The sequence below is a fragment of the Variovorax sp. SG517 genome (assembly GCF_013376045.1).
In the GTDB taxonomy this organism is placed as follows: Bacteria; Pseudomonadota; Gammaproteobacteria; order Burkholderiales; family Burkholderiaceae_C; genus Variovorax.
On record NZ_JABMJG010000005.1, the window covers coordinates 184,211 to 239,614 of the forward strand.

The window sequence follows — 55,404 nt, forward strand, 5'->3', positions numbered from 1 at the left end:
AGCCCGCGCTCGATCGCCAGCAGGCTGATGACGGCCTCGACGATGCCGGCCGCGCCCAGCGTGTGGCCCATGAAGCCCTTGGTGGAGCTCGCGTGAGTGCGCGCCGGGAAGCGGCGCGCCACCAGCGCGCCCTCGACCTCGTCGTTCTTCTGGCTCGCGGTGCCGTGCATGTTGATGTAGTCGATCGCCTCGGGCGCGAGGCCGGCGCGCGCCAGTGCCTCGTCGAGCGCGCGCTCGGCGCCTAGGCCCTCGGGGTGCGGCGTCGACATGTGGTGCGCGTCGCTCGCCTCGCCGTAGCCCAGCAGGTGCAGCGGCGCGGCATCTGCGCCGGTCTGAACGCGCTCGACCAGCGCGAAGCCCGCGGCCTCGCCCAGGCTGATGCCCTTGCGCGCGGCGTCGAAGGGCCGGCAGGGCTCGCTCGACACCAGTTCGAGCGAATTGAAGCCGAACAGCACGCTGCCGCACAGCGTGTCGGCCCCGCCGACCACGGCCGCGTCGGCCAGGCCCAGGCGGATCAGCCGCTCGGCCGAGGCGAACACCTTGGCGCTGGAGGAGCAGGCGGTCGAAATCGTCTCGCTGGGCCCGCTGATGCCCAGCAGCTGCTGCGCGAACATGGCCAGCGAATGTGGCGTGTGCACCTCGGCGCGGCGCTGCCCGGGCGGGAACATGCCCTGCGCGTCGAGCTGCGTGTAGGCCAGCTCGGTCTCGCCGATGCTGGCGGTGGAGGTGCCCAGCACCAGCGCGATGCGCGAGGCGCCGTACTTCTCGCGCGCCGCGGCCACGGCCTCGAGGAAGCCGTCGGCTTGCAGGCCCATCCAGGCGAGCCGGTTGTTGCGGCAGTCCCACTGCGCGAGCGACTCGGGCAGCCGGGCCTCCTCGACCCCGTCGACGCGGCCGATCCAGGTGGGCAGCGGCGCGTCGCCGAAGTCGTTGGCGCGCAGCCCGCTGCGCGACTGCGCCAGCGCGTCGGCCAGCGCTTCCTTGCCGACACCGACGGCGCAGGTGGCCGTGTAGGCACTTATTTGAAGAGGAGAGATTCGGGACGGCACGATCTTGGAGGTGTTTGGCTGTCGGTCAGGCGGACGATGGGCGCGCGGAAAAATGGAAAACCCGAAAGCGCGCGGCGGAGAAAGGACATTGAAAGAAACGAATGTATACCGGCACAGCCTACCAGTTGCGCGGCCTGCGCAGCGTCGGCCGTTTCCTATAGGAGCCGGCCCTGCAGACCCCTATTGACGGCCCTGTGGGCTTGTGGTCGTGGTCAGCCGCGAGGCCAGCGCCACCAGCACCAGCACCGGCGCGCCCAGCAGCGCGGTGCCGACGAAGAAGCTGCTGTAGCCGTAGGCGTCCACGAAGGCGCCCGAATAGCCGGCCAGGAACTTCGGCAGCAGCAGCATCAGCGAGCTGAACAGGGCGTACTGCGTGGCCGAGTAGCTGATGTTGGTGAGGCTCGACAGGTACGCGATGAAGGCCGCCGAGGCGATGCCGCCGGCCAGGTTGTCGGCCGACACCACCGCGATCAGCGCCGTCAGGTCGTGCCCCCGGGTGGCCAGCCAGGCGAAGAGCAGGTTGCTGGCGGCGCTGAGCACGGCGCCCATCATCAGCACGCGCATCACGCCCAGGCGGGTGGACAGCACACCGCCGATGAACGTCCCGGCAACCGTCATCACCACGCCGTAGATCTTGCTCACGGATGCCACTTCGCTCTTGGTGAATCCCATGTCCACGTAGAAGGGGTTGGCCATGATGCCCATCACCACGTCACTGATGCGATAGATGGCGATCAGCGCCAGGATGAGGATTGCCTGCCACATATATCTGCGGAAGAAGTCGGCGAACGGCTGATAGAAGGCTTGAATGAACCAGGCCACCAGGGGGGCGAGGAACCGTGGCACCGGAACGCGCCAGCCCAACTTGGCCAAGCCCCGCAGTCCCAGGGCAAACAGCAGGAGGACAGCCAGGACTTGCATGAGGCCGATCAATGTCAGGCGCGTATCCGAGAGGCTGAATTCCACCAGGATGCCCAGTGCTGGAAGCACAGCGACGGTCAGCAGTGCTCCCCAGAGCGAAACGCCGGTGCTGAGCACTTGCTCGCGCACCAAGAGGCTTGCAGCCGCTTGCTTGCTTCGGTCGACGGGCATTGGCTCGGGCGACAGCAGCACCGTGATCACGCCGACGGCCATCGAGCCCGCCATGACCAGGTAGGCCGTCTTCCAGGCGCCGTTCTGATAAGCCGCCGCGCCCGTGGCCGCCACCGTGGGCGCAACCTCGGCCCAGGCCGCGACCCACAGCACGCCCGCGCCGGCCCAGATCATCGCGAGCCGGTAGCCCGTCTGGTAGGCGGCGGCCAGCGCGGCCTGCTTGCGCGGCTCGGCCGATTCGATGCGGAAGGCGTCCAGCGCGATGTCCTGCGTGGCCGAGCCGAAGGCCACCACCAGCGCGCACCAGACCAGCGGCGTGAGCCCGTGGCGCGGGTCGTTGACCGCCATGCCTGCCAGCCCCGCGATGACCATGCACTGCGCCAGCAGCAGCCAGCCCCGGCGGCGCCCCAGCAAGGTGGTGAGCGGCGGCAGCGGCAGCCGGTCGACCAGCGGCGCCCAGACCCACTTGAAGCCGTAGGCCAGCCCGACCCAGCTCAAATAGCCGATGGTGGTGCGGTCGATGCCCGCCTCGCGCAGGCGGAAGCTCAGCGTGCCCAGCACCAGCAGCAGCGGCAGCCCGGCCGAGAAGCCCAGCGCCAGCATGCGCAGGGTGGCGGGTTCCAGGTAGACCTTCAGCGCGTCGCGCCAGGGCGGAGAGGGGGGCGTGGGGGTTTCTGCGGGCGAGGCGGACATGTGCCCCGGATTGTCCATGAGCGAAGGCCCGGGTTCCCGGGCTTCTTGTCTTCATTTGTTCCTATCATCCGGCTCCTATGTGCACACGATGCGATCGCCCCTTTTCCGCCGTTCCCGCTCCCTCCGTAGCTTCCGCATGGAATCCGCGGCGCGCCTTCCTGCTGGCGGCCGCCGGCGCGGTGCTCGCGAAGCCGGCCCTGGCGCAGGTCGAGGTGGGCAAGCCCTCGGTGGCGCGCAACCTCGTGCCGGCGGACCAGATCGAGACGGCCGGCGTGCAGCAATATGGCCAGCTGCTCGCACAGGCGCGCGCCAAGGGGGCGCTGGCGGGCGACGGCAATCCGCAGCTGCAGCGCCTGCGGGCCATCGCCGCGCGGCTCATCCCGTTCGCCACGCCGTGGAACGCACGCGCGCGCGACTGGAAGTGGGAGGTCAACCTGATCGGCAGCAAGCAGATCAACGCCTTCTGCATGCCCGGCGGCAAGATCGCCTTCTTCACCGGCATCCTCGAGCAGCTCAAGCTCACCGACGACGAGGTCGCGATGGTGATGGGCCACGAGATGGCCCACGCCCTGCGCGAGCATGCACGCGCCCGCCTGGCCAAGAACGCGGGCACGGGCGCGGCGCTCTCCATCGGTGCGCAGCTGCTCGGCTGGGGGCAGGTGGGCGACCTGGCCGCGCGCGCCGGCACGCAGCTCATCACGCTCAAGTTCAGCCGCAGCGACGAGACCGAGGCCGACCTCGTGGGGCTCGAACTCGCGGCGCGCGCGGGCTACGACCCGAAGGCGTCGGTGTCGCTGTGGCAGAAGATGGCCACGGCGTCGAAGAACCAGGGCGGCCTGAGCTTCCTTTCGACGCACCCGAGCGGGCCCGACCGCATCGCGAAGCTGGAAGCGAACCTGCCCAAGGTCGAGAAGCTCTACCGCGACGCAAGGAAGAGCTGAGCTTCTTGCTCCCTCTCCCCTCGGGGCAGGGATGAGGGCGACGGCCTCTAGATAGAAGCCGCGCTTCACTCTGCGCACCTGCCCTCACCCCAACCCTCTCCCCGAGGGGAGAGGGGGTCAATACCAGACACGAATTCCGATCCGCGCGCACGGCGTTCGCGCTGGCATGCCGCTTGCATCTCAACTTGTACACATGTTTGGATGCCTGAAGATGGTGCATGAACAAAACCCGAAAAGCGGAACGCCCGAAGCCGCCTGGATCGCCAGGTTCGCCTCGCCAGTGGTGCACACGCACGCCGCGGTGGCGCTGGATTTCGCCCTGCCGCTCGCCGGGCTGCGCTTCGCGGTCAAGGACAACATCGACGTCGCTGGCGTGCCCACCACCGCCGCCTGCCCGGCCTTCGAGCACCTGCCGGAGGTGCATGCGGGCGCGGTGCAGCGCTTGCTCGAAGCCGGTGCATCGCTGACCGGCAAGACCAACCTCGACCAGTTCGCCTGCGGCCTGAACGGCACGCGCTCTCCCTATGGCGAGGTGCCCAACGCCTTCGACGCGCGCTACGTGTCGGGCGGCTCCAGTTCGGGCTCGGCCTACGTGGTGGCCGCGGGCGAGGTCGACTTCGCCCTGGGCACCGACACCGCCGGCTCCGGCCGCGTGCCGGCCGGGCTCAACAACATCGTCGGCCTCAAGCCCTCGCGCGGGCTGCTGAGCGCCTTCGGCGTGGTGCCCGCCGCGCAGAGCGCCGACTGCGTCTCCATCTTCGCGCGCACCGTCGCCACCGCGGTCGACGTGCTGCTGGCAGCCGCCGGCCACGACGCGCGCGATCCGTATTCACGGAACATCGACCTGCGTCGCGAGCCGCTGCCCGCGCGCTTCCGCTTCGGCGTGCCCGACCGGCTGAGCTTCTTCGGCGACGCCGCCGCCGAGCAGGCCTTCGGCGATGCGGTCGCGCGGCTGCTCGCCATGGGCGGCACGCCCGTCAGCATCGCCTACGCACCGCTCGCGGAGGCGGCCGGGATGCTCTATGAGAGCGCACTGGTCGCCGAGCGCTACGCCGCGGTGCGCGAGTTCTTCGACGCGCATGCCGACGAAGTCATCGAGCCCGTGCGCGGCATCCTCGCGAGCGGACAGGGCTACAGCGCAGCCGACGTGTTCGACGCTCAGACTAAGCTGCGCGCCATCGCGCAGAAGGTCGAGCCGATGTGGCGCGACATCGACCTGCTGCTCGTGCCCACCGCGCCCACGCACTACACCCGCGAGCAGATGCGCGCCGATCCGGTGGTGCTCAACCGCAATCTGGGTGCGTACACCAACTTCGTCAACCTGCTCGACTACGCCGCGCTCTCGGTGCCCAGCAGCCTGCGCGCGGACGGTCTGCCTTTCGGCATCACTTTGATCGGCCCCTGCGGCAGCGATCTCGCACTCGCCGAGCTGGGCCAGCGCTTCCACCACGCCACAGGCCTTGCCCAGGGCGCGACCGGCGAGCCTCTGCCGCCGCTGCGCGCCATTCCGGGGCTCGCCGCGCCGGGCGCCAGCACCTTGCCGATCGCCGTCGTCGGTGCACATCTCTCGGGCATGCCGCTCAACAGCCAGCTGACCGAGCGCGGCGCCACCCTGGTGCGCGCCACCACCACCGCGCCGGCCTACAGGCTTCACGCGCTGCCGGGCACCGTGCCGCCCAAGCCCGGACTGCGGCGCGTGGCCGAAGGCGAGGAAGGCGATGAGGGCGATGAAGGCGCCGCCATCGCGCTGGAGGTGTGGGCCGTGCCGCTCGCGCAGGTCGGCAGCTTCCTTGCGCTGATCCCGCCACCGCTGGGCCTCGGCAGCGTCGAGCTGGCCGACGGCAGCTGGGTGAAGGGATTCATCTGCGAAGGCCACGCGCTGGCCGGCGCGCAGGACGTGACCCATCACGGCGGCTGGCGCGCCTACGTCGCGAGCCGCGCCACCCCGAGTTCCAACTGATCAGAGGAGTTCCGATGAGCATCCAACAACACTCTCCCGCCGCACGCCGGCGACGCCAGCTGCTGCAGGCCGGCGCCGCGGGCCTGGCCGTGTTGGCCGCGCCCGCCATCGTGCGCGCGCAGGGCGCGGCTGCGAAGCTGCGCATCGGCTTCTGGCCGGTGGCCGCCGGCCTGCCGTTCTTCGCGGCGGTCGACAAGGGCTACTTCAAGGAAGCCGGCCTCGACGTGGAGCCGCTGAAGTTCGCCGGCGCGCAGCAGGTGATGGAAGGCATGCTCGCCGGCCGCTGCGACGGCAGCGCCAACGGCACCGGCTCGGCCAACCTCGCCATCGGCGAGATCGCGCAGCCCGGCCTGTTCAAGATCTTTTGCACCAACCCGAGCAACGCGAAGTACGTGCTCGACGAATTCATCGTCGCCAAGGACAGCCCCGTGAAGAGCGTGGCCGAGCTCGCCGGCAAGAAGGTTGCATCGGGCCCCGGCATCCAGAACGTCACGCTGTGCAAGACCATGCTGGAGCGCGCGGGCGCCAAGGGTGCGACCGTGAGCGAGCTGCCCATCGGCCAGCACGTGGCCGCGCTGGTCGCAGGCCAGGTCGACGCCTGCTACACGCTGGAGCCCACCGGCACCGTGGGCCGCATGAACGGCACCACGCGCGTAGTCGAAGCCGGCGTGGTCGCCAAATACATCCTCGGCGACCCGATGGCGCCGTGGCATGGCGGTGCCGCCAGCCTCACGAGCGACTTCATCAAGAAGAACCCCGAGGTCGCGAAGAAGTACATCGCCGCCTACGCGCGCGGCGTGGAGCTGGTGCGCACCAAGCCCGACGAGGCGCGGCAGTTCATGAAGGGCTACACCGCCATCGAGGGCAAGCTCACGGCCGAGGTGCCGCTCGCGTCGTACATGCTCTACAGCGAGTTCAAGCCCAGCGACGTCGCGTACTTCCAGAAGTTCTACGACCTGTTCACCGAGAAAGGCATCTTCGAGAAGAAGGTGGCGGTGGATGGCCTGCTCTACAAGGCCTGAGATGAAGCTCGCCCCCAGCCTTCGCGCACTTCGTGTCGCTTCGTCAACCCCCTACCGGGGGCAACACCCGAGGCCCGGCAAAGCCGGTTCCTCGGTGTTCCTGAAAAAGCAGTCCTGAAGGAGTTCCCAATGGCTGAAGCCAATGTCGCCACGGCCGCGCCGTGGACCCCGCCGGCCGGCACGGCCACCGCCGCGCCGAAGCCGCCGCTGCGCGACCGCATGCTGCCCTTCATCGGTCCGGTGGTGCTGTTCATCGTGTGGGACCTGGTGGTACGGCTCGGCTTCATCAAGCCGATCCTGCTGCCCACGCCCGCCGACACCGTCTCCGCGCTCGTTACCGGCCTGGCCGGCGGCCCGCTGCTCACCGACTTCGCCATGACCGTGTGGCGCACGGTGCAGGCCTTCGTCATCGCGGCGGTGGTCGGCGTGCCGCTGGGCGTGCTGCTCGGCAGCAACGAGAAGGCGTACCGCAGCGTGGAGTTCCTGATCGACTTCTTTCGCTCCACGCCGTCGTCGGCGCTCATTCCGCTGTTCCTGCTGATCTTCGGCGTGAGCGACGTCAACAAGGTGGCTATCGCGGCCTTCGGCGCGCTGCTCATCGTGGTGTTCAACAGCGCCTACGGCGTCATCAACGCCCGCAAGCAGCGCGTGATGGCGGCGCGCGTCATGGGTGCATCGCGCTGGCAGATCTTCAAGGACGTGCTGGTGTGGGAAAGCCTGCAGCCCAGCTTCGTGGGCCTGCGCTCGGCGGTGTCGATGGCGCTGGTGATCGTCATCGTGGCCGAGATGTTCATCGGCTCCGATACAGGCCTGGGCCATCGGATCATCGATGCGCAGCAGGTGCTCAACGTGAAGAGCATGTACGCGGCGATCCTCTCGGCGGGTGCGCTGGGCTACGCGCTGAACATCCTCTTCCTGGTCGCCGAGCGCCGCATCGTTCACTGGAGCGGAAGATGAAAGCCACGCAGGACATCGTCATCAACGGCCCGGTGTACGCCGACGTTCCGAAGCCGGCCTTCAAACCCGGCCCGGCGGGCACGCACATCACCATCCGCGGGCTCACCAAGTACTTCGCGGGCTGGCCGCTGTACGACAACTTCGACCTCGACATCCCCAAGCACGCGATCGTCTCGGTGTTCGGCCCCAACGGCTGCGGCAAGTCCACCCTCATCAACATGATCGCGGGGCTCATTCCCATCGACTCGGGCGAGATCCTGTTCGACGGCAAGCAGCGCAAGGACACCAAGATCGGCTACGTGTTCCAGAACTACCGCGAGGCGATGTTCCCGTGGATGCGCACCATCGACAACATCGCCTATCCGCTGAAGCTCGAAGGACGCAGCAAGGCCGAGGTCGACCGGCGCATGGAAGAGCTGGTGGCCTCCTTCGACGTGAAGTTCGACCTCGCGCGCTATCCGTACGAACTCTCCGGTGGCCAGCAGCAGACCGCGTCGATCATGCGCGCGCTCGCGCCCAACCCGGAGGTTCTGTTTCTCGACGAGCCCTTCTCCGCGCTCGACTTCGAGATGACGCTCTTCATCCGCGAGAAGCTGCAGGAGGTGTTCATGCAGACCGGCACCACGATGCTGCTGGTGTCGCACGACCTCGAGGAGGCGGTGTACCTCGCCGACGAGGTGCTGCTGCTGACCAAGCGGCCCACCCGCGTGGCCGAGATCCTGCGCTACGGCGACGCGCGCCCGCGCACCGTCGACACGCTGAGCACCGAGAGCTTCGTCGCGATGAAGAAGCTCAGCCTGGACATCTTCCAGCGCGAGGTTCGCAGGTGACGCCCGAGATCAACATTCCCGAGGTGCTCGCCGAAGTGCAGGCCGTGTTCGCGCGTTACGAGGCGGCGCTCATCGGCAACGACCGCGCGACGCTCGACGAGCTCTTCTGGAACAGCCCGCACACGCTGCGCTACGGCTTCTCGGAGAACCACTACGGCCACGCCGACATCGCGGCCTTCCGCGCCTCGCTGCCCGTGCAGAGCCCGCCGCGCGAGCTGCTGCGCACCGTCATCACCACCTACGGCCGCGACTTCGCGACCGCGAACGTCGAGTTCCGCCGCGAGGGCAGCCTCCAGACCGGCCGCCAGAGCCAGACCTGGATGCGCACGGACGAAGACTGGCGCGTGGTCGCCGCCCACGTGAGCCTGCTCGGCTGAGCCCTCGCCAGGGCACGTTTTTTGCACCTCAACCTGTAACGGAGAACGCCATGACCCGCCATCTCAATCGCCGCGATTCGCTCAAGACACTGGCCGCGCTGGGCACCGCCGGCAGCCTCGGAAGCTGGAGCGCGCTCGCCGCCGCCCAGGCCAAGCCCAAGCCGCTCACGGTCGGCGTGATCTACGTCGGCGCGCGCGACGACTACGGCTACAACCAGGCGCACGCCATGGCCGCCGCCGAGATCAAGAAGCTGCCCGGCGTGAAGGTGGTCGAGGAAGAGAACGTGCCCGAGACCGCCGCGGTGCAGAAGACCATGGCCGGCATGATCTCGCAGGACGGCGCCGGCCTGCTCTTTCCCACCTCGTTCGGCTACTTCGATCCGCACATCCTCGCGGTGGCGCCCAAGAACCCCGACGTGCGCTTCTCGCACTGCGGCGGCCTCTGGACCGAGGGCAAGCACCCGAAGAACGTCGGCAGCTTCTTCGGCTACATCGACGAGTGCCAGTACCTCAACGGCGTGATCGCCGCGCACATGACGAAGAGCAACAAGATCGCCTTCGTCGCCGCCAAGCCCATTCCGCAGGTGCTGCGCAACATCAACGCCTTCACGCTCGGCGCGCGCTCGGTCAAGCCGAACATCACCTGCAGCGTGATCTTCACGGGCGACTGGTCGATGGCGGTGAAGGAGGCGGAAGCCACCAACAGCCTGGCCGACCAGGGCTGCGACGTGTTCACCATGCACGTGGACGGCCCCAAGGTGGTGGTCGAGACGGCCGCCAAGCGCGGCAAGATGGTCTGCGGCTACCACGCGAGCCAGGCCAAGCTGGCGCCCAATGCGTACCTCACGGGCGCCGAGTGGAACTGGCTCACCGCCTACAAGACTGTCATCGAGGCCGCGCAGACCGGCAAGCCGCACCCCAACTTCCTGCGCGGCGGCCTGAAGGAAGGCTACGTGAAGATGTCGGCCTACGGACCCATGGTGCCCGACGCCGCGAAGAAGCAGGCCGACGAGATCAAGGCGAAGATGATCGCGGGCAGCTTCGACATCTTCAAGGACGGCATCAAGGACAACAAGGGCGCGGTCGTCGTGCCCGCGGGCAAGGTCCTGAAGCAGACCGACCTGGAGCTCGAGAAGATGAACTACCTCGTCGAAGGCGTCGTCGGAAGCATCGGATGACATCCCCCAGGCTTCGCGCACTGCGTGTCGCTTCGCCCACCCCCTTTGCAAGGGGGCGCCGTCAGCGGCCCGGCGAAGCCGGTTCCGCGACGGCCCTGGCCTGAAAGCAAACTTCATCATGCGCAGTGTCCTCAAGGAGTTTTCCCTGCCGGTGTTCGCCATCGCGGCGGCGCTGCTGTTGTTCGGGCTGGTGGTGGCCTTCGCCGGCATCGACGCGGTGGAGGTGTGGGCCACGCTGTTCAAGGGCGCGTTCGGCGACTGGTTCTCGTGGCAGAACACGCTGCAGCGCGCCGCGCCGCTGATGCTCACCACGCTGTGCGTGGCGCTGCCCGCGCGCGCGGGCCTCATCGTGATCGGCGGCGAGGGGGCGCTGGTGCTGGGCGGCCTGGCCTGCGCGGCGCTGGCGCATGCGGTGCCGCTGCCCGGCAACGCCATCGGCACGGCGATCGTCTGCATCGCGGGCGCCGTCATCGGCGCGCTGTGGATCGTGCTCGCGGGCTGGCTGCGCCAGTACCGCGGCATCAACGAGACCATCAGCAGCCTGCTGCTGGCCTACATCGCCATCGGCATCTTCAAGCACCTGGTCGAAGGACCGCTGCGCGACCCGGCCAGCCTCAACAAGCCGTCGACCTACGCGCTGAACGACGGGCTGCTGATCGGCGGCATCGGCGGCTCGGACGTGCATTGGGGCCTGGTGGTGGGCGTGGTGGCCTGCCTGGGCCTCGGCTGGTGGCTGCGCGCCACGGCCTCGGGCTTCTCGGTGCGGGTGGTGGGCGGCAATCCGCGCACCGCGCAGCTCGTGGGGCTGCCGGCCACGCGGCTCATTCTTTCGGCCTGCGGGCTGGGCGGCGCATGCGCGGGGCTCGCGGGCGCCATCGAGGTGGCGGCGGTGCACACCAACGCGAACGCATCGCTGATCGCGGGCTATGGCTACGCGGGCATCCTGGTGTCGTTCATCGCACGGCACAACCCGGTGGCCATCGTGCCGGTGGCCATCCTGTTCGGCGGCTTCGGTGCGGCGGGCAGCCTGCTGCAGCGGCGGCTCGGCCTGCCCGACGCGTCGGTGCTGGTGCTGCAGGGCATCGCTTTCGTGCTGATCCTCGCGAGCGAGGGCCTGCGCACCGTCAACTGGAAGAAGTTCGGCGACCGCATGCTGCCCGAGGCAAGGAGCTACACATGACCGCCGACCAGTGGATTGCGCTGCTCGCAGGCATCGTCGGCGGCGCGCTGCGCGTGGGCGCTCCGTTCCTTTTCGTGAGCCTGGGCGAGTGCCTCACGGAGAAGTCGGGGCGCATCAACCTCGGGCTCGAAGGCGTGCTGGTGCTGTCGGCGATGGCGGCCTTCGGCGGCGCATATCTCACCGATTCCGCATGGCTCGGCGTGCTGATCGGCGCGGTGGCCGGCGCCGCGCTCGCGCTGCTGCACGGGCTGCTGTGCTCGCTCGACCGCGTGAACGACGTGGCGACCGGCATCGCGCTGATGCTGCTGGGCACGGGGCTCGCGTTCTACCTGGGCAAGCCGCTGATCCAGCCGCAGGCGCCGCAGATCCCGGCGATCCCGCTGGGCTTCTGGAGCGACAACCCCGTCGTGCGCTCGGCCCTGCAGCTCAACGCGCTGGTGCCCATCGGCGTGGCGCTCGCGGTGCTGCTGTGGTGGGGCTTCGCCCGCACGCGCGCCGGGCTGCTGGTGCGCATGGCGGGCGACTCGGCGCAGGCGACGCGCGCGCTCGGCTATTCGGTCTCGGGCCTGCGCATCGCGGCCACCACGGCGGGCGGCTTCATCGCGGGGCTGGGCGGCGCGTCGCTCACGCTCTTCTATCCGGGCAGCTGGAACGAAGGCATCTCCAGCGGCCAGGGCCTGATCGCGGTGGCGCTGGTGATCTTCGCGCGCTGGAGCCCGCTGCGCTGCGTGGGCGCGGCGCTGCTCTTCGGCGGCGCGGGCGCCATCGGGCCGGCGCTGCAGTCCATCGGCATCGGCTGGGGCTATCACCTCTTCAACACCGTGCCCTATGTGCTCACGCTGGTGATCCTGGTGTTCACCTGCAAGCCGGGCAGCGCCGCCGCCGGAAGCCCCGGCGAACTTTCATCGACAAGGAGCTGAACGTCATGACCGCAACGACGACATCGACGAAGACCGTCGCCGCCGAGCCCTACGCCTGGCCCTACAACGCGAACATGCGCCCCGACAACACGGCGCTGATCGTCATCGACATGCAGACCGACTTCTGCGGCAAGGGCGGGTATGTGGACGTGATGGGCTACGACCTGTCGCTGGTGCAGGCGCCGATCGAGCCGATCGCGCGCACGCTGGCGGCGCTGCGGCCGCTGGGCTATCACATCATCCACACGCGCGAAGGCCACCGGCCCGACCTCGGCGACTTGCCGGCCAACAAGCGCTGGCGCTCGCGGCAGATCGGCGCGAACGGCGTGGGCATCGGCGACGACGGGCCCTGCGGGCGCATCCTTGTGCGCGGCGAGCCGGGCTGGGAGATCATTCCCGAGCTCGCGCCGCTGCCGGGCGAGGTGGTCATCGACAAGCCCGGCAAGGGCTCGTTCTATGCGACCGACCTCGAACTGATTTTGCGCACGCGCGGCATCGAGAACATCATCCTCGCGGGCATCACCACCGACGTGTGCGTGCACACCACCATGCGCGACGCCAACGACCGCGGCTTCGAATGCCTGCTGCTGTCGGACTGCACGGCCGCCACCGACTACGGCAACCACCTCGCCGCGCTGAAGATGATCACCATGCAGGGCGGCGTGTTCGGCGCGCATGCCACTTCGCAGGCGCTGCTGGCCGCGCTCGGCTGACCGCCATGGGCGCCGCGTCTTCTTCCTCCCATGCCATCGGCGGCCTGCCGGCGGGCAGCGGCGCGCTCGCGCTCGACACCTACGAGCTCACCAAGCGCTTCGGCGACTTCACCGCAATGGACCGCGTGACGATGCACGTGGAGCCCGGCACGGTGCATGCGCTGCTCGGCGAGAACGGCGCGGGCAAGAGCACGCTGGTGAAGTGCGTGGCCGGCTTCCAGCGCGCGGAGGAGGGCAGCATCCTGATCGACGGGCGCGAGCAGGACATCGCCAACCCGATCGTGGCGCGCGCGCTGGGCATCGGCATGGTCTACCAGCACTTCACGCTGGCACCGGGCATGACGGTGGCCGAGAACCTGCTGCTCGCCGGCGGCAAGACGCCCGCGGTCATCGACTGGAAGAGCAAGCGCGCCGAGCTGGAGGCCTTCCTGGCGACCACGCCGTTCAGCCTCGACCTCGACGTGCGGCCTTCGGAGCTCGCGGCGGGCGAGAAGCAGAAGCTGGAGCTGCTCAAGCAGCTCTACCTGAAGCCGCGCCTGTTGATCCTCGACGAGCCGACCTCGGTGCTCACGCCGCAGGAGGCCGACGAGGTGCTGGGCCACGTGCGCGAGTTCGCGCGCAGCGGGCTTTGCACGGTGCTGATCATCACGCACAAGTTCCGCGAGGTGATGTCGTACGCCGACAGCGTGACGGTGCTCAGGCGCGGCAAGGCGGTGCACCATTGCAGCGTCGCCGATACCAGTCCGGCGCAGCTGGCGCAGGCCATGATGGGTGGCGAGCAGGCGGCGGCGCCTCCTGCCGCGCAGACCACTGCAAGGAAGCCGGTGACTGCCGGCACACCGGTCGCGTTGGAGGTCGAAGGTTTGAAGGCGCAGGGCGATCGCGGAACGCTGGCGCTGCATGAGCTGAGCCTGTCGGTCCGAGCCGGGGAGATCCTCGGCGTGGCCGGCGTCTCGGGCAACGGGCAGCGCGAACTGGTCGAAGCGCTGGTGGGCCAGCGCCCGCGCCTTGCGGGCAGGGTGACGGTGATGGGGCGGCCCTATGCCGCGCGCCGCGCCGAGAACCGCGAGCTCAAGGTGCGCAGCCTGCCGGAGGAACCGTTGCGCAACGCATGCGTCGGCGATCTGAGCGTGGCGGAGAACATGGCGCTGCGCGACTTCGACCAGCCGCCGCTTTCGCGCGCTGGTGTGCTGAGCTTTCCGTACTGGCGCAGCAGGGCGCGCGAGTGGATCGCCGAATACGGCGTGAAAACGCGGGGCGAGGGCGCGCCGATCCGCAGCCTCTCGGGCGGCAATGTGCAGCGGGCGGTGCTGGCGCGCGAGCTGGCGGGTGACATCAATGTGCTGATCGCGGCGAATCCGGTGTTCGGGCTGGACTTCGCTGCGGTCGCGGAGATCCATTCGCGCATCGTGCAGGTGCGGGAGAAGGGCGGGGCTGTTCTTCTCATCAGCGAGGACCTCGACGAGCTGCTCGAACTGGCAGACTGCATCGTCGTGATGAGCGAGGGGCGGATCGTGTTCGAGACAGCGGCTTCTGGGGCGGAGCGGCATGTGATCGGGGCGCACATGGGTGGTGGGCATCACTAGGTGGCTGCATGAACGCTCTTCTTGCTGTCTTGGCTCCGCCCGGCGAGCGGTACGGCCCGGCCACCCCCACTATGCCGGCCGCTTCGCGGCTTCCCTGCGGTGCTCGCGTTTCGCGGGGTCTCGCAGAACTCGCTTCGCTCAAACAGCTGCGAGCCCTTGTCCGCGAAACGCTGCGCTCCTCGGCGGCACAGAGGGGGCGGCCGGGCCGCACCGCCCGCCGGGCTCTGTCGTGGGGTGAGGGCCGTCGCGGGCCGGCACATTCTTGAGGACCAGCATGCACATCGACGAAGCCAATCCGTTTCCCTACGAATTCGACATCACCGGCACTGCGCTCGTGCTGATCGACATGCAGCGCGACTTCATCGAGCCTGGCGGTTTCGGCGAGACGCTGGGCAACGACGTGTCGCTGCTCGAAGCCATCGTCCCGGCGACGAAGGCCGTGCTGGAAGCCTGGCGGGAGGCGGGCGGCCTCGTGGTGCACACGCGCGAGGCGCACAAGGCCGATCTTTCCGATTGCCCGCCGGCCAAGCGCAATCGCGGCAACCCCACGCTGCGCATCGGCGACGATGGGCCGATGGGCCGCATTCTCGTGGCGGGCGAGCCGGGCAACCAGATCATCGAGGCGCTGGCGCCGGTCGAGGGCGAGATCGTGATCGACAAGCCGGGCAAGGGCGCGTTCTATGCCACCGGCCTGCACGAGCTGCTGCAGGCGCGCGGCATCACGCATCTGCTCTTCGGCGGCGTCACGACCGAGGTCTGCGTGCAGACCAGCATGCGCGAAGCCAACGACCGCGGCTACGACTGCCTGCTGCTCGAGGACTGCACCGAGAGCTACTTTCCGGCCTTCAAGGCGGCGACGCTGGACATGGTGCGCGCGCAGGGCGCCATCGTCGGCTGGACGGCGCCGGGCAGCGCGCTCGTCGCGGCACTGAAGAAGAAGCCGCAGCAGCAATGACGACGACCATGGCCGACCGCGCCAGCGACTAACATTCCATCCGTGTCCACCGTCCGCCCCCGCCCAGAAGCCTCAGTTCCCGCCGCCACCGACGCGTCCGCCTTCCGCACGCGTGCCGACGAGGTCTACGCGCAGCTCAAGCGCGATGTTGCCGACTTCATCCTCGTGCCCGGCGACCGCTTCACCGAAGGCGAGATCAGCGACCGGCTCGGCGTGTCGCGCACGCCGGTGCGGCAGGCGCTCTTCAGGCTGCAGCAGGAGGGCTTCGTCGAGGTGCTGTTTCGCAGCGGTTGGCGCGTGCTGCCCTTCGACTTCGACCAGTTCGAGCAGCTCTACGACCTGCGCATGGTGCTGGAGACCACCGCCGTGCACCGCCTGTGCGAGACCGACCGCCACATCGACCGCGGCATGCTCGACACGCTGGCCGACATCTGGCTCGTGCCCGCTGCGCAGCGCAGCACCGACATGGCCCAGGTGGCGCAGTGGGACGAGGCCTTCCACTGCTCGCTGGTGGCGGCTGCCGGCAACGCCGAGATGGCGCGCGTGCACGGCGACGTGACCGACCGCATCCGCATCATCCGCCGGCTCGACTTCACCAAGCAGCCGCGCATCGACGCGACCTACGACGAGCACGCCAAGATTCTGAAGGCCGTGCGCGCGAACCGCGGCGACCAGGCCGCGATGCTGCTGCGCGCGCACATCGAGACCAGCCAGGCGGAGGTGCGCAAGATCACGCTGCACCAAGTGCATCTGGCGCGGCACGCGGGGAAGGCCACGCCGCGCTGAAGGGAGTTGCTCCTTCCCCCGCTGGGGGAAGGTGGGGATGGGGGCAGGCGGCTTTCGTCGAGGCAGGGAAGTTGTGCAAGGGCCGCTTGCCCCCACCCCAACCCTCCCCAGAGGGGGAGGGAGAAAGAAGACGGCCTCAATCAGCCGTGATGTTGCCGCGCTTCACCACGCCGGCCCAGCGGTCCGCATCCTTCTTCACCAACGCGCCGAACTCCGCCGGCGTCGAACTCGCCGGCACCATGCCCTGCGACTCGAAAGACTTCGCCACTTCGGGCTGCTTCAGCACCGCCGCGATCTCCTTGTTGAGCCGCGACACCACGTCCGGCGGCGTGCCCTTGGGGGCGAGCACGCCGTACCACATGTCGACGTTGTCGGCGGTCACGCCGGCCTCGGCGAGCGTGGGCACGTCGGGCAGCTGCGGCAGGCGCTTGCCGCTGCCGGTGGCGATGGCCTTGAGCTTGCCGGCCTGGATGTGCTGCAGCGCCACGTGCACCGGCAGGAACATGTAGTCGATGCGTCCGCCGAGCAGGTCGGTCACCGCGCCGGCCGTGCCCTTGTAGGGCACGTGCAGCATCTCGGTGCCCGTGCCCTGCATGAAGAGCGCCATCGACAGGTGGTGCGGCGTGCCCACGCCCGGCGTGGCGTAGGTCAGCTTGCCGGGCTCGGCCTTGGCCGCGCTCACCATCTGCTGCACCGACGAGGCCTTCTGCACGTTCGGGTTGGTCACCAGCAGCAGCGTGCCCCACGAGGTGAGCGACACCGGCGCGAAGTCGGCCACCGGGTCGTAGCTCAGCGAGCGGTAGAGGCTGCGGTTCATCACCAGCGTGTTGACCTGCACCAGCAGCGTGTAGCCGTCGGGCTTGGCGCGCGCCACGCGCTCGCTGCCGATGTTGCCGCTGGCGCCGGCCACGTTCTCCACGATCACCGGCTGGCCCAGCCTGGCGGGCAGTCTCGCCGAGAGCTGGCGGGCGATCAGGTCGATGCCGGTGCCGGGGGTGTAGGGCACCACCAGCGTGATGGCCTGGTCGGGCCAGGCGAAGGCGGTGGTTGCGGTGCCTGCAGTGACGAGCAGGGCGGCGAGGGTCTTCTTGATCAGCGATCGCATGGTCTTTTCAGTCTCCGTGTTCTTCTGTGGTTGCCTGTCCGGTTCAAAGGTAGGAGGCGCGCGCCTTCAGGGCGGCAGGGTCGTAGCCCGCAACGCGCTTGTAGTTGTCCGAGATGGCCTGCAGCTCGGCGACGGGCACGATCTCCTCGATGCTGTCGAAGCGCTTGCCGCCGGAGCGTTCGAACACTTCGCGCAGGATGGTGTCGGGCGGATTGCTGCGGTTGGTCAGCACCACGTCGGTGGTGGCCTTGACGCGCACGCGGTCGTAGTCTTCGAGCGCGGCCGTGCCGACGCCCATCTTCTTCAGCGCACCCGCGAGGTAGCGCGCGTCGATGATGGCCTGCCCCGCGCCGTTGGAGCCGCGCGGCACCATCGGGTGCGCGGCGTCGCCCAGCAGCGTGAGGCGGCCGTGCGTCCAGCGCGGCAGCGGGTCCTGATCGACCATCGGGTACTCGAGGATGGTGTCGGAGGCGAGGATCAGCGCCGGCACATCGAGCCAGTCGAAATGCCAGTCGGCGAATACCGGAAGGAAGTCCTCGACGCGGCCCGTGCGGCTCCAGTCGCGCATGGCGGGCTGCGGCGCGTGGATCTCGGCGACCCAGTTCACCAGCTGGTTGCCCTCGGCGTCGATGTTGTCGCGGATCGGGTAGATCACCATCTTGCCGACCGAGAGCCAGCCCGCGCGCACCATGCTGCCGCCGGAGAGGAAAGGCTTCCGGCGCGCAGTGCCGCGCCACATGTTGATGCCCGAGTAGCGCGGTGCGCCTTCGTTCGGATAGAGCTGCTTGCGCAGCGCCGAGTGAATGCCGTCGCAGCCCACGGCAACGGCACCGCGCACCGGCGGCGCATCGGCGAAATGCACGGTGACGCCGTCCGCGTCCTGCTCCACGTGCGTGCAGCGGCGGCCGCACACCACGCTGTCGGGGCCCAGGCGCTTCAGCGTCTCTTCATACAGCACCGTCTGCAGGTCGCCGCGGTGGATGGAGAACTGCGGCCAGTCGTAGCCAGCGTGCTGGCCCGCGGCCTCGCGGAACACCAGCTGGCCGTGCTCGGTGAAGAACACCGCCTCCTTCGTGCGCACGCCCACCTTGTCGAGGGCATCCAGCAGCCCGAGTTCGGTGAGTTCGCGCACCGCATGCGGCAGCAGGTTGATGCCCACGCCCAGCGGCTTGAGCTCGGGCACGGCTTCGTATACGCGGCAGGGGATACCGGCCTGGTGCAGGCTCAGCGCGAGGGTCAGGCCGCCGATGCCGGCGCCCAGGATGATGACTTCGTTGCTCATGATGATCGGTCGTTGCGACGCGTTGCTTTGTCTCGGCCCGCATTAGGAACGCAGAAGGATCATTTGGGAAATTTAGATGTGATATGGATTTATCATGAATCCATATGAATCTATCGACCCGCCAACTGCGCGCCTTCCTGCAGGTGGCGCGTGTGGGCAACTTCACGCGCGCGGCCGAGCAGGCGCACATCACGCAGGCCGGGCTCAGCATCCTGATCCGCGAAATGGAAAAGCAGCTGGGCTGCCGCCTCTTCGACCGCACCACGCGCGTGGTGAGCCTCACGCCCGCGGGCCGGCGCCTGCTGCCGGTGGTCGAGCGCATGGTGACCGACCTCGACGACGTGGCGGCCGAACTGGGCGCCGAGGGCGATGCGGCGCGCCAGACGCTGCGCATCGCGGCCACGCCGCTGGTGTCGTCGAACCTGCTGCCGCAGGTGTTCGCGAGCTTCCGCGCCGCGCATCCGCAGGTGAGCCTGCGCCTCTTCGACGCCGATCTGCGCGACGTGGAGGCGATGGTGGCGGCAGGCGAGGCCGACGTGGGGCTGGGCTTCTTCTTCAAGGCGGCGCCGGGACTGGCGCGCGAGCCGGTGGGGCGCTTTCACCTGATGCGCGTGGCGCCGATGGACGGGGCTGGGGAGCCGGGGGCCGTGGGCGCCGCGCCGTGGTCGTCGTTGCGCAGCGCCGAACTCGTCGGCCTGCCGCCAGGCAACCCCATCCAGAAGGTGATCGATCAGCATCTCGCCGCCATCGACCGCGCCGACGCGCAGCGCACCGCCTTCAACTTCTTCGGCACGCTGATCGCGATGGTGGAGGCCGGCTTCGGCACCGCCGTGATGCCGACCTTCGCGCTCGCGGCCTGCCGCCGCCATCGCGTGCGCACCGACGTGCTGACCAAGCCGAAGGTGGGGCTGGACTTCTATCGCATCACCAAGCGCGGGGCGTATGAGACGGAGGCCATGCAGGCCTTCGTGACTACGCTGGAGAAGGCGTTGCCGGAGCTGTCGCGCTGAAGCTCAGACCATCGCGTTGTCGGCGCCGGGAATCTCGTGTGCCTTGATCTGGCGCCGCGTGAGCTTGTAGAGCGTGGACGACAGGAAGCCGTCCTGGTGGCAGGTCTTCGTCACGTTCTGGACGTATTCGCTTTCGGGCGCCACAGCCTGTGCGCCCATGATCCATCGCACGCTTTCGCGATAGTCGTAGAGCTTCTTGTCGTCGTTGTCGGCCAGCAGCACCGACATCGTGGCCATGGCGGTGGCATCGCCTTGCTGCGCGTGTTCGCGTACCAGCTCGAGGTATTCATGGCGCGCGGGAACGTCCTCCAGCGCGCCGATGAACATCAGCATGCTCTCCAGGCCCTCGGAGTGGCCCATCACGTGTGCCTGGCGAGCGGCTTCGACGGCCTGCCGCAAGAGACGTGAACGCTCGGCCGGTTCCTTGGTGGCCTGGCCGAGGTTGTAGCTGGCGTAACCCAGCTTGTATGCCCCCATGTTGCCGCCGCTTTCGGCTGTCTGGCGGTAGTAGTGAATGGCCTTGCCCAGGTCGGGCGCGACGTGCACTCCGTCCTCGTGGAACAGGCCGAGCAGGTAGTCGCAGGAATCGCCGCCCGCGGCCAGGCCCATGGTCGCCAGTTCGAATGCATCCGCCTCGCGATTGCCCCTGCGGAAGGCATAGGCCACCTTGTTCCATGCGAGCGAGCCTGGGGCGTGCCGGCGGGCGGCATCGAACCAGGCGTGCGCGGCTGCCGTGTTCTGTACGAAGCCCAGCAGGCCCTTCAGGGTGCAATATCCATGGAGGATCATCGCGGCAACGGATTCGCCAGCGTTGGCGCTGCGTACGATGGCCTGGCCCAGCCAGGACGGATCCTGCGGCTCGAGCTTGCAGCAAAGCAAGACCGCCCGGGCCATGGCCTCGTCGTCGTCGATGGGCCAGTGCGCCTCTGCCTGCTTCAGGTAGGCGAGAGCTTGCGGCAGGTCGTTGCGTCCGTAGTGGGCGCTGGAGATCCAGTACAGGGTCTCCCAGCGGTGATAGGGATACAGGGCCTCTTCGGCGCGCTTGTGGGCGGCCGCGATCCAGTTGCGAACGTCCTCCAGGTCGTCGTCCTCGTCCACTTCGTTCCCCAGATGGTCGTCGCGCCAGATCTCATGGCGCAGCCGGTCTTTCTCGACCTCGTCCAGGTGCGCGCAAGTAGGCGAAGCGATGAAGGCACGCACCCGGTCGTGGCTGCCGCCCCAGCGCGGCTGCATGAACCAGATGCATTGGCGCAGGAAGAAGAACAGGCGCGGATGCAGATGGATCGTGGCGTGCATCCAGTACTGCCTGCCGCTCAGCAGCTTCTTGCCTTGCATCGGTGGTGGCAGGGATTCGGGCGCGCTCTGCGGACAGGCAATACGTTCGTCGACGCGGATGCCCGAGCGCGCGAGCATGGCCAGCAATTCGTCGCGCACTTCGGCGGGCATGCCCTCGAGCGCCAGGTCGTGCGCCAGCTCGCCGACCGGGCCGCGGCCACTGCGCACCAGTTCCGACAGCCATTCGGGCTCCTCGAAGGCGGCCACGCTCTGCATCAGCAGGGCGGGCGCGCTCCACAGCGTGGGGCTTCGCTCCAGCGCCTGGATGGCGCAGACCGCCGCGTGCGTGCAGCAGGCGTGGGCGCAGGTCCATCCCAACTCGGTCACCGTGTTCGACCAGCCGGAGCCCCGGTACTCGTAGGCCCAGTGGAACCAGTAGTGCGCCTCGCACAGCCATGCGTGCGCCGACTCCGGACGGGCCGCCTGCCAGGCCCGCAGAAGCGCCAGGCCTTCGGCGCCCGCGTCGATGCAGTCCTTCAGGTCGGCGGGTAGCGCGGCGTAGTACCGCTCTTCGCTGGTGCGATCGTGAAAGCTCGCGGCGAGCGCCTCATCGAAGAGCTGGTCGAGCGTGTCGTAGTCGCCTGCGCGCAGCAGCGCACTGGCATCGCAGACTTTCCACGGCGAAGGAATCGGGGCGATCGTGGTCATGGCGTGAGTTGCAAAAAGAAATGAGACGCCAGCCCTCGTCAGGCGGGCCCAGGCTGGGGGTCGAAGATGCGATAGCGCTTCCAGGGCAGCGCGAGCCAGCTGCCTTCGGTGTTGCGAAGGTGCTCGTGCACTTCCATCATGGCGCGTGTCGAGGCGGGGCCGTCCTGGTTGCTCATGCGCAGCCAGTGCTCGCGCGCCCGGGCGTAGGCCAGGCCGAAGTCTTCCCAGCTCTCGAAACTGTCCTGCGCGCGCTGTGCGTTGAGAAAGAGCACCAGCCAGGCGCGTGTCTCCGGCACCCAGCCGAGGTGGGCGATGCAACGCACAAGAAATGCCGTGCGCGCGCAATCGAACGCCAGCGCGTCGCGTACGCGGCCTTGCGCCGCGAGCTGCTCGTAGAAGCCGTCGTGCGAGCGCCCCAGGCCCCCGACCCAGCCGTCGAGCGCTTCCTGCATGCGCGCGCCGATGGCCGGGGCGGGCAGATCGGCGGCGATGTTCATCTCGCGCAGCACCTGGCGCCCGAGCTGTCCGCGCCTGTCCGCGGGAAGGTCGAGCGCCAGCGTGTCGCCATTGCATGGCAGGCCGTTGCGGATCGACAGAATGTCGCCGAGCGCGAGAGCCCAGCGGCGACGGTTGGGCGGCGCGGCCTCGGCCTTGGCGCGCAGGGCTCGCAGCGCGGGATCATCCCTGGCGGACGAGGCCGTGTTGCTGCCCTGACGGTCGCCTTCGCGCGCCACGCCCCACAAGACGGTCGCCGCGCGCAGCACGATGAAGAGCACTACCAAGCCGGCGAGCCACGCCAACGCCGTCAGCATGCGGCGCCTTTCCGGGCGAGATCGAGCGGAATGCCTTCGATCTCGCAGGCCGCGGCGGGCATCTCCCGCAGTGCGGCCGGCAGCGCGTCCTGTGGCAGCATGAGGCGCGCGGCTGCAGCCACCCCGGGGTCGATCTGCCGAAGCCGCGCCAGCTCGCCTGGCGCAATGCGCAGCAGCAGCCATTGCAGCACGGCCGGCGGTTGCTCGAAGTGCTCGGCCAGGTGGAAGTTGGCGCTCATCACGCTGAGCAGGTAGTTGGCGTCGCCCACCTCGGTCACGAACTTCCATTGACCTGCGGATGGGTCTTCAGCGGCTGCGTGGGGCTCGAACACCAGGCCCATGCCTTCGCAGTCGGGATGCCGTTCGCCCCGTGGCGCAACGGTGCGCAGGAACTGCAGCACGTCGTCCGCGTACTTGCGGATCGGGTGGCGGTTCTGCTTGCCCTTGATCTGGTCCACGCGCAGGCCGTCCGGATACACGGCGAGGCTGATGGTCACGTGCGGCATGTTGCCCGCGCTGCGCAGCGTGAACAGGCGCAGCCGGTCCTCGTGCGCCGCCTGTGCGTACTGCTCTCCGTAGCCACCGCTGAGTTTCTTGAGGCTGGCGAACTGACCCAGGCAGTGCTGCATGTGATAGGACTCGTACGCCATTTCCTCGCGCAGTGCGGCATGCCGGCCGTCGAACTCGAAGATCACCCCGTTGGGCGTGCGCAGTACCTCGCGCAGGGCCAGGCCGCTGCTGGGCACCCAGCCCTTGCTTCGGCGGGACTGCATGCGCTGGTGCTCCTGCTCCCACATCGTCAGCGCCATGAAGCAGTTGATGCGTTGCAGCTTCTGTTCGAGCCGCGTGCCACGCCGCGAGCGCAGGAACTCGACCAGCACGCGCTCGCGTTCAATCAGCAGAAGATGCTCGGGGTCGAGGTACCAGCAGTCCTTGCCGGCCCCGGTAGCGGACGGCCGCAAGAGCCTGGCCAGCCACTCCGGCACGGGATCGCCGGTGCCGGTCACGGCCTGGTAGTCGGCGATCGATCGCAGCGGCACCACGTGCTCGAAGCTGCCGATCGCCCAGCGGAAGAAATGGTTGCGCAGCCACGCCTGCATGTCGGGCTCGTCGCCCCGCTCGGTGCTGCGCCGGATGATCGCCGCCTTGACCTCGGGCGCGTTGACCACGTCGCGTGGCAGATAGGCGTTGGCTGGCGAAGGATGGGGGGCGGGTGCTGGCAGCGGCATCGGGCCCGGATGATGACCTACAGCTTGAAGTCGTAGTCCACCGTGATCGGCGCATGGTCCGAAAACTTCACGGTTTTGTAGATTTGCTCACTTCGCGCCAGCGCCGCGATCTTCGGCGTGGCCAGGTGATAGTCCAGCCGCCACCCCACGTTGTTCGCATAGGCCTGCCCGCGGTTGCTCCACCAGGTGTAGGCCTCGCCCGTGGTGTCGGGCTTGAGCATGCGGTAGACGTCCACCAGCCCCGCGCCGTCGGCGCCGGCGTCCAGCAGCTTCGTCATCCAGGCGCGTTCCTCGGGCAGGAAGCCGCTGTTCTTCTGGTTGCCGCGCCAGTTCTTCAGGTCGATCTCCTTGTGGGCGATGTTGATGTCGCCGCACAGCACGAACTCGCGTTCCTTCTTGAGTGCCACCAGGTGCGGGAAGAAGCCCTTGAGGAAGCGGAACTTGGCCTCCTGCCGCTCCTCGCCCGAGCTGCCGCTCGGGAAGTAGCAGCTGATGACGGAGAACTTGCGCTTGGGCGTGTCGAAGCGCAGTTCGAGGTAGCGGCCTTCGGCGTCGAACTCGGCGTCGCCCCAGCCCACCACGACCTGGCTCGGAGCGTGCTTGGTGTAGACGGCGGTGCCGGCGTATCCCTTCTTCTCGGCGAAGTGGAAATGGCCCTTGAGGCCGGCCATTTCCTCGAACCGGCCCTCGATGTCGCTGGCCTGGACGCGGATCTCCTGCATGCAAATACAATCCGGCGCAAGTTCGGCCACCCAGTCGGCCACGCCTTTGGTTGCGGCCGAACGCAGGCCATTGAGATTGAGACTGGTCAGTTTGAACACAAGGAATTTCCGATGGCTGTAGATGGTGAGAAAAGCAAAAGCAGCGCAATCGCACAGGATTTCGTCCAGTTCGCCCTGGATGCCGGCGTACTGCGCTTCGGGGAGTTCAAGACCAAGGCCGGTCGGATGAGCCCTTACTTCTTCAACTCGGGGCTCTTCGACGACGGCGGCAAGATCGCCCGGCTCGCCGGATTCTATGCAGACCGCCTGATGGAAAGCGGCCTCGAGTTCGACATGATCTTCGGCCCCGCCTACAAGGGCATCCCGCTGGGCGCCACGGTGGCCGCCGAGCTGGCCCGCCGGGGCCGCAACTATCCCTTCGCCTACAACCGCAAGGAAGCCAAGGCGCACGGCGAGGGCGGCAACCTGGTCGGCGCGCCGCTCAAGGGCCGCGTGCTGATCGTCGACGACGTGATGTCCGCCGGCACCGCGGTGCGCGAGTCGATCGCCGCCATCGAGGCCGCGGGCGCCAAGCCGCATGCCGTGGCCATCGCGCTCGACCGGCAGGAGAAGGCCACCGAGAACGGCGTGGACGTGGACCACAGCGCCGTGCAGTACGTGCGCAACCAGCTCGGCCTGTCGGTGATCGCCATCGCCACGCTGGACGACCTGCTGAGCTACCTCTCGGGCGCTGCCGCGGCAGACCTCGGCGCGCACCGCGAGCGAGTGCTGGCCTACCGCGCGCGCTACGGCGCCAGCTGAAGAAGCAGGGCCGCCGAATGCACCAGCATCATCCCGCACGCGACGCTCACGGTTCACCGGCCCGCCTGCTGGCGGCGGCATCATTTCTTCTCGTTGCCTCCTCGTTCTGCGGCGCGCTGCAGGCGCAACCGCAGAAAGTGGAAGGCGCTTCGGCCGGCATCTATACCTGCACCGACGCCCGTGGCCGCACCCTGACGGCCGACCGGCCCATCGCCGAGTGCAGCGACCGCGAGCAGCGAGAGCTCAATCCGAGCGGCTCGACCCGCCGCAAGCTGGAGCCCACCTACACCGCGCGCGAACTGCAGGAGCGCGAGGACCGCGCCCGCGAAGCCGCGATCGTGGCGGCGCGCCAGACCGACGAGCGGCGCCGCGAGCGTGCGCTGCTGGTGCGCTACCCCAACAGCGCCACGCACGACCGCGAACGCGCCGAGGCGCTGTCGCAGATCGATGCCGTCTCGGAGGCGGCGCGCAAGCGCATCTCCGAGCTGGGCGAAGACCGCAAGAAGATCGACGAGGAGATGGAGTTCTACAAGCAGGACCCCACCAAGGCGCCGGCCGCGCTGCGCCGCAAGATCGACGAGAACACGAAGAGCGTGGCGGTGCAGAACCGCTTCATCGCGGAGCAGGAAGACGAGAAGAAGCGGGTGAATGCGCGCTTCGACGAGGAGCGCACGCGCCTGAAGGCGCTCTGGCCCCCCCAGAACGGCGGGAACCCGAAGTAACCCCCCAGGCTGCGCGCACTTCGTGCGCTTCGCCAACCCCCCTGCCGGGGGCAACACCGGTGGCCCGGCAAAGCCGGTTCCACGGTGTTCCCCGAAGGGATAGGGGGAGGCGGAGGGGAGGGGCGATCAGGCCAGCTTGGCCTTCAGCAGCTCGGTGACTTGTGCCGGGTTCGCCTTGCCGCCGCTGGCCTTCATCACCTGGCCGACGAGGGCGTTGAGGGCCTTTTCCTTGCCGCCGCGGTATTCCTCGACGTTCTTCGCGTTCTTCGCGATCACCTCGTCGAGGATCTTGTCGAGGGCGCCGGTGTCGTTCATCGGCTTCAGGTCTTTCGCCTCGATGATCTCGTCGACGTCGCTGCCTTCGCCGGTCCACAGGGCCTCGAACACCTGGCGTGCGGCGTTGTTGGGCAGGGTGCCGTCGGCGATGCGCTTGACCAGTTGCGCCAGCTGCTGCGCCTTCACGGGCGCGGCCTCGATGCCGATCTCGGCGGCGTTCAGGCGGCGGGCCATCTCGCCGGTGATCCAGTTGCTCGCGAGCTTGGGCGTGGCGCCCGCCTTCACGGCTTGGTCGAAGTAGCCGGCGAGCGCCGCGCTCTGCGTAAGCTGCGCGGCGTCGTATTCCGAGAGGCCGTGTTCGCGCACGTAGCGCTCGGCCATCGCGCGCGGCAGCTCGGGCATTCCGGCCTTCACGCGCTCGATCCAGTCGGCGGCAATGACCAGAGGCGGCAGGTCGGGGTCGGGGAAGTAGCGGTAGTCGGCCGAGTCTTCCTTGGCGCGCATCGCGCGCGTCTCGCCGGTGTCGGGGTCGAACAGCACCGTGGCTTGCTCGATCTTGCGGCCGTCCTCGATCTCGTCGATCTGCCAGCGGATCTCGTAGTCGATCGCCTGCTGCATGAACTTGAAGCTGTTCAGGTTCTTGATCTCGCGGCGCGTGCCGAGCTTCTCGCCGGGGCGGCGCACCGACACGTTGGCGTCGCAGCGGAAACTGCCTTCCTGCATATTGCCGTCGCAGATGCCGATCCAGGTGACGATCTTGTGCAGTTCCTTCGCATAGGCCACGGCCTCGGCGGTGGAGCGCATGTCGGGCTCGGTCACGATCTCCAGCAGCGGCGTGCCGGCGCGGTTCAGGTCGATGCCGCTGTGGCTGCCTTCGTGCACCGACTTGCCGGCGTCTTCCTCGAGGTGGGCGCGCACCAGGCGCACCGTCTTCTGCTCCTCGCCCACGAAGAACGTCACCGAGCCGCCCTGCACCACCGGAATCTCGAACTGGCTGATCTGGTAGCCCTTGGGCAGGTCGGGGTAGAAGTAGTTCTTGCGCGCGAACACGCTGCGCGGCGCGATGTGCGAGCCCAGCGCCAGGCCGAGCTTGATGGCGCGCTCGACGGCGCCCTTGTTCATCACGGGCAGCGTGCCGGGCAGCGCGAGGTCGACCGCGCAGGCCTGCGTGTTCGGCTCGGCGCCGAAGGCGGTGGAGGCGCGGCTGAAGATCTTGCTCGCGGTGGAGAGTTGCGCGTGCGTCTCGAAGCCGATGATGACTTCATAGCCGCGCACCAGCGGGCCGGTCGGGCGGCCCTGTTGTTGTGCTTCGAATGTGTTCACGGTCTCGCTCATCTCAAAAACCTTCCGGCGTGCGTGCATGCCAGTCGGTGGCCTGCTGGAAGCGGTGCGCCGCGTTCAGCAGCTTCGCTTCGCCGAAGTAGTTGCCGATCAGCTGCAGGCCCACGGGCATGCCGCCGTCGAAGCCCGCGGGCACGCTCATGCCGGGCAGGCCGGCCAGCGATGCGGGCAGCGTGAAGATGTCGGCGAGGTAGTCGGCCACGGGGTCGTCGCCGTGCTCGCCGATCTTCCAGGCGGTAGTCGGCGCGGCAGGGCCGGCGATCACGTCGCATTGCTTGAAGGCCTGCTGGAAGTCGTCGGCGATCATGCGGCGCACCTTCTGCGCCTGCAGGTAGTAGGCGTCGTAGTAGCCGTGCGAGAGCACGTAGGTGCCGATCATGATGCGGCGCTTCACTTCGTCGCCGAAGCCTTCGGCGCGTGTGCGCTCGTACATCTGCGTGAGCGCGCTCTTCTTGCTCGCGGGGTCGATGAAGTCCTTGGCGCGGTGGCCGAACTTCACGCCGTCGAAGCGGCTCAGGTTGCTCGAGGCCTCGGCCGCGGCAATGATGTAGTACACGGGAATCGACAGCTCGGTGCGCGGCAGCGTGACCTCGACGCGCCTGGCGCCGAGCTTCTCGTACTGCGCAAGAGCCGCGTCGATGGCCGCGCGCACGCCGGGTGCCACGCCTTCGCCGAAGAACTCCTTCGGCACGCCGATGCGCAGGCCTTCGAGCGAGTCGTTCAGCGAGCGGCCGAAGTTCTCGGCGGGCTTGTCGAGCGAGGTGGAGTCGCGGTCGATGTCGGGGCCGCAGAAGGCCGACAGCAGCAGCGCGCAGTCTTCGGCCGAACGGGCCATCGGGCCGGCCTGGTCGAGGCTGGAGGCAAAGGCCACCATGCCGTAGCGCGAGGCGCGGCCGTAGGTGGGCTTGATGCCGGTGACGCCGCAGAACGATGCGGGCTGGCGGATCGAGCCGCCGGTGTCGGTGCCGGTGGCCGCGGGCGCGAGGCGTGCAGCCACGGCGGCCGCGCTGGCGCCGGAGGAGCCGCCCGGAATGCGCTCCGTGTTCCAGGGGTTGCGCACCGGCACGGCCTTGTCGTGGCCCACGGCAGGCACGGCGACGTTCTCGTTGGCCGAGCCCATCGCGAACTCGTCGCAGCTCAGCTTGCCCAGCGTGACCGCGCCGGCATCTGCCAGGCGCCGCACCACGGTGGCGTCGAAGGGCGAGCGGTAGCCCGCCAGCATCTTCGAGCCGGCGGTGGTGGCGAAGTCGGTGGTGACGAAGATGTCCTTGTGCGCAATGGGCACGCCGGCCAGCGCGGGGGCGTCGCCCCTGGCGATCAGCGCGTCGGCGGCGCGGGCCTGCGCCAGAGTGGCTTCTTCGTTCACGTCGACGAAGGTACCCAGCGCTTCGTGCGCCTTCATGCGGCCCAGGAAGGCCTGCGAGGCCTCGACGGCCGAAACCTTGCGTTCGGCCAGCGCCTTGGCCAGCTCGACAACGCTCAATTGGTGCAGTTCACCGCTGCTGCTGCTCATCATTCGATCACCTTGGGCACGAGGAACAGGCCGGCTTCGACGGCCGGGGCGCTCTTCTGGTTGGCTTCGCGGTTGTCGGGTTCGCTCACCACGTCCTCGCGCAGGCGCAGCGTGATGTCTTCGATGGCGGCCACGGGGTGGGCCAGCGGCTCGACGCCGGCGGTGTCCACCGAACGCATGCGTTCGACCAGGTCGAAGAAGCCATTGATCTGGCTGAGCATGCGCTCGCTTTCATCGGGAGCCAGCTGCAGCCTCGCCAGCGAGGCGATGCGCGCAATATCGGAAGCGGAAAGTGACATAGGTCGGAACGGCCCAAAAAAGCGGGGGTAATCGCACGCCGGAACGGGTGCTAATACGGGAATCAGAGGGGATTCGGGTATTATCCCGCCTTTGCCGCAACCCCCGCGAACGCGCCGGCTTTTGCGCCAAAAACGATCAATTCACCCCATCAAACGACCCAAAAAATAGAGCGACGACCTGCCGATGCGCAGGCCGTGCTCAGAGGATTCCGCACATGTTTGGAGCTTTCCGTCGGTACTTTTCCACCGACCTTGCGATCGACCTCGGCACCGCCAACACCCTGATATTCGCCCGCAACAAGGGCATCGTGCTCGACGAACCCTCGGTCGTCGCCATCCGCCACGAGGGCGGTCCGCATGGCAAGAAGGTGATCCAGGCCGTCGGCCGCGAAGCCAAGGCCATGCTGGGCAAGGTGCCCGGCAACATCGAGGCGATCCGCCCGATGAAGGACGGCGTGATCGCCGACTTCGTGATCACCGAGCAGATGATCAAGCAGTTCATCAAGATGGTGCACCCGCGCACGCTGCTCACGCCGAGCCCGCGCATCATCATCTGCGTGCCCTGCGGCTCCACTCAGGTCGAGCGCCGCGCCATCAAGGACGCGGCCGAAGCCGCCGGCGCCACTTCCGTCTATCTCATCGAGGAACCCATGGCCGCGGCCATCGGCGCCGGCCTGCCCGTCAGCGAGGCCTCGGGCTCGATGGTGGTGGACATCGGCGGCGGCACCACCGAAGTGGGCGTCATCAGCCTGGGCGGCATGGTCTACAAGGGCTCCGTGCGTGTGGGCGGCGACCGCTTCGACGAAGCCATCATCAACTACATCCGCCGCAACTACGGCATGCTGATCGGCGAGCCGACGGCCGAAGTCATCAAGAAGAACATCGGCTCGGCCTTCCCGGGCTCCGAAGTCAAGGAAATGGAAGTCAAGGGCCGCAACCTCTCCGAAGGCGTGCCGCGCAGCTTCACCATCAGCAGCAACGAAGTGCTGGAAGCCCTGACCGATCCGCTCAACAACATCGTCTCGGCCGTGAAGAACGCGCTGGAGCAGACGCCGCCCGAGTTGGGCGCCGACATCGCCGAGCGCGGCATGATGCTGACCGGCGGCGGCGCGCTGCTGCGCGACCTCGACCGCCTGCTGGCCGAGGAAACCGGCCTGCCGGTGCTGGTGGCCGAAGACCCGCTGACCTGCGTGGTGCGCGGCTGCGGCATCGCCCTGGAGCGCATGGACCGCCTGGGCAGCATCTTCACGAGCGAATAACCGAGGTACACCCCCAGGCTTCGCGCACTTCGTGTCGCTGTGCCAACCCCCTTGCAGGGGGCAATACCAGCGGCCCGGCGAAGCCGGCTCCGCGGTATTCCTGGCATCGTCATGTGTTAATTTCTTGTGCCGTAATTCGCGCAAGGCGCGGTGAAAACTAGGCCGAATTCATGCCCCTGGGCACGCTCGATCGCACAGCGCCACCCCTGTTCAACCAGGGGCAGTCGGCACTCAGCAAGCTGATCTTCTTCGGCGCGCTCTCCCTGTTCCTCATGGTGGCCGACGCGCGCTTCCACATCGTGCAGCCGATCCGGGCCGCCATCGGCGCCGTGCTCTATCCGGTGCAGTGGGTGGCGTTGAAGCCGGTGCAGGCGGTGCTGGGCGGCGGACGCTACCTCGAAGACCTGCAGACCGCCCAGCGCAACGAGGAAGACGCGCGCAAGGCGCTGATGATGCAGGCCGAGCGCGCTGCCCAGGCCGATACGCTGGCCCAGGACAACGCCCGCCTGCGCGAGCTGCTCGAGCTGCGCCAGACCACCACCACGCCGGGCCGCGCCGCCGAGGTGCTCTACGACGCGGCCGACCCCTACACCCGCAAGATCGTCATCGACCAGGGGCTGGCCCAGGGCGTGCAGCCCGGCTCGCCGGTGATCGACGCGCGCGGCGTGCTCGGGCAGGTCACGCAGGTGCTGCCCTTCACGAGCGAGGTCACGCTGGTGATCGATCGCGATCTTTCCATTCCCGTGCAGAACACCCGCACCGGCGTGCGCAGCGTGGCCTTCGGCGACGCCTCGGCCCACGGCGGCGGGCTGGAGCTGCGCTTCATGGCCGCCAACGCCGACCTGCAGGAAGGCGACCTGCTATCCACCAGCGGCGTCGACGGCATCTATCCCGCCGGCCTGCCGGTGGCGAAGATCGAGCGCATCGAGCGCCGCGCAGATTCCGCCTTCGCCCGCATCTATTGCGTGCCGCTGGCCCACGTGACGGCCGCGCGCTATGTGCTGGTGCTCGAGCCCACGGGCACGCCGGCCGCGCCGCCGCCCGCGCAGCCCGCCGTCACCCAGCGCAAGCGCCCCGAGGGCAAGCCGGGCGCGGGCAAGAACGAGAAGAAGCCGGGAGCGCGCCCATGATCAAGCGTCCAGGCCAGCAGCAGCTGCTGCTGCCCGTCAGCCCCGTCTTCATGTGGAGCAGCCTCGTGGTGGCGCTGCTCATCAACATGATCCCGATCGGCCGCGCCGTCTGGATGCCCGACCTGTTGGCGCTGGTGATCGTGTTCTGGGGCGTGCACCAGCCCGCGCGCGTGGGCATCGGCGCGGCCTTCGTGTTCGGCCTGTGCATGGACGTGCACCAGTCGTCGATGCTGGGCCAGCATGCGCTGTCCTACACCACGCTGGGCTTCTTCGCGATCACCATCCACCGGCGGCTGCTGTGGTATCCGGTGGCGTCGCAGGCGCTGCAGGTGCTGCCGCTCTTCGCGCTCTCGCAGCTGATCGAAGTGGTCACGCGGATGATCGGCGGCGGCGTGTTTCCCGGCTGGACGGTGCTGGCATCGCCGGCCATCGAGGCTGCGCTCTGGCCGCTGGCCACCGCCTTGCTGCTGGCTCCCCAGCGCAGAACGCCGGAACCCGACGAGAACCGCCCCCTCTAAGCCCAGCCTCTCCCGCATTTGCCTTCGCACCTGCGCGCGCCTAAGCTCCCATCGCCATGACCGAAATCCGCAACGTCGCCGCCGACCTCGCGCGCTTCAAGCGCCGCGTGATCGTCATCGGGCTGGCGGTGCTCTTCGCGTTCGGGCTGTTGTGCTCGCGGCTGCTCTACCTGCAGGTCGTGCGCCACGAAGACCTGGCCGAGCAGGCCGAGAGCAACCGTACGGCGGTGGTGCCGGTGGTGCCGAACCGGGGGCTCATCCTCGACCGCAACGGCATCGTGCTGGCCTCCAACTACTCGGCCTACACGCTGGAGATCACGCCCTCGAAGGTGGGCGACGTCGAGGAGACCATCGACAGCCTCACGCAGGTGCTGGAAGTCTCTCCGCGCGACCGCCGCCGCTTCAAGCGGCTGCGCGAAGACTCGCGCAGCTTCGACTCCATTCCCATCCGCACCCGCCTGAGCGACGAGGAAGTCGCCCGCTTCGCCGCCCAGCGCTACCGCTTCCCGGGCGTGGAGATCAAGGCGCGCCTGTTCCGCAACTACCCGCAGGGCGAGCTCGCCTCGCACGTGCTGGGCTACATCGGCCGCATCAACCAGCGCGAGAAGACCGCGATGGAGGACTGGGACGAGGAGGACCAGGCCAACTACAAGGGCACCGACTACATCGGCAAGCTCGGCATCGAACAGAGCTACGAGAAGACGCTGCACGGCCAGACCGGCGTGGAGCAGATGGAAACCTCCGCGGGCGGGCGCGCCGTGCGCCGGCTGGCCAGCCACCCGGCCACGCCGGGCAACACGGTCATGCTGTCGCTCGACATCAAGCTGCAGAAGCTGGTGGAGGACATGTACGGCGACCGCCGCGGCGCGCTGGTGGCCATCGACCCCAAGACCGGCGAGATCCTCGCCTTCGTGAGCAAGCCTACCTTCGACCCGAACCTGTTCGTCGAGGGCATCGACAACGAAAGCTGGGCGGCGCTCACCGAGTCCATCGACAAGCCATTGCTGAACCGCGCGCTGCGCGGTACCTACCCGCCGGGCTCCACGTACAAGCCCTTCATGGCGCTGGCGGCGCTGCAGACCGGCAAGCGTGGCCCCAGCGTGGTGGTGAACGACCCCGGCTACTTCAACTTCGGCGGCCACCGCTTCGGCAGCCCCGAGGGCTACCTGGGCGGCGTCGACATGCGCCGCTCGATCCAGCTGTCGAGCAACATCTATTACTACTCGCTGGCCAACGAGATGGGCGTGGACCTCATCCACGACTTCATGAAGCCGCTGGGCTTCGGCCAGATCACCGGCATCGACCTCGGCGGCGAGGTGCGCGGCGTGCTGCCCAGCACCGAGTGGAAGCGCAACACCTACAAGCGGCCCGAGCAGAAGAAGTGGTACGCGGGCGAGACCATCTCGCTGGGCATCGGCCAGGGCTACAACAACTTCACCATGCTGCAGCTGGCGCAGGCCACGGCCATCGTGGCCGACGGCGGCCTCAAGCACAAGCCGCACCTCGCGCTCGCCACGCGCGACACCGTCAACGGCCAGGTGGTGCCCCTGCCGCAGCCGCCTGCGGTGAACCTGGGCTTCACGGCGGCCAACATCGCGGTGATCCGCGAGGGCCTGACGAGCGTGGTCACCAGCGGCACCGCGCGCGGCGTGTTCGCGGGCGCCAGCTACCAGGCGGCTGGCAAGACAGGCACGGCGCAGGCCGTGTCGATGGGCCAGAACACCAAGTACAACGCGCGCGCGCTCGAGGAGCACCAGCGCGACCACGCCCTGTTCATGGCGTACGCGCCGGTGAACGACCCGAAGATCGCGTTGGCGGTGATCGTGGAGAACGCCGGCTGGGGCGCGGGCGCGGCAGCGCCCATCGCGCGCCGGGTGTTCGACTACTGGCTTGCCGACCAGTACCCGAGCGAAGCCGATATGGCCGCCATCAAGGTCGGCAAGGCGACCGCGCCGATCGGCAAGCCGCGCGTGGCGAGCGAGGTGGCCTGGCCGGCCGCTTCGGCCACGCCCGCCACCGCGCCCTGATGTCTTCTTCCCTCTCCCCGAGGGGAGAGGGAAGAAGACTCTCAGACCACCGTTCCGCTGACCTCGCCCAGCCCGATCCGCACCGCGCCCGGGCGCTCGCAGTAGCCGCGAATGGTCAGCGTGTCCCCGTCCTCCAGGAACGTCCGCTTCTCGCCGTTCGCCAGCGTGATCGGCTGCTTGCCGCCCTGCGTCAGCTCGATCAGCGAGCCGGCCTCGTCGGGCTTCGGGCCCGAGAGGGTGCCCGAGCCCAGCATGTCGCCCGGCTGCAGGTTGCAGCCGTTCACCGTGTGGTGCGCGACCAGCTGCGCGGCGGTCCAGTAGGCGGCTTCGGCGACGCTGCCGCGCGTGAGGCGCACGGGCGCCACGCCCTCGGCGCGCATCTTCGCGGTCTGCAGCAGCACCTCGACCGTGATGTCTAGCGCGCCGCTCTCGCGGTTGGATGCCGAGTCGAGGTACGGCAGCGGCTGTGGGTCGCCGGCGGGGCGCTCGAACTTCGAGCGGAAGGGGGCCAGCGCCTCCATCGTCACCAGCCACGGCGACAGCGTGCTCGCGAAGTTCTTCGACAGGAAGGGGCCGAGCGGCTGGTATTCCCAGGCCTGCAGGTCGCGCGCCGACCAGTCGTTGAGCAGCGTCACGCCGAACAGGTGCTCCTCGGCGTCGGCGATGGCGATGGGCTCGCCCTGCGCGTTGCCGCGGCCGATGAAGAAGCCCAGCTCCAACTCGTAGTCCAGCCGCTTCGACGGGCCGAAGCTCGGCTCGGCCGCGTCGGGTGCCTTGGTCTGGCCGTTCGGGCGCTTGAAGACCTGGCCGCTCACGCCGATGGACGAGGCGCGGCCGTGGTAGCCGATGGGCACCCACTTGTAGTTGGGCATCAGCGGCTGGTCGGGGCGGAACAGCTTGCCGATGGTGGTGGCGTGATGGATGCCCGTGTAGAAGTCGGTGTAGTCGCCGATGCGGCAGGGCACGGTCATCTCGGCCCCGGCCTGCGGCAGCAGCGCCTTCGACCAGGCGGCCTGCCTGTCGCTGCCTTCGGCGAGGCCGGCGGAGATGGCGGCGCGCAGCGCCTGGCGTTCCTTCGTGCCGGCGTTCATCAGCACGTTCATGTCGTCGGTGTCGATGAGGCCCGTGGCGCGCAGGTCGAGCACCTGGTCGCCGATGGCGACGCCGATGCGGAAGGCCTCGCTGCTGCCGGCGGTGCGGAAGCGGCCGAAGGGCAGGTTCTGGATCGGGAAGTCGGTGCCGGCCTCGTTGGCCGATGCGACCCAGCTGCGCAGCTTCGGGTCATGGGTGGCGTTCAGTGCGGTCATGGAGGATGTCTTTCAAGCAAGTTTTCTGAAGGGTCCGGACTTTTCGGGGAACACCGCGGAACCGGCTTCGCCGGGCCGCAGGTGTTGCCCCCGGTAGGGGGTTGGCGGCCACACGAAGTGGGCAAGCCTGGGGGCGAGCTCTACTCCGCGGTCATCCCGGCCTTTTGGGCCACGTCGCCGAGGCGCTTGTATTCGGTCTCTGTCAGCGTGGTGAGCTCCTGCGGCGTCGAGCCGCGCGGCGAGAAGCCGGCCTGCGCCAGCTTGGCCTTCACGTCGGGCATGGCGAGCGCTTCCACGAAGGCCTCGTTCAGCGCCTTCACGACCGGCGCCGGCAGCTTCGCCGGTCCGTACACGCCGAACCACGGCTCCAGCGCGTAGCCCTTCAGGCCCGCCTCGGCCATGGTCGGCACGTCGGGCAGCGAGGGCGAGCGCGTCGGGCCCGCCACCGCCAGCGCGCGCAGCTTGCCGGCCTGGATGTGCGGCAGCGAGGCCGGCAGGTTGTCGAACATCACGCCGATGTTGTTGCCCAGCATGTCGGTGATGGCCGGGCCGCTGCCCTTGTAGGCGACGTGCACGAGCTCGGTGCCCGTCATCTGCGCGAACATCACGCCGGCCAGGTTCATCGAGGTGCCGGCGCCCGCGGTGGCGTAGGGCAGGCCGGGGTTCTTCTTCGCGGCCGCGATCAGGTCGGGCACCGACTTGATGGCCGAGGCCGCCGGCACTTCGAGCACGATGGTCGATGTGCCCAGCAGGCTGATGGCGGTGAAGTCCTTGCGCGGGTCGAAGGCCATCGACTTGTAGATGTGCGGGTTCAGCGCGTTGGTCGAGATCGCGCCGAAGCCGATGGTGTAGCCGTCGGGCGCGGCCTTGGCCACGGCGTCCATGCCGATGTTGCCGCCCGCGCCGCCGCGGTTGTCGATCAGCACCGGCTGGCCCAGCTTCTCCGACACCTTCTGGCCCACGGTGCGCGCCACCAGGTCGGTGGTGCCGCCGGGGGTGTAGGGCACGATGAAGCGGATGGGCTTCGAGGGGTAGTCGGCCGCTTGTGCGAGGAAGGGCACGGCGAACAGGGCCACGGCCGCCGCGCGGCGTGTGAGAGTGAACACGGTCTTCATGCCTTGAATTGATCCTTGAGGCCGGCCCAGCAGTCGGCGTAGTCCGTGTCGAGCGCAGGGCTCTTCAGCGCGAAGTTCGTCGGAATGAAGCGATAGCGGCTCTCGAACATGAAGGCCAGCGTGTTGTCCAGCTTGTGCGGCTTCAGGTCGGCGTGGGTGGCCTTGTCGAAGGCTTCCTCGTCCGGCCCGTGCGGCACCATGCAGTTATGCAGGCTCGCGCCGCCGGGCTTGAAGCCGCCCGGCTTGGCGTCGTACTCGCCCAGCACCAGGCCCATGAACTCGCTCATCAGGTTGCGGTGGAACCACGGCGGGCGGAAGGTGTTCTCCATGACCATCCAGCGCGGCGGGAAGATCACGAAGTCGCAGTTGGCCGTGCCGGGGGTGTCGCTGGGCGAGGTCAGCACGGTGAAGATCGACGGATCGGGATGGTCGAAGCTGATCGAGCCGATCACCATGAAGTGCGCCGTGTCGTACTTCACCGGCGAGAGGTTGCCGTGCCAGGCGACCACGTTGAAGGGCGACTGCTTCATCGGCGCCTGCCAGAAGCGGCCGCCGAACTTCTTGACGATCTCGTAGCCGCCTTCTTCCGTCTCGAAGGCCGCCACCGGCGCCTGGAAGTCGCGCGCGTTGGCCAGGCCGTTCGAGCCGATGGGGCCCAGCTCCGGCAGGCGGAAGTGCGCGCCGTAGTTCTCGCAGACGTAGCCGCGCGAGAGGCCGTCGGGCAAGGCGACCTTGAAGGCCATGCCGCGCGGCAGCACCGCGATTTCGCCGGGCTTCACGTCGAGCACGCCCAGCTCGGTGGTGATGACGAGGCGGCCCTGCTGCGGCACCACCAGCATCTCGCCGTCGGCGTTGACGAAGGCGCGGCGCTCCATCGAGCGGCCCGCGAGGTACATCAGCGAGCCGATGCCGACCTGCGATTCGGCGTCGCCGTTGGCTGCGATGGTGCGCATGCCGTCGATGAAGTCGGCCTTGGCCGCCGCTTCGTCCAGCGGCTGCGGGTGCCAGCGCAGGGGCTCGGGCGGCAGCGCGATCTCGCGGTCGGCGCCGGTGGTCCACAGCGGCTGCGCATACGGCTGGTAGCGGCCCGACACCACCGAGGGCTGGCGGCGATAGAGCCAGGTGCGGCGGTTCTCGTGGCGCGGCGCGGTGAAGGCGGTGCCGGAGAGCAGTTCGGTGTAGAGGTCGAGAGGTCCGCGCTGCGGGTTGTTGCGGCCCTGCGGCAGCGCGCCGGGCACGGCCTCGGAGGCGTATTCGTTGCCGAAGCCGCTCTGGTAGCGGCGCTCGGTGGAGGAGGTTGCGGCGGTCATGGGGTCCTCATGGATGGCTTGAATGGGGGCATTACTTCGCAGCCGCGAGCGCTTCGCGCAGCACGGCCAGCGAGCCGATGTGGTTGGCCAGCACCAGCACGAGGCGCGCGTTGTAGGCGTTGCTCTCTTCCGTGCTCAGGCCCTGGTGCGCGTCGATCAGCGCCTCGTAGAAATCGTCGGGCGCTTCGAGGTGCGGGTCGGTGATCAGCTTGGGGGTGGATGCGGTCATGGGGTCGTTCCCTCAGTGTTTGCCGAGCGCGCGATCGACGGCGCCGCGCACCTGCGCCGCCGACGGGGCGCGCCAGCGCGCGCACACGTGCTGGTCAGGGCGCAGCAGGTACACGGTGCCGGGCCGGGCCTCGTAGCGCTGCGCGGCGAGCTCGCTGCCGCGGGCGCCGTCTTCCATGCGCACCACGTGCAGCGGCCGGTCGCTGGCCCTCAGCTCGGCCAGGCTGCGCTCGGCCGCCTCGCCCTGGCCGAACACCAGCGCGGTGAACTGCGCGACATGACATTCGCGCAGCAGCCAGCCGGTGCTGCCGTCCGCATGCACCACGGGCGCGTCGGCCGCGGCGGCGCCGGGCACCATCGCGCCCGAGAAGGCGTCGGCGTCGGGCGTGTTCAGCGGCGAGTCGCGCAGCACCGAAGGCACAGAGAGCCGGCCGCTGTTGACCAGCGTGCGCGCGAAGGCGTGGCGCTTCGTCAGTTCCAGCACCGCGTCGCGGAAGAGGCGGCTCACCTCGCTCTTGGGCGTGATGAAGTCGGTGGCGCGGGTGGAATTGCGGATGTTCTCGTCGGCGGCGTATTCGCGCTCGCTGGCGTAGCTGTCGAGCAGCGCATCGGGCGCCTGGCCCTGCACCACGGCGGCGAGCTTCCAGGCGAGGTTGTCGGCGTCCTGCACGCCCGAATTGGCACCGCGCGCGCCGAAGGGCGACACGCCGTGCGCCGAGTCGCCCGCGAACAGCACGCGGCCATGGCGGAAGCGCTCCATGCGCTGGCAGGCGAAGGTGTAGACGCTGGCCCAGCCGATGCGGAACTGCACGCCCTCGAAGCCGATGCTGTCGAGCAGCGCACGCACGCGCGGCGTGATGTTCTCGGGCTTGCGCTCCTCCACCGGGTCGGCGTCCCAGCCGAGCTGGAAGTCCACGCGCCACATGCCGTCGGCCTGCTTGTGCAGCAGCACGCTCTGGCCGGGGTGGAACGACGGGTCGAACCAGAAGCGGCGCTCCGTGGGCAGGTCTGCGTCCATCGTGATGTCGGCGATCAGGAAGCGGTCGCGGAACACGCGGCCCTTGGCTTCCAGGCCGAGCATCTGGCGCGTGTTGGAGCGCGAGCCGTCGCAGGCGGCCACGTAGTCCGCCTGCAGCCTGTAGTTGCCCTCGGGCGTTTCCACCGTCAGCACCGCGCCGTCGTCGCCCTGCTCGATGCCGGTGACCTTGTTGTTCCAGCGCAGGTCGATCAGCGGCAGCGCCGCCGCGCGCTCGACGAGGTAGCCCTCGACGTAGTACTGCTGCAGGTTGATGAAGGCCGGGCGCTCGTGGCCGGGCTCGGGCAGCAGGTCGAAGCGGTAGACCTGCTCGTCGTGGAAGAACACCTTGCCCACGTTCCACGACACGCCCTTGTCGACCATGCGGTCGCCGCAGCCCAGGCGGTCGAACACTTCCAGCGTGCGCTTGGCGAAGCAGATCGCGCGCGAGCCGCTCGAAAGGGTGTTGTCGTTGTCCAGCAGCACCACGGGCACCTGCCGCAGCGCGAGGTCGATGGCCAGCGTCAGCCCGACCGGGCCGGCGCCGACGATCACCACGGGGTGGCGCGCAGGCGCGGCCGCGTCCTGGTCGGCGTGGCGGCGGTAGTCGAAGCGCAGGCTCTGATAGTCGATCACGTCTTGTCTCCGTGTCTTTTGTCTTTGCTCCTTCCCCCGCTGGGGGAAGGCCGGGATGGGGGCACGACGCCGTTCACTTCGGGCGCTCTGCCTGCCCCCACCCCAACCCTCCCCCGGCGGGAGAGGGAGCAACGCGGGATCAGCCTTCCAGCGCCTTCCACATCTCGACGTCGCGCTCGGCCGTCCAGATGCGCGGGTCGGCGTGGCCCGAGGCCTCGTCGTAGGCGCGGCTCACGTCGAAGGGCATGCAGTGGTCGAAGATCACCCACTGGCTGTACTTGGGCTTGAGCTTCTCGTAGGTTTCCTTGTAGACCGCGTTCAGGTCGCGCCCGGCCTTCACGCCTTCCTGCACGCTGGCATACACGTCGGAAATGAAGTTGCGCGTGCCCGTCAGGCCCTCGGCCACTTCGGCGGGCGTGGTCAGCGCGGCACCGCGGCCGGGCACCAGCGCCACGGGCTTGAGTGCGGCGATGTTGTCCAGCGTCTGCGGCCAATCCTTGAAGTAGGCGTCGCCCGCGTACGGCGTGGCGCCGAACTCGACCAGGTCGCCCGACAGCAGCGTGCGCTCCTGCGGCAGCCAGACGACGGTGTCGCCCTTGGTGTGGCCGCGGCCGAGCTGGATGAGCTGCACTTCCAGCTTGCCCAGCCACAGCGTCATCTTGCCGGTGAAGGTCATGGTGGGCCAGGTCAGGCCCGGCGGCACGGTCTCGACGTTCTGGAAGAGGCGCGGGAAGCGGCCGATCTCGCTGGCCTTGTCCTGCTCGCCGCGCTCGACGATCAGGTCGCGCGTGTCCTGGCTGGCCAGGATGTGCTCGGCACCGTAGCCCGCCGCGCCCAGCACGCGCACCGCGTGGTAGTGGGTGAGCACCACATATTTGATGGGCTTGTCGGTCACCTCGCGGATGCGGCGCACCACGTCGGCCGCCATGGCGGGCGTGGCCTGGGTGTCGGCCACCAGCACGCAGTCGTCGCCGATGACGATGCCGGTGTTGGGGTCGCCCTCGGCGGTGTAGGCCCAGGCATGTTCCGAGATCTGGCTGAAGGTGACCTTCTTCTCTTCCATGTCGGCCTGGCTGGCGAATTTCTTGGCTTGGCTCATCGGGTGTCTCCGTCGGTGGGGTGGAATTTGAAATTCGTCTAAGTCGAACGAATTTGCAGTTAACGAATGGGCGCAGTGTAAGCCGCAGATCAGTTAATGTCTAATCCCTTCTTCATGAACGAACGACCAGAAGGCGAGGCCGGCCATGGCAGCCAGTGACAACGACCGCGCCCAGCGCGGCATCCAGAGCATCGAAGTCGGCGGCCAGCTGCTGCGCGCGCTGGTGCATCACGGCCGGCCCATGGCGCTGAAGGACCTGGCGCGCGAGGCCGACATGACGGCGGCCAAGGCGCATCCGTACATGGTCAGCTTCGGGCGGCTGGGCCTCATCGAGCAGGACCGCGCCAGCGGCCACTATCTGCTCGGCCCGCTCGCCTTGCAACTGGGCCTCATCAGCCTGCAGCAGGCCGACCCGGTGCACATCGCCACCCCGCTGATCGGCCAGCTTGCGCAGCAGATCGGCCACACCGTGGCGCTGGCCGTGTGGGGCGCGCGCGGCGCGACCATCGTGCGCACGGCGGAGTCGCCCTCGCCGGTGCACGTGAACATGCGGCACGGCACTGTGTTCTCGCTGACCAACACCGCCTCGGGCCGCGTGTTCGCCGCCTTCCTCGATGCCGGCGTGGTGCGCCAGTTGCTCGAAGACGAACGCCAGCGCCAGAAGCAGCGCAAGGGCGCGGAGCCCGCGGCCATCGCCGGCATGCCGCCGGTGCAGCCGCTGCCCTCGTGGAGCGACTTCGAGCGCCAGCTGCAGGAAGTGCGCGCGCACGGCATCAGCCGTTCCGACGGCGAGGTCATCGAAGGCGTCAGCGCCATGGCCGCGCCCGTCTTCGACCACACTGGCGCGATCGTGCTGGCCGTCACCGCCATCGGCCCGGCCGGCATCTTCGACACCGCGTGGGACGGCCAGATCGCCCGCGCGCTCAAGGCCTGCGCCGGCACGGTGTCGCAGCGCCTGGGCGCCGCCGCCTCCTCCGCGCCCGCCGCCCCCGGACCCGAGCGATGACGCCAGTCACAACAACAGATATCTCTTCTTCCGCTTCTCCCATCCACGCGGCCATCGAGCTGCTTTGCAATGCCCGGCGCATCGTCGTGTTCTCGGGCGCGGGCCTGTCGCGCGCCTCGGGCATTCCCACCTACCGCGACGCCGACGGACTGTGGAAGAGCCAGAACGCGCTGCAGTTCTCCCACGCCGAGGACCTGCAGCGCGACCCTTCGGGCTTCACGAAGTTCTGGGCGCAGCGCCTGTCGATGATCGAGTCGGCGCAGCCGAACCCCGGCCACACGGCGCTCGCGCTGCTGCAGCGGCTGCGCCCCGCGACCCGGCTGGTCACGCAGAACGTCGATGGCCTGCTGACGCTGGCCGGCGGCCAGGACGTGCTCGAGCTGCACGGCTCGCTGCGCCGCTGGCGCTGCGACCGCTGCGGCAACCGCAGCGGCCCCTGGCCCTTCCACCGCTGCCTGCGCTGCGGCGCGCATGCGCGGCCCGACGTGGTGATGTTCGGCGAGATGCTGAATGCCGGCGTGCTGCTCGACGCGCAGATGGCGGCGCAGGAGTGCGATCTGTTCATGGTGGTGGGCAGCACCACCATCGTCCACCCGGCGGCCGAGCTGCCGCAGACTGCGCTCGCGCACGGCGCGCGGCTCATCACGCTGAACCTGGAGCCGCTGCCGCACCTGGACGACGCGGCGGCCGTGGTGCTGCGCGGTGCTTCCGAAGACCTGCTGCCGCAACTGCTGGCGGGCGTGCCGGGCTCGAGAGGCTGAGGGCGATCAGCCCTTCCTGCCCCCGAGCAGCACCAGCGCCCCGCCCACCACGATCACGGCCACGCCGGCCCACACGGGCAGGTTGACCGTTTCCTTCTCCTTCACAGAGAACTCCAGCGGCCCGAGCTTGGCCTGGTGGGTTTCCTTGGTGAAGCTGAAGCTGCCCATGGCCAGCACGGCGATGCCGGCCACGATCAGCAGGATGCCGACGATGCGAGTTGCGTTCATGGGGCGATGCTCCTTCCTTCCGACTACCTTCCGTGTGGGTGCCGCAGATTACTGCCGCGGCTGTTGCTGCTGCAACTGGTCCACCCACTGCACCACCTCGGCCACGGCCGCGTCGCTGGCGGAGATGAGCGCCTTCACGCCGCCGGGCGCGTCGGCGCTGGGCGCGGGGCGGCGCACGGTGAACAGGCGCTGGCCCAGCACGCGGTCGCCGGCGGCGGTGCTGCGCACGAGCGTGGCGCGCAGGCGCACCAGGCCCACGCTGGCGCTCGCGGATTCGAAGTAGTGGCTGAACTCGTCCAGCGAGATGCGCAGCGTGTCCGGCGCCTGGCCCCGGCCGCGCGAGATGGTGGCCGCCTCTTCGGGGCCGAGCACCATGCGGCGCTCCGAGAGCGTGTCGCGCAGCCGCTGGCGCAGCAGCTGCGAGGGCGGAAGGCTCCAGCGCGACTGGCCGTAGGGCCGCAGCTCGTTGGCGTCGGCGTAGCCCAGGCGATAGAGGATCTGCGTGCCGTCGAGGCGGGTGTTGCTCTCGAACTCGGCCAGCGACAGCGTCGCGAGCGTGGCCGCTGCAGGTGCCGTTGCGGGTGCCGCGGCAGGCATCGCCGGGCCGGGGCCGAAGTCGTAGAGCGTGGCGCGCGCGGGCTTGTCGGGCAGCGCGCCGCAGCCGGCGGCCAGCAGCAGGGCGCAGCCGAGCGCGATGGCGGCGGGGGTCTTGCGAATGGCGTTCATGGTCGGTGATCCTCCCTCGGTCGGGAATCAGGGCCGCGTCGCGGCCGGCGCCTGGAAGCCCGGCTCGCCCGGGCCCGCGGCCGCGCCGCCGTTGCCGAACAGCAGCGATTGCGGGTTGTCGTTGATGCTGTCCGCCGCGCGGCCCAGCCGGCGCACCGCGTGCGAGGTGTCGTCGGCCACGCGGTTCACGCGCGGCAGCGTGGCGGCGTTGAACGAATCGACCGCCTGCGCCAGCGCCTTGGTGCCGTCGCTCAGCCGCTCGACCGGGCCGTCGGGCGCGTTCAGCCGGCCCACGGTGGTGTTGAAGTTGTTGGCAACGCGGGAGACGTCGCCGGCCGCCTTCTTCACCGAGGCCATGGTGTCGGGCAGCTTCGTCAGCGCCGGGTTCAGGCCGGTCTTCACGGTGTTGTCGAGCGTCTTGAGCAGCGTGTTGGCGCTGGCCGAGGCGGCTGCGATGTTCTCCAGCGCATCGGCGGCGCGCTTCTGGTTGGGGTCGCTCAGCAGCTGGTTGGCGCGCTTGGTCACTTCCTCGACCTGGTTGATGATGGCCTCGCCGCGGTCCTGCAGCTGCGCCAGCATCGAGGGCTTGAGCGGAATGCGCGGCGGGTCGTCGTTGTTGGGCTTGAGTGAGACGCTCGACTCGCCCTTGTCGTCCAGCGCGATGAAGGCCAGGCCGGTCACGCCCTGGTAGCTCAGCGTGGCGAAGCTGGAGGTGGTGAGCGGCACGCGCTCGTCGACCGTGATGCGCACGCGCACGTTGCCCTTGACCTTCGGGTCGAAGTCGATCGACGCCACCTTGCCCACCGCGATGCCGCGGTAGCGCACCATGGCCTGCGGCTGCAGGCCGCTGACCGCGTCGCGGGTGGAGAGCTCGTAGATGTTGCGCACGGTGTTGTCGCGCGTGAACCAGACCACCAGCGCGACGAGCGCGGCGATCAGTCCGAGCACGAAGGCGCCGGCGGCGAGGGCGTGGGCCTTGTTTTCCATGGTGGCTACCTACCTTTCAGCGGCCTGTTCGGGGGCCGGCTTGTCATGCAGCGCTTCGAGGGCGCGCTGGCCGCGCCCGCCGAGAAAGTATTCGTGGATGAAGGGATGCGGATACGCGATGACCTCGCGCGCCGCGCCGGTGACGATCACCTTCTGGTCGGCCAGCACCGCGATGCGGGTGCTCAGGTCGAACAGCGTGTCCAGGTCGTGCGTGACCATCACCACCGTGAGGCCCAGCTCGCGGTGCAGGCCGCGCAGCAGGTCGCAGAAGCTGTCGGAGGCCTCGGGGTCGAGGCCGGCCGTGGGTTCGTCCAGCAGCAGCAGCGGCGGGTCCATGATGAGCGCGCGCGCCAGCGCCACGCGCTTGATCATGCCGCCCGAGAGATCGGCCGGGCTCTTGTTGGCATGCTGCGGGCCCAGGCCCACCATCTGCAGCTTCACCAGCGCCGCGTGGCGGATGAGCTCGTCGGGCAGGAGCTTCAGCTCGCGCAGCGGAAAGGCGATGTTCTCCAGCACGCTGAAGGCCGAGAACAGCGCCCCGTGCTGGAACAGCATGCCCACGTTGGCCGCGCCCGAGGCGCTGAGCTCGCCGGGCTCCTGGCCCAGCACTTCGACGTGGCCGCGCGTGGGCTTCTCCAGCCCGAGGATCTGGCGCAGCAGCACCGTCTTGCCCGTGCCCGATCCGCCCACCAGCGAGAGCACCTCGCCGCGGTCGATGTGCAGCTGCAGGTCGCGGTGCACCACCTGCTCGCCGTCGGGGCTCTGGAACACGGTCCACAGGCCGCGGATGTCCACCACGGTGGGGTCGGTGTCGGGGCGCACGGGCATGCTCATGGTTTCACGCCCTCATGCACGGAAGCCGATGCCTTTGAAGAGCACGGCGAAGAGGGCGTCGACCAGGATCACCGCGGTGATCGAGGTGACCACCGACGAAGTGGTGCCGCGCCCGAGGCTCTCGGTGTTCGGCTTCACCTTCATGCCGAAGTGGCAGCCGATCAGCGCGATCAGGATGCCGAAGACCGCCGACTTGGCCATGGCCAGCCACAGGTTCGAGATCGGCACCGCGCGCGGCAGCGCCGAGAGGAAGTACGCCGGCGAGATGTCGAGCGCCGCGTCGGCCGCGAGCATGCCGCCTGCGAGCGCGGCCATCGAGGTCCACAGGCTGATCAGCGGCATCGCGATGGCCAGCGCCAGTACGCGCGGCATCACGAGTCGAAAACCGTGCGGGATGCCCATCACGCGCATCGCGTCGAGCTCTTCCGTCACGCGCATCACGCCGATCTGCGCCGTGATGGCCGAGCCGGAGCGGCCGGCGATCAGCACCGCGGCCAGCACCGGCCCCAGCTCGCGGATCAGCGAGAGCCCGAGGATGTTCACCACGAAGGTCTCGGCGCCGTACTGGCGCAGCTGCTGCGAGATCAGGTAGGCCAGCACCACGCCGATCAACAGCCCGACCAGCGCCGTGATGTGCAGCGCCGTCGCACCGAACTGATACAGATGCCCGGAGAAATCGCGCCACGGCCCCCGGTGCGGCGCGCGCGCCAGCCGGCACAGGTCGAGCGCGAACTGGCCGACCAGCGCGGTGAAGTCGCGCACCACGTACATGAGCCGCGGCCCGTTGTGCGAGAACGCGCGGATGCGGTCGTTCAGCGTGGGCGAGGGCTCGTCGGGCGTGGCAACGGTGTGCTGCGCCACGTGGTCGAGCACGGCCTTGTGCTGCGGCGACAGCTCGATGGTCGCCGGCCACTCGTGGCGCCAGTGGTCCCACAGAAGCTGCGCGCCGATGTGGTCGAGCTGCTCGACCGGCCGGAGGTCCCAGGCGCGGTCGTCGGCGGGCGGGGCCGTCTTTAGGCTCTCGGCCAGCGCCTGCCAGGCCGGCTTGGACGACATCGCCAGCGTGGTCCACCGGCCGCTGGCCACCGTCCACTGGCGGCCGTCCTGCTCGCGCTGCGCGACGCGGGGCCACGCGCTGTCGGCGGCGGAGGCGTCGGCAGGCGATGGGGCGGGAGACATGGCTGGACGAAGAATGAGTCGGGTGAGCGTGAAAGTTAACAAAACCCGGGCCGGGTGCGCGCATCGTAACCGCGTGCATCCGCGGTCAAGGTGAGCCAGACCCTTCGTTCGCGTAGGGCACCACGCCGTTTCTTCATGTTTCCTTCAGGGTGCGAAGCCGTCGGAAAGGGTTTCGCGCAGCCAGGCCACGAAGGCCGTCACCGCCTGCGGCACGTGCGTGGCGTAGGGCCGTATGGCGTACAGGCGCTCGCCGAAGGCGCCCACCGAGCGCCACTGCGGCAGCACCTGCTGCAGCTTGCCCGACTGCAGCGCCGCCTGCGCGCTGAAGTCGGGCACCAGCGCGATGCCGAGCCCGGTCAGCGCCGCGTCGCGCAGCGCCTCGCTGTTGTTGGCGACCAGCGGGCCGGACACCGGCACCGTGATGCGCGGCGCCGAGGCCTTGGCCTCGAAATGCCAGGTCGGCGTTTCCTGCGCACGGGGGTAGTGCAGGCAGTCGTGGCTGGCCAGGGCCTGGGGCTCGCGCGGTGTGCCGCGGCGGCGCAGGTAGGCGCGGCTGGCCACCAGCACCGATTGGGTCTCGCACAGCGTCCAGGCCACGTGCGTGTCGGGCGGCGCGGCCGTGTGGCGGATCGCGAGGTCGAAGCCCTCCATCGCGAGCGAGCTGAGCCGATCGGACAGGTCGAGCTCGATGCGCACCTCGGGCTGCGCGCGCAGGAAGTCGGCCAGCCTGGGCACCAGCTGCTGGCGTGCGAAGGCCACCGGCGCCGTCACCCGCACCAGCCCGCGCGGCACGCCCGCGAGGTCGCGCACGCCGGCGAAACTGTGGGCGATCTGCTCGAAGGGGCCGCGCATGTCCTCCACCAGCCGCTGGCCGGCCTCGGTGAGCCGCACGCTGCGCGTGGTGCGCTGCACCAATGGCGCGCCGGCCGCGCGTTCGAGCTCGGCGATGCGCTGGCTCATGGCCGCCTTGCTCACGCCCAGGCGCAGCGCGGCGGCGGTGAAGCTGCCCTGCTGCGCCAGCACGGTGAGCCAGTGCAGGTGCGTCCAGAGCGACTCGATATTTTGGGGTTTCATGCCTGCATTGTTCGCCATTGCGAACAATAAGTTCAAGCATCGCGACTAGGCGGGGAACGAGGCGCTGCCTAAACTGGCCGCATCTTCCTTCTGGCACAGCCTCTCTCAGGGTTCTCCCCATGTCTACCTCCATCGACCACTTCATCGCCGGCAAGCCCGCCGCCAACACCTCCGGCCGCACGCAGGACGTGACCAACCCCGCCACCGGCGTCGTCACCGGCAAGGTCGGCCTCGCCGATGCCGACCAGGTCGGCACCGCTGTTGCCGCCGCGCAGGCCGCCTTCCCGGCATGGGCCGACACGCCGCCGATCCGCCGCGCGCGCGTGATGTTCAAGTTCCTGCAGCTGCTCAACGAGCACAAGGACGAGCTCGCCCACATGATCACCGCCGAGCACGGCAAGGTCTTCACCGACGCGCAGGGCGAAGTCAGCCGCGGCATCGACATCGTCGAGTTCGCCTGCGGCATCCCGCAGCTGCTCAAGGGCGACTTCACCGACCAGGTCAGCACCGGCATCGACAACTGGACGCTGCGCCAGCCGTTGGGCGTGGTCGCCGGCATCACGCCGTTCAACTTCCCGGTGATGGTGCCGATGTGGATGTTCCCGGTGGCCATCGCTGCGGGCAACACCTTCGTGCTCAAGCCCAGCCCGACCGACCCGACGCCTTCGCTGCGCATGGCCGAGCTGCTGAAGGAAGCCGGCCTGCCCGACGGCGTGTTCAACGTGGTGCAGGGTGACAAGGCGGCGGTCGACGCGCTGCTGGAGCACCCCGACGTCAAGGCCATCAGCTTCGTCGGCTCCACACCCATCGCCAACTACATCTACGAGACCGGCGCCCGCCACGGCAAGCGCGTGCAGGCCCTGGGCGGCGCGAAGAACCACATGGTGGTGATGCCCGACGCCGACATCGACCAGACCGTGGACGCGCTGATCGGCGCCGGCTACGGCTCGGCCGGCGAGCGCTGCATGGCCATCAGCGTGGCAGTGCTGGTGGGCGACGTGGCTGACAAGATCATTCCGAAGCTCGTCGAGCGCACCAAGACGCTGAAGGTGCTCAACGGCGAGAACCTCGCGGCCGAGATGGGCCCGATCGTGACCCGTGCCGCGCACGAGCGCATCACCGGCTACATCGACCTGGGCGAGAAGGAAGGCGCGAAGCTGCTGGTCGACGGCCGCAAGTTCGACGGCAATGCCGCGGGCGAAGGCTGCGGCGACGGTTTCTGGATGGGCGGCACGCTGTTCGACCACGTCACGCCCGAGATGCGCATCTACAAGGAAGAGATCTTCGGCCCCGTGCTGAGCTGCGTGCGCGTGGCCAACTTCAAGGACGCGATCGACCTCGTCAACGCGCACGAGTTCGGCAACGGCGTGAGCTGCTTCACCCGCGACGGCAACGTGGCTCGTGAGTTCAGCCGCCGCATCCAGGTGGGCATGGTCGGCATCAACGTGCCGATTCCGGTGCCGATGGCCTGGCACGGCTTCGGCGGCTGGAAGCGGTCGCTCTTCGGCGACATGCACGCCTACGGCGAAGAGGGCGTGCGCTTCTACACGAAGCAGAAGTCGGTGATGCAGCGTTGGCCGGAGAGCATCGGCAAGGGTGCCGAGTTCGTCATGCCCACGGCAAAATAAGTCCACCCCCGACTCTCGCGCACTTCGTGTCGCTCGCATCCCCCTCGAGGGGGCGCTCCCTGCGGCCCGGCGGAGCCGGTTCCGCGGGAGCTCTGGTACTGACGGATAACGGCATCGGCGTGGTGCGGCGCCCTGAGCAAACAAGAACGAAGCAGAAGGAGACAACCACTTGAGCGAGACCACCTTCGACTATGTCGTCATCGGCGCCGGCACCGCCGGCTCGCTCATGGCGAACCGCCTGAGCGCCGACAAGAACCGGCGCGTGCTGCTCATCGAGGCGGGCCGCAAGGACGACTACCACTGGATCCACATCCCGGTCGGCTACCTCTACTGCATCGGCAACCCGCGCACCGACTGGCTCTACAGCACCGAGCCCGACGCGGGCCTCAACGGCCGGGTGCTGCGCTATCCGCGCGGCAAGACGCTGGGCGGCTGCTCCAGCATCAACGGCATGATCTACATGCGCGGCCAGTCGCGCGACTACGAGCACTGGGCCGACCTCACCGGCGACGACGGCTGGCGCTGGCAGAACGTGCTGCCCGCATTCAAGAAGCACGAAGACCACTACCTGGGCGTCGACGAGATGCACGGCGCGGGCGGCGAGTGGCGCGTCGAGAAACAGCGCCTGCGCTGGGACATCCTCGACGCCTTCGCCGAAGCCGCTGTGCAGGCCGGCGTGCCGCACTCCACCGACTTCAACCGCGGCAACAACGAGGGCGTGGGCTACTTCCAGGTCAACCAGAAGAACGGCTGGCGCTGGAATACCGCCAAGGCCTTCCTGCGCCCGACCTGCTACGGCAGGCCCAACTTCGAGCTCTGGACCGGCGCGCAGGTCTCGCGCCTGCTGTTCGAGACGCAGCCGGACGGCACGCGTCGCTGCACCGGCGCCGAGGTGTGGAACGGCAGCGAGAAGGTCACGGTGCGCGCCACGCGCGAGGTGGTGCTGAGCGCAGGCGCCATCGGCTCGCCGCAGATCCTGCAGCTCTCGGGCGTGGGGCCTTCCGAGCTGCTCAGGCAGCACGGCATCGACGTGGTGCTCGACGCGCCCGGCGTCGGCGCCAACCTGCAGGACCATCTGCAGATCCGCGCGGTCTACAAGATCGCCGGCGCGCCCACGCTCAACGTGATGGCCTCCTCGATGATCGGCAAGGCGAAGATCGGCCTCGAATACGTGCTCAAGCGCAGCGGCCCGATGAGCATGGCGCCCTCGCAGCTCGGCGCCTTCACGCGCAGCTCGCCCGATCGCGAATGGCCCAACCTGCAGTACCACGTGCAGCCACTGTCGCTCGACGCCTTCGGCGATCCGCTGCACAGCTTTCCGGCCTTCACCGCGAGCGTGTGCAACCTCAACCCGACGAGCCGGGGCTCGGTGCGCATCCGCAGCCACCGCTTCGAGGACGCTCCAGCCATCGCGCCCAACTACCTGAGCACCGACGAAGACCGCAAGGTGGCGGCCGAGTCGCTGCGCGTCACGCGCCGCATCGCGCAGCAGCCCGCGCTCGCCAGGTACAAGCCCGAGGAATGGAAGCCCGGCGTGCAGTACCAGACCGACGAGGACCTGGCGCGCCTGGCCGGCGACATCGCCACCACCATCTTCCATCCGGTGGGCACCACCAGGATGGGCGCCGACAACGACCCGGCGGCGGTGCTCGATTCGCGCCTGCGTGTGCGCGGCGTGCAGGGCCTGCGCGTGGTCGATGCGGGCGCGATGCCCACCATCACCAGCGGCAACACCAACAGCCCGACGCTCATGATGGCCGAGAAGGCCGCGGGCTGGATCGTCGAGGACAACCGCTGAGCGGCTTCAGCGGCGCGGTGCGGCAGTGCGGCGCTTGGCCGGCGCATTGCCCGCCATGCGCGCCTTCGCCCCTTCCAGCATGAGGTCGATGCCGATCTCGAACAGCGCGTCGGGCCCGGCCCGGCGGTAATTGGCGAAGGCCTCGGCCAGCAGCGGACGCGAGGCCGCGGCGGCGTCGAGCGCCTGCTGCTGCTCGGCTGCGTCGGGCGGCGTCGCCTGCTGTTCCAGCACGCAGCCCACGGTGTAGCGGCCCAGGGCGATCAGCAGCGTCATCGCCTGCGGCGCAGGCAGGCCCAGGCGGACCACGGAAGCGAGCTGCGCCTCGACCATGTCGAGATCGGCCGGGTCAGGCTCCGAGCCTGCATGCAGCCTCGCGCCGTCGCGCCGCGCCAGCAGCGCGCGGCGGAAGCTGCGCGCGTTCTCGCGCAGGAAGGCGTCCCAGGTCTCGCCGGGCTCCGGCAGCTTGCGCTCGTGGGCGCGGCGCAGGATCTCGCCGTTCATCGCATCGAGCAGCGCGCGCTTGTTCCTGAAATGCCAGTACAGCGCGGGCTGCTGCACGCCCAGCCGCTCGGCCAGCAGCCGCGTGCTGAGCTTGTCCATTCCCACCTCGTCGAGCAGCGTGAGGGCTGTCTCGAGGATCACTTCGCGGTCCAGTTTCATTCTTCCGATGTGCGTGCGTGCCTATGTGTGTGCCGATGTCGATCGGGGAGGGTACTTCACGCCCAGGAATTTATCGCTGATAATTCCTTATCGATGATAAATTCAAATGCACTTCCAACCCCGTTCGCGAGCAGCCGGCATGCGCATGCGGTGATCCTCGCGATCGTCACGCTCGACGCGATCGGCATCAGCCTGGTCATGCCGATCGTGCCCAGCCTGCTGCGCGAGGTCGGCCACACGGGCGACCTCGGCTGGCGCTTCGGCGCATTCCTCTCGCTCTATGCGCTGATGCAGTTCCTCTGCGCGCCGGTGCTCGGCGCGCTCAGCGACCGCTTCGGCCGCCGCCCGGTGCTGCTGGTCTCGGTGGCGGGCGCGGCCATCGACGCGCTCTTCATGGCCTTCGCGCCCTCGCTGTGGCTGCTCTTCGTGGGCCGCGCGATCGCCGGCATGACGGGCGCGAACATGGCGGTGGCCTCCGCCGCCATCGCCGACCTCACGCCCGAGAACCAGCGCGCGCGCTGGTTCGGCCGCATGGGCGCCTGCTTCGGCATCGGCTTCATCGCGGGGCCGGCGCTCGGCGGCGTGCTCGGCGACCACGGCGTGCGGCTGCCCTTCGTCGCCGCCGCGGTGCTCAACGGCCTGACCTTCCTCGCGGCCTTGCTGCTGCTGCGCGAGTCGCGCCCGCCGAGGCTCGCCTTGCAGCCCTTCGACCGCGGCGTGCTGCATCCGCTCGCGCCGCTGCGCTGGGCGAAGAGCTTTCCCGCGCTGCTGCCCATCCTCGGCGTGTTCACGGTGCTGATGCTGGTGGGCGAGGTCGCAGGCACGACCTGGGTGCTCTACGGCGAGGACAAGTTCGCGTGGAACGGCACCATGGTCGGCGTCTCGCTCGCGGTCTTCGGCCTGATCCAGGCGTTGATGCAGGGCTTCGTGGCCGGACCGCTGGTCGAGCGCTGGGGCGAGCGCGCGGCCATCGCCATCGGCACCGCGGCCGACTGCACCGCCTATGCGCTGCTGGCCTTCGCCACGCAGGGCTGGATGGCGCTCGCGCTGCTGCCGCTGCTGTGCACGGGCGGCATCGGCGCGCCCGCGCTGCAGTCGATGCTCTCGTCACGCGTGGGCGAGGCCGAGCAGGGGCGGCTGCAGGGCGTGCTCGCAAGCCTCTCCAGCCTGGCCTCGGTGTTCGGGCCGCTGCTCATCAGCCAGCTCTACTTCGCCTTCCGCCTGCGCTTCCCCGGCATCGCGTGGCTGGCGGGCGCGGCGGTCTACCTGCTGTGCATGCCGGTGCTGCTGCGCAGGAGCAGCACCGCGCGCGGCTGAAGAAGGATCACTTCTCGATGGTCTTGTTCCAGCGCGCGTTCCACGCCGGGCGGTTCGCGTTGATGCTTTCCCAGTCGATGGTCACCGCGGTCTTCATCCACTTGTTAATGTCGGCCACCTGCGCCACGCCGTCGCCCACCACCGGTGCCTTCGGGTTGGTCGGGATCTGCGCGCCGTACTGCAGCACGTTGGCCTGAGCGAGCGGGCTCAGCAGGAACTCGGCGAGCTTCTGCGACAGCTCGGGCTCGGTGTTGTTGGCGATCACGCACTGGCCCACCATGAGCACCACTGCGCCTTCCTTGGGCGGCGCGTACTCGACCGGAATGCCCTTGCTCTTCATTGCGGCCACGGCCGTGGGCGTGAGCGGGAAGATCGCGGCCTCGCCGGTCTGCACCATCTCCGAGAGCTTGGCCGAGCTCGGGATGTACTCCAGCACGTTCGGCCCGATGGTGGTGGGCCAGGCCTTGAAGCCGGGCTCCACGTTCTTGTCGTTGCCGCCCTGGATGCGGTTGAACATCAGGAAGCCGTGCAGCCCGAAGGAAGACGACGACACCGACTGGAACACCACCTTGCCCTTGTACTTCGCATCGGCCAGGTCCATCCACGAAGTGGGCGGCGCCCAGCCCTTCTCCTTGAACATCTTCGCGTTGTAGGCCAGGCCCGTCATGCCCAGGCTCACGCCGCTGGCCATGTCGTCCTTGAAGCGCGCGGCGGGGTAGATCTCGCTGAGCGACTGGCTGGGCTTCTGCTTCTGGCACAGGCCCATGCCGATGGCGCGCACCATCACGCCGTCGTCGAGGAACATCACGTGCATCTGCGGCTTGTCCTTGTTGGCCTGCGCCTTGGCGAGGATGTCGGAGGACGTGCCCGGCACCACCACCACCTTCGCGCCGTAGGCCTTCTCGAAGGCCGGGAACACGTACTGCGTGTACGCCTTCTCCATCGTGCCGCCGTTCATGCCGATGTAGAGGGTCTTGGTCTGCGCACCGGCGATGCCGGCGGCCGCGAGCAGCGCGGCCAGCAGCGGAAGGGTTCTGATCGAGGACTTCTGGGACATGGCGATGCTCTCCATTCAGGTTCAGGTGGGGGATGCGGTGAGGGATTCGTCGGCGCCGTCGAAGCGCTCGATGGCGAAGGCGTCGATGGGCGTGTCGGTGCGCCCGTCGCGTGCGAGGTCTGCGAGCACCTCGCCAGCGGCCGGGCCGATCTGGAAGCCCGCGCCCGCGAAGCCGAAGCCGTGGAACAGGCCGGGCGTGGTGCGGCTGGGCCCGAGCACCGGTTCGCGGTCGGGCAGGTAGCCCTCGGTGCCGCCCCAGGTGCGGATGATGTGCGCGTGCCGCAGCACCGGCAGCAGCTCGATGGCCTGCACCGCCAGTGCGGCGATGCCCTCGCGCTCGGCGCGCGAGCGTTCGGCGTCGAGCGTGATGCCGGTGCCGCCGCCGAGCACGAGGTTGCCGCGCTCGACCTGCCGGCAGTAGATGCCGCCGCCTTCCACGCCCAGGCTCCATTTCATGAAATGCGGCACCGGCTCGGTCACCGCCATCAGCGGGCTGCGCGCGTACATCGGCGGCGTCTCGCCGAACTGGCTGGCGATGGCGCCGGCCCATGCGCCCGCGCAGTTGAGCAGCACCGGCGCCTGTACTTCGAGCGCATTGCCGCTGCGCACCATGAACATCGCGCCGTCGTGTGCCACCTCGTCGACCTTGTGCCGCTCGAAGACCTGCGCGCCCGCGCGCCGGGCCGCGAGCGCGAAGGCCGGCGACACGAGGCGCGGATTGGCCTGCCCGTCTTCCGCGCACAGCGAGCCGCCCACCGCGCGCGTGCCGAGCCACGGGCATTGCTCGCGCAGGCGCGCGCCAGAGATCAGCTCCAGGCCCAGGTCGAAGTCGCTGCTCAGCGCGCGGTAGCGTTCGAGCGAGGCCATGTCCGATTCGCTGCGCGCGATCTTGAAGTGGCCAGAGCGGATGTATTCGCCGTCGGTGCCCAGCAGCCCGGCCAGGTCGCCCCAGATACGGTGCGCGCGCTGCGCCAGCGGCAGCTGGCTCACCGGCCGGCCCTGGCGGCGCACGCCGCCGTAGTTCACGCCGCTGGAACGCGAGCCGCAGAGATCGCGCTCCAGCAGAACCACCTGCGCCCCCATGCGCCGCAGCGCAAGCGCGGCAGAGGAGCCGACGATGCCGCCGCCGATGATGGCCACGTCGGCCTTCAGCTGCCTGATGGAACTCATG

The 55,404-nt window shown here is 68.9% G+C and carries 52 protein-coding genes (2 of these 52 only partly in view); 25 read left to right on the top strand and 27 right to left on the bottom strand.

Going from position 1 to position 55,404, the window contains the following annotated elements; all coding sequences use genetic code 11:
• Together FHT32_RS16790 and FHT32_RS16795 are read right to left on the bottom strand one after the other, a co-directional pair.
• Nucleotides 1-1,049, bottom strand: the 5' portion of a protein-coding gene (locus tag FHT32_RS16790) for a beta-ketoacyl-[acyl-carrier-protein] synthase family protein (RefSeq protein ID WP_176665739.1). 154 nt of this gene lie to the left of the window's left edge; only the first 1,049 of its 1,203 coding nucleotides appear in the window; its start codon is at nt 1,047-1,049; its stop codon lies off the left edge, out of view.
• A 180-nt stretch (nt 1,050-1,229) separates the two neighbouring features.
• Nucleotides 1,230-2,852 (bottom strand): MFS transporter, encoded by a 1,623-nt coding sequence (locus tag FHT32_RS16795; RefSeq protein WP_371132187.1) that lies wholly within the window; start codon nt 2,850-2,852, stop codon nt 1,230-1,232.
• A gap of 59 nt (nt 2,853-2,911) precedes the next feature.
• Here FHT32_RS16795 and FHT32_RS16800 point away from each other — a divergent pair, with 59 nt between their 5' ends.
• The 13 genes from FHT32_RS16800 (at nt 2,912) to FHT32_RS16860 (ending at nt 16,239) form a co-directional block, all read left to right on the top strand.
• Complete coding sequence (locus tag FHT32_RS16800; protein ID WP_176665741.1) at nt 2,912-3,775, top strand: M48 family metallopeptidase; 864 nt, start codon at nt 2,912-2,914, stop codon at nt 3,773-3,775.
• A 211-nt stretch (nt 3,776-3,986) separates the two neighbouring features.
• Nucleotides 3,987-5,735 carry an allophanate hydrolase gene (gene atzF / locus FHT32_RS16805; protein ID WP_176665742.1) on the top strand — a complete coding sequence of 583 codons (1,749 nt, stop codon included), beginning with the start codon at nt 3,987-3,989 and terminating at the stop codon, nt 5,733-5,735.
• 14 nt (nt 5,736-5,749) lie between these two features.
• Nucleotides 5,750-6,757, top strand: a complete 1,008-nt coding sequence (locus FHT32_RS16810) for an ABC transporter substrate-binding protein (RefSeq protein ID WP_176665743.1) — start codon at nt 5,750-5,752, stop codon at nt 6,755-6,757.
• A gap of 129 nt (nt 6,758-6,886) precedes the next feature.
• The gene (locus FHT32_RS16815) at nt 6,887-7,714 is read left to right on the top strand and encodes an ABC transporter permease (RefSeq protein WP_176665744.1); all 828 of its coding nucleotides are present in this window, start codon (nt 6,887-6,889) and stop codon (nt 7,712-7,714) included.
• The gene (locus FHT32_RS16820; RefSeq protein ID WP_176665745.1) at nt 7,711-8,544 is read left to right on the top strand and encodes an ABC transporter ATP-binding protein; all 834 of its coding nucleotides are present in this window, start codon (nt 7,711-7,713) and stop codon (nt 8,542-8,544) included. The genes FHT32_RS16815 and FHT32_RS16820 overlap by 4 nt, the downstream gene beginning before the upstream one ends.
• Nucleotides 8,541-8,921 (top strand): oxalurate catabolism protein HpxZ, encoded by a 381-nt coding sequence (gene hpxZ / locus FHT32_RS16825; RefSeq protein ID WP_176665746.1) that lies wholly within the window; start codon nt 8,541-8,543, stop codon nt 8,919-8,921. The genes FHT32_RS16820 and hpxZ overlap by 4 nt, the downstream gene beginning before the upstream one ends.
• Nucleotides 8,922-8,971: 50 nt before the next feature.
• The gene (locus tag FHT32_RS16830; RefSeq protein WP_176665747.1) at nt 8,972-10,099 is read left to right on the top strand and encodes a BMP family ABC transporter substrate-binding protein; all 1,128 of its coding nucleotides are present in this window, start codon (nt 8,972-8,974) and stop codon (nt 10,097-10,099) included.
• A 118-nt stretch (nt 10,100-10,217) separates the two neighbouring features.
• Entirely contained in the window at nt 10,218-11,279 is a 1,062-nt protein-coding gene (locus FHT32_RS16835) for an ABC transporter permease (protein ID WP_176665748.1), read from the top strand.
• Nucleotides 11,276-12,199, top strand: a complete 924-nt coding sequence (locus tag FHT32_RS16840; protein ID WP_176665749.1) for an ABC transporter permease — start codon at nt 11,276-11,278, stop codon at nt 12,197-12,199. Before FHT32_RS16835 ends, FHT32_RS16840 begins: the two co-directional genes overlap by 4 nt.
• A gap of 5 nt (nt 12,200-12,204) precedes the next feature.
• Nucleotides 12,205-12,912, top strand: coding sequence for a cysteine hydrolase family protein (locus tag FHT32_RS16845; protein ID WP_176665750.1), 708 nt, complete (start codon nt 12,205-12,207; stop codon nt 12,910-12,912).
• A 5-nt stretch (nt 12,913-12,917) separates the two neighbouring features.
• Nucleotides 12,918-14,498 carry an ABC transporter ATP-binding protein gene (locus FHT32_RS16850; protein ID WP_176665751.1) on the top strand — a complete coding sequence of 527 codons (1,581 nt, stop codon included), beginning with the start codon at nt 12,918-12,920 and terminating at the stop codon, nt 14,496-14,498.
• 274 nt (nt 14,499-14,772) lie between these two features.
• Nucleotides 14,773-15,453 (top strand): cysteine hydrolase family protein, encoded by a 681-nt coding sequence (locus FHT32_RS16855; protein ID WP_176665752.1) that lies wholly within the window; start codon nt 14,773-14,775, stop codon nt 15,451-15,453.
• Between the two features lie 42 nt (nt 15,454-15,495).
• Nucleotides 15,496-16,239, top strand: coding sequence for a GntR family transcriptional regulator (locus tag FHT32_RS16860; protein ID WP_176665753.1), 744 nt, complete (start codon nt 15,496-15,498; stop codon nt 16,237-16,239).
• Between the two features lie 136 nt (nt 16,240-16,375).
• Here the strand turns inward: FHT32_RS16860 and FHT32_RS16865 are convergent, their stop codons facing one another.
• Both FHT32_RS16865 and FHT32_RS16870 read right to left on the bottom strand, forming a co-directional pair.
• Complete coding sequence (locus FHT32_RS16865) at nt 16,376-17,344, bottom strand: tripartite tricarboxylate transporter substrate binding protein (protein WP_176665754.1); 969 nt, start codon at nt 17,342-17,344, stop codon at nt 16,376-16,378.
• A gap of 43 nt (nt 17,345-17,387) precedes the next feature.
• Nucleotides 17,388-18,626, bottom strand: coding sequence for a flavin-dependent oxidoreductase (locus FHT32_RS16870; protein WP_176665755.1), 1,239 nt, complete (start codon nt 18,624-18,626; stop codon nt 17,388-17,390).
• A 104-nt stretch (nt 18,627-18,730) separates the two neighbouring features.
• Here FHT32_RS16870 and FHT32_RS16875 point away from each other — a divergent pair, with 104 nt between their 5' ends.
• The gene (locus FHT32_RS16875; RefSeq protein ID WP_176665756.1) at nt 18,731-19,636 is read left to right on the top strand and encodes a LysR family transcriptional regulator; all 906 of its coding nucleotides are present in this window, start codon (nt 18,731-18,733) and stop codon (nt 19,634-19,636) included.
• 3 nt (nt 19,637-19,639) lie between these two features.
• Here the strand turns inward: FHT32_RS16875 and FHT32_RS16880 are convergent, their stop codons facing one another.
• The 4 genes from FHT32_RS16880 to FHT32_RS16895 are packed head-to-tail and all read right to left on the bottom strand — an operon-like array spanning nt 19,640 to nt 24,481.
• The gene (locus FHT32_RS16880; protein ID WP_176665757.1) at nt 19,640-21,619 is read right to left on the bottom strand and encodes a DUF4034 domain-containing protein; all 1,980 of its coding nucleotides are present in this window, start codon (nt 21,617-21,619) and stop codon (nt 19,640-19,642) included.
• Between the two features lie 38 nt (nt 21,620-21,657).
• Nucleotides 21,658-22,431, bottom strand: a complete 774-nt coding sequence (locus FHT32_RS16885; protein WP_176665758.1) for a DUF1266 domain-containing protein — start codon at nt 22,429-22,431, stop codon at nt 21,658-21,660.
• A complete protein-coding gene (locus FHT32_RS16890) occupies nt 22,425-23,660 on the bottom strand; it encodes a hypothetical protein (RefSeq protein WP_176665759.1) in 1,236 nt (411 codons plus the stop codon). Before FHT32_RS16890 ends, FHT32_RS16885 begins: the two co-directional genes overlap by 7 nt.
• A gap of 17 nt (nt 23,661-23,677) precedes the next feature.
• Complete coding sequence (locus FHT32_RS16895; RefSeq protein ID WP_176665760.1) at nt 23,678-24,481, bottom strand: exodeoxyribonuclease III; 804 nt, start codon at nt 24,479-24,481, stop codon at nt 23,678-23,680.
• A 12-nt stretch (nt 24,482-24,493) separates the two neighbouring features.
• Here FHT32_RS16895 and pyrE point away from each other — a divergent pair, with 12 nt between their 5' ends.
• Both pyrE and FHT32_RS16905 read left to right on the top strand, forming a co-directional pair.
• Complete coding sequence (gene pyrE / locus FHT32_RS16900) at nt 24,494-25,183, top strand: orotate phosphoribosyltransferase (RefSeq protein ID WP_176665761.1); 690 nt, start codon at nt 24,494-24,496, stop codon at nt 25,181-25,183.
• Between the two features lie 17 nt (nt 25,184-25,200).
• Nucleotides 25,201-25,905: a DUF4124 domain-containing protein gene (locus FHT32_RS16905; RefSeq protein WP_176665762.1), complete on the top strand. Its 705-nt coding sequence runs from the start codon at nt 25,201-25,203 to the stop codon at nt 25,903-25,905.
• Between the two features lie 126 nt (nt 25,906-26,031).
• Here FHT32_RS16905 and gatB read toward each other — a convergent pair whose 3' ends face one another.
• From gatB to gatC, 3 genes are read right to left on the bottom strand one after another with little or no spacing between them, the layout of a single operon-like run.
• A complete protein-coding gene (gene gatB, locus FHT32_RS16910; RefSeq protein WP_176665763.1) occupies nt 26,032-27,516 on the bottom strand; it encodes an Asp-tRNA(Asn)/Glu-tRNA(Gln) amidotransferase subunit GatB in 1,485 nt (494 codons plus the stop codon).
• 1 nt (nt 27,517) lies between these two features.
• Complete coding sequence (gene gatA, locus FHT32_RS16915) at nt 27,518-29,035, bottom strand: Asp-tRNA(Asn)/Glu-tRNA(Gln) amidotransferase subunit GatA (protein WP_371132188.1); 1,518 nt, start codon at nt 29,033-29,035, stop codon at nt 27,518-27,520.
• Entirely contained in the window at nt 29,035-29,334 is a 300-nt protein-coding gene (gene gatC, locus FHT32_RS16920) for an Asp-tRNA(Asn)/Glu-tRNA(Gln) amidotransferase subunit GatC (protein WP_176665765.1), read from the bottom strand. Before gatC ends, gatA begins: the two co-directional genes overlap by 1 nt.
• Nucleotides 29,335-29,549: 215 nt before the next feature.
• Between gatC and FHT32_RS16925 the strand changes: the two genes are divergently transcribed.
• The 4 genes from FHT32_RS16925 (at nt 29,550) to mrdA (ending at nt 34,268) form a co-directional block, all read left to right on the top strand.
• Nucleotides 29,550-30,593 carry a rod shape-determining protein gene (locus tag FHT32_RS16925; protein WP_007833435.1) on the top strand — a complete coding sequence of 348 codons (1,044 nt, stop codon included), beginning with the start codon at nt 29,550-29,552 and terminating at the stop codon, nt 30,591-30,593.
• Between the two features lie 170 nt (nt 30,594-30,763).
• On the top strand, nt 30,764-31,723 hold the full coding sequence (gene mreC, locus FHT32_RS16930) for a rod shape-determining protein MreC (RefSeq protein WP_176665766.1): 960 nt from the start codon (nt 30,764-30,766) through the stop codon (nt 31,721-31,723).
• A complete protein-coding gene (gene mreD, locus FHT32_RS16935; RefSeq protein ID WP_019655414.1) occupies nt 31,720-32,241 on the top strand; it encodes a rod shape-determining protein MreD in 522 nt (173 codons plus the stop codon). The genes mreC and mreD overlap by 4 nt, the downstream gene beginning before the upstream one ends.
• Before the next feature lie 56 nt (nt 32,242-32,297).
• Nucleotides 32,298-34,268 carry a penicillin-binding protein 2 gene (gene mrdA / locus FHT32_RS16940; protein ID WP_176665767.1) on the top strand — a complete coding sequence of 657 codons (1,971 nt, stop codon included), beginning with the start codon at nt 32,298-32,300 and terminating at the stop codon, nt 34,266-34,268.
• 41 nt (nt 34,269-34,309) lie between these two features.
• On the opposite strand, the gene fahA is transcribed toward mrdA, so the two are convergent.
• The 6 genes from fahA to FHT32_RS16970 all read right to left on the bottom strand — a co-directional run bounded on the left by fahA (nt 34,310) and on the right by FHT32_RS16970 (nt 40,978).
• Nucleotides 34,310-35,575 carry a fumarylacetoacetase gene (gene fahA / locus FHT32_RS16945; protein ID WP_176665768.1) on the bottom strand — a complete coding sequence of 422 codons (1,266 nt, stop codon included), beginning with the start codon at nt 35,573-35,575 and terminating at the stop codon, nt 34,310-34,312.
• 140 nt (nt 35,576-35,715) lie between these two features.
• Nucleotides 35,716-36,690 (bottom strand): tripartite tricarboxylate transporter substrate binding protein, encoded by a 975-nt coding sequence (locus tag FHT32_RS16950; RefSeq protein ID WP_176665769.1) that lies wholly within the window; start codon nt 36,688-36,690, stop codon nt 35,716-35,718.
• Nucleotides 36,687-38,000, bottom strand: a complete 1,314-nt coding sequence (hmgA, locus tag FHT32_RS16955; RefSeq protein WP_176665770.1) for a homogentisate 1,2-dioxygenase — start codon at nt 37,998-38,000, stop codon at nt 36,687-36,689. The genes FHT32_RS16950 and hmgA overlap by 4 nt, the downstream gene beginning before the upstream one ends.
• 31 nt (nt 38,001-38,031) lie before the next feature.
• On the bottom strand, nt 38,032-38,229 hold the full coding sequence (locus FHT32_RS16960; protein ID WP_176665771.1) for a DUF2783 domain-containing protein: 198 nt from the start codon (nt 38,227-38,229) through the stop codon (nt 38,032-38,034).
• A 12-nt stretch (nt 38,230-38,241) separates the two neighbouring features.
• Nucleotides 38,242-39,879 carry an FAD-dependent oxidoreductase gene (locus FHT32_RS16965; RefSeq protein ID WP_176665772.1) on the bottom strand — a complete coding sequence of 546 codons (1,638 nt, stop codon included), beginning with the start codon at nt 39,877-39,879 and terminating at the stop codon, nt 38,242-38,244.
• A gap of 139 nt (nt 39,880-40,018) precedes the next feature.
• Nucleotides 40,019-40,978: an MBL fold metallo-hydrolase gene (locus tag FHT32_RS16970; protein WP_176665773.1), complete on the bottom strand. Its 960-nt coding sequence runs from the start codon at nt 40,976-40,978 to the stop codon at nt 40,019-40,021.
• Between the two features lie 145 nt (nt 40,979-41,123).
• On the opposite strand from FHT32_RS16970, the gene FHT32_RS16975 reads away from it, so the two are divergent.
• A complete protein-coding gene (locus tag FHT32_RS16975; protein WP_176665774.1) occupies nt 41,124-41,984 on the top strand; it encodes an IclR family transcriptional regulator in 861 nt (286 codons plus the stop codon).
• Nucleotides 41,981-42,745: a Sir2 family NAD-dependent protein deacetylase gene (locus FHT32_RS16980; protein WP_176665775.1), complete on the top strand. Its 765-nt coding sequence runs from the start codon at nt 41,981-41,983 to the stop codon at nt 42,743-42,745. Before FHT32_RS16975 ends, FHT32_RS16980 begins: the two co-directional genes overlap by 4 nt.
• 6 nt (nt 42,746-42,751) lie before the next feature.
• Here FHT32_RS16980 and FHT32_RS16985 read toward each other — a convergent pair whose 3' ends face one another.
• The 6 genes from FHT32_RS16985 to FHT32_RS17010 all read right to left on the bottom strand — a co-directional run bounded on the left by FHT32_RS16985 (nt 42,752) and on the right by FHT32_RS17010 (nt 47,773).
• Nucleotides 42,752-42,973 carry a hypothetical protein gene (locus FHT32_RS16985; protein ID WP_126022383.1) on the bottom strand — a complete coding sequence of 74 codons (222 nt, stop codon included), beginning with the start codon at nt 42,971-42,973 and terminating at the stop codon, nt 42,752-42,754.
• A gap of 48 nt (nt 42,974-43,021) precedes the next feature.
• A complete protein-coding gene (locus tag FHT32_RS16990) occupies nt 43,022-43,699 on the bottom strand; it encodes an ABC-type transport auxiliary lipoprotein family protein (RefSeq protein ID WP_176665776.1) in 678 nt (225 codons plus the stop codon).
• A gap of 27 nt (nt 43,700-43,726) precedes the next feature.
• Nucleotides 43,727-44,686, bottom strand: coding sequence for an MlaD family protein (locus tag FHT32_RS16995; protein WP_176665777.1), 960 nt, complete (start codon nt 44,684-44,686; stop codon nt 43,727-43,729).
• A gap of 9 nt (nt 44,687-44,695) precedes the next feature.
• Nucleotides 44,696-45,520, bottom strand: coding sequence for an ABC transporter ATP-binding protein (locus FHT32_RS17000; protein WP_176665778.1), 825 nt, complete (start codon nt 45,518-45,520; stop codon nt 44,696-44,698).
• A 12-nt stretch (nt 45,521-45,532) separates the two neighbouring features.
• Nucleotides 45,533-46,699: an ABC transporter permease gene (locus FHT32_RS17005; protein WP_176665779.1), complete on the bottom strand. Its 1,167-nt coding sequence runs from the start codon at nt 46,697-46,699 to the stop codon at nt 45,533-45,535.
• A 144-nt stretch (nt 46,700-46,843) separates the two neighbouring features.
• Nucleotides 46,844-47,773, bottom strand: coding sequence for a LysR family transcriptional regulator (locus tag FHT32_RS17010; RefSeq protein WP_176665780.1), 930 nt, complete (start codon nt 47,771-47,773; stop codon nt 46,844-46,846).
• A 119-nt stretch (nt 47,774-47,892) separates the two neighbouring features.
• Between FHT32_RS17010 and FHT32_RS17015 the strand changes: the two genes are divergently transcribed.
• A complete protein-coding gene (locus tag FHT32_RS17015; protein WP_176665781.1) occupies nt 47,893-49,401 on the top strand; it encodes a CoA-acylating methylmalonate-semialdehyde dehydrogenase in 1,509 nt (502 codons plus the stop codon).
• 169 nt (nt 49,402-49,570) lie between these two features.
• Nucleotides 49,571-51,199, top strand: coding sequence for a GMC family oxidoreductase (locus tag FHT32_RS17020; protein ID WP_176665782.1), 1,629 nt, complete (start codon nt 49,571-49,573; stop codon nt 51,197-51,199).
• A gap of 6 nt (nt 51,200-51,205) precedes the next feature.
• On the opposite strand, the gene tetR is transcribed toward FHT32_RS17020, so the two are convergent.
• Entirely contained in the window at nt 51,206-51,859 is a 654-nt protein-coding gene (gene tetR / locus FHT32_RS17025; RefSeq protein ID WP_176665783.1) for a tetracycline resistance transcriptional repressor TetR, read from the bottom strand.
• A gap of 93 nt (nt 51,860-51,952) precedes the next feature.
• Here tetR and tet point away from each other — a divergent pair, with 93 nt between their 5' ends.
• Nucleotides 51,953-53,176 carry a Tet(A)/Tet(B)/Tet(C) family tetracycline efflux MFS transporter gene (gene tet / locus FHT32_RS17030; RefSeq protein ID WP_176665784.1) on the top strand — a complete coding sequence of 408 codons (1,224 nt, stop codon included), beginning with the start codon at nt 51,953-51,955 and terminating at the stop codon, nt 53,174-53,176.
• 7 nt (nt 53,177-53,183) lie between these two features.
• Here tet and FHT32_RS17035 read toward each other — a convergent pair whose 3' ends face one another.
• The 3 genes in view from FHT32_RS17035 to FHT32_RS17045 are tightly spaced (at most 21 nt apart) and all read right to left on the bottom strand, a layout consistent with a single transcriptional unit that may run on beyond the window.
• Entirely contained in the window at nt 53,184-54,233 is a 1,050-nt protein-coding gene (locus FHT32_RS17035; protein ID WP_256099031.1) for an ABC transporter substrate-binding protein, read from the bottom strand.
• A gap of 21 nt (nt 54,234-54,254) precedes the next feature.
• A complete protein-coding gene (locus FHT32_RS17040) occupies nt 54,255-55,403 on the bottom strand; it encodes an FAD-binding oxidoreductase (protein WP_176665786.1) in 1,149 nt (382 codons plus the stop codon).
• Nucleotides 55,400-55,404, bottom strand: the end of a protein-coding gene (locus FHT32_RS17045; protein WP_176665787.1) for an NAD(P)/FAD-dependent oxidoreductase. 1,420 nt of this gene lie beyond the right edge of the window; the window shows 5 of its 1,425 coding nt (coding positions 1,421-1,425); its start codon lies beyond the right edge, outside the window — the gene reads right to left on this strand; it ends in the stop codon at nt 55,400-55,402. Before FHT32_RS17045 ends, FHT32_RS17040 begins: the two co-directional genes overlap by 4 nt.

Bases quoted from the DNA above. Each gene is read 5' to 3' on its own strand.
- FHT32_RS16795 (WP_371132187.1), bottom strand. From the start codon at position 2,852: ATGGACAATCCGGGGCACATGTCCGCCTCGCCCGCAGAAACCCCCACG.
- FHT32_RS16800 (WP_176665741.1), top strand. From the start codon at position 2,912: ATGTGCACACGATGCGATCGCCCCTTTTCCGCCGTTCCCGCTCCCTCC.
- atzF (WP_176665742.1), top strand. From the start codon at position 3,987: ATGGTGCATGAACAAAACCCGAAAAGCGGAACGCCCGAAGCCGCCTGG.
- FHT32_RS16810 (WP_176665743.1), top strand. From the start codon at position 5,750: ATGAGCATCCAACAACACTCTCCCGCCGCACGCCGGCGACGCCAGCTG.
- FHT32_RS16815 (WP_176665744.1), top strand. From the start codon at position 6,887: ATGGCTGAAGCCAATGTCGCCACGGCCGCGCCGTGGACCCCGCCGGCC.
- FHT32_RS16820 (WP_176665745.1), top strand. From the start codon at position 7,711: ATGAAAGCCACGCAGGACATCGTCATCAACGGCCCGGTGTACGCCGAC.
- FHT32_RS16830 (WP_176665747.1), top strand. From the start codon at position 8,972: ATGACCCGCCATCTCAATCGCCGCGATTCGCTCAAGACACTGGCCGCG.
- FHT32_RS16835 (WP_176665748.1), top strand. From the start codon at position 10,218: ATGCGCAGTGTCCTCAAGGAGTTTTCCCTGCCGGTGTTCGCCATCGCG.
- FHT32_RS16840 (WP_176665749.1), top strand. From the start codon at position 11,276: ATGACCGCCGACCAGTGGATTGCGCTGCTCGCAGGCATCGTCGGCGGC.
- FHT32_RS16845 (WP_176665750.1), top strand. From the start codon at position 12,205: ATGACCGCAACGACGACATCGACGAAGACCGTCGCCGCCGAGCCCTAC.
- FHT32_RS16850 (WP_176665751.1), top strand. From the start codon at position 12,918: ATGGGCGCCGCGTCTTCTTCCTCCCATGCCATCGGCGGCCTGCCGGCG.
- FHT32_RS16855 (WP_176665752.1), top strand. From the start codon at position 14,773: ATGCACATCGACGAAGCCAATCCGTTTCCCTACGAATTCGACATCACC.
- FHT32_RS16865 (WP_176665754.1), bottom strand. From the start codon at position 17,344: ATGCGATCGCTGATCAAGAAGACCCTCGCCGCCCTGCTCGTCACTGCA.
- FHT32_RS16870 (WP_176665755.1), bottom strand. From the start codon at position 18,626: ATGAGCAACGAAGTCATCATCCTGGGCGCCGGCATCGGCGGCCTGACC.
- FHT32_RS16875 (WP_176665756.1), top strand. From the start codon at position 18,731: ATGAATCTATCGACCCGCCAACTGCGCGCCTTCCTGCAGGTGGCGCGT.
- FHT32_RS16880 (WP_176665757.1), bottom strand. From the start codon at position 21,619: ATGACCACGATCGCCCCGATTCCTTCGCCGTGGAAAGTCTGCGATGCC.
- FHT32_RS16885 (WP_176665758.1), bottom strand. From the start codon at position 22,431: ATGCTGACGGCGTTGGCGTGGCTCGCCGGCTTGGTAGTGCTCTTCATC.
- FHT32_RS16890 (WP_176665759.1), bottom strand. From the start codon at position 23,660: ATGCCGCTGCCAGCACCCGCCCCCCATCCTTCGCCAGCCAACGCCTAT.
- pyrE (WP_176665761.1), top strand. From the start codon at position 24,494: ATGGCTGTAGATGGTGAGAAAAGCAAAAGCAGCGCAATCGCACAGGAT.
- FHT32_RS16905 (WP_176665762.1), top strand. From the start codon at position 25,201: ATGCACCAGCATCATCCCGCACGCGACGCTCACGGTTCACCGGCCCGC.
- gatB (WP_176665763.1), bottom strand. From the start codon at position 27,516: ATGAGCGAGACCGTGAACACATTCGAAGCACAACAACAGGGCCGCCCG.
- gatA (WP_371132188.1), bottom strand. From the start codon at position 29,035: ATGAGCAGCAGCAGCGGTGAACTGCACCAATTGAGCGTTGTCGAGCTG.
- gatC (WP_176665765.1), bottom strand. From the start codon at position 29,334: ATGTCACTTTCCGCTTCCGATATTGCGCGCATCGCCTCGCTGGCGAGG.
- FHT32_RS16925 (WP_007833435.1), top strand. From the start codon at position 29,550: ATGTTTGGAGCTTTCCGTCGGTACTTTTCCACCGACCTTGCGATCGAC.
- mreC (WP_176665766.1), top strand. From the start codon at position 30,764: ATGCCCCTGGGCACGCTCGATCGCACAGCGCCACCCCTGTTCAACCAG.
- mreD (WP_019655414.1), top strand. From the start codon at position 31,720: ATGATCAAGCGTCCAGGCCAGCAGCAGCTGCTGCTGCCCGTCAGCCCC.
- mrdA (WP_176665767.1), top strand. From the start codon at position 32,298: ATGACCGAAATCCGCAACGTCGCCGCCGACCTCGCGCGCTTCAAGCGC.
- fahA (WP_176665768.1), bottom strand. From the start codon at position 35,575: ATGACCGCACTGAACGCCACCCATGACCCGAAGCTGCGCAGCTGGGTC.
- FHT32_RS16950 (WP_176665769.1), bottom strand. From the start codon at position 36,690: ATGAAGACCGTGTTCACTCTCACACGCCGCGCGGCGGCCGTGGCCCTG.
- hmgA (WP_176665770.1), bottom strand. From the start codon at position 38,000: ATGACCGCCGCAACCTCCTCCACCGAGCGCCGCTACCAGAGCGGCTTC.
- FHT32_RS16960 (WP_176665771.1), bottom strand. From the start codon at position 38,229: ATGACCGCATCCACCCCCAAGCTGATCACCGACCCGCACCTCGAAGCG.
- FHT32_RS16970 (WP_176665773.1), bottom strand. From the start codon at position 40,978: ATGAGCCAAGCCAAGAAATTCGCCAGCCAGGCCGACATGGAAGAGAAG.
- FHT32_RS16975 (WP_176665774.1), top strand. From the start codon at position 41,124: ATGGCAGCCAGTGACAACGACCGCGCCCAGCGCGGCATCCAGAGCATC.
- FHT32_RS16980 (WP_176665775.1), top strand. From the start codon at position 41,981: ATGACGCCAGTCACAACAACAGATATCTCTTCTTCCGCTTCTCCCATC.
- FHT32_RS16985 (WP_126022383.1), bottom strand. From the start codon at position 42,973: ATGAACGCAACTCGCATCGTCGGCATCCTGCTGATCGTGGCCGGCATC.
- FHT32_RS16990 (WP_176665776.1), bottom strand. From the start codon at position 43,699: ATGAACGCCATTCGCAAGACCCCCGCCGCCATCGCGCTCGGCTGCGCC.
- FHT32_RS16995 (WP_176665777.1), bottom strand. From the start codon at position 44,686: ATGGAAAACAAGGCCCACGCCCTCGCCGCCGGCGCCTTCGTGCTCGGA.
- FHT32_RS17000 (WP_176665778.1), bottom strand. From the start codon at position 45,520: ATGAGCATGCCCGTGCGCCCCGACACCGACCCCACCGTGGTGGACATC.
- FHT32_RS17005 (WP_176665779.1), bottom strand. From the start codon at position 46,699: ATGTCTCCCGCCCCATCGCCTGCCGACGCCTCCGCCGCCGACAGCGCG.
- FHT32_RS17010 (WP_176665780.1), bottom strand. From the start codon at position 47,773: ATGAAACCCCAAAATATCGAGTCGCTCTGGACGCACCTGCACTGGCTC.
- FHT32_RS17015 (WP_176665781.1), top strand. From the start codon at position 47,893: ATGTCTACCTCCATCGACCACTTCATCGCCGGCAAGCCCGCCGCCAAC.
- tetR (WP_176665783.1), bottom strand. From the start codon at position 51,859: ATGAAACTGGACCGCGAAGTGATCCTCGAGACAGCCCTCACGCTGCTC.
- tet (WP_176665784.1), top strand. From the start codon at position 51,953: ATGATAAATTCAAATGCACTTCCAACCCCGTTCGCGAGCAGCCGGCAT.
- FHT32_RS17035 (WP_256099031.1), bottom strand. From the start codon at position 54,233: ATGTCCCAGAAGTCCTCGATCAGAACCCTTCCGCTGCTGGCCGCGCTG.
- FHT32_RS17040 (WP_176665786.1), bottom strand. From the start codon at position 55,403: ATGAGTTCCATCAGGCAGCTGAAGGCCGACGTGGCCATCATCGGCGGC.